Annotated in this window: 54 protein-coding genes and 1 riboswitch (2 of these 55 cut by a window edge); of the genes, 29 read left to right on the forward strand and 25 right to left on the reverse strand. The window is 73.8% G+C overall.

Annotated features, from left to right (window positions below; all coding sequences use genetic code 11):
- Nucleotides 1-551, forward strand: the 3' portion of a protein-coding gene (locus tag ACZ6S8_RS07760; protein WP_469453421.1) for an aminotransferase class V-fold PLP-dependent enzyme. 505 nt of this gene lie to the left of the window's left edge; the window shows 551 of its 1,056 coding nt (coding positions 506-1,056); its start codon lies off the left edge, out of view; the stop codon is at nucleotides 549-551.
- A gap of 13 nt (nucleotides 552-564) precedes the next feature.
- Here ACZ6S8_RS07760 and ACZ6S8_RS07765 read toward each other — a convergent pair whose 3' ends face one another.
- Entirely contained in the window at nucleotides 565-1,647 is a 1,083-nt protein-coding gene (locus ACZ6S8_RS07765; RefSeq protein ID WP_469453423.1) for a pyridoxal-phosphate-dependent aminotransferase family protein, read from the reverse strand.
- 84 nt (nucleotides 1,648-1,731) lie between these two features.
- On the opposite strand from ACZ6S8_RS07765, the gene ACZ6S8_RS07770 reads away from it, so the two are divergent.
- Nucleotides 1,732-2,877, forward strand: coding sequence for an amidohydrolase family protein (locus ACZ6S8_RS07770; protein ID WP_469453425.1), 1,146 nt, complete (start codon nucleotides 1,732-1,734; stop codon nucleotides 2,875-2,877).
- A gap of 296 nt (nucleotides 2,878-3,173) precedes the next feature.
- Entirely contained in the window at nucleotides 3,174-4,121 is a 948-nt protein-coding gene (locus ACZ6S8_RS07775) for an SCO1860 family LAETG-anchored protein (RefSeq protein WP_469453426.1), read from the forward strand.
- A 159-nt stretch (nucleotides 4,122-4,280) separates the two neighbouring features.
- Here ACZ6S8_RS07775 and ACZ6S8_RS07780 read toward each other — a convergent pair whose 3' ends face one another.
- Nucleotides 4,281-5,516 (reverse strand): CapA family protein, encoded by a 1,236-nt coding sequence (locus ACZ6S8_RS07780; protein ID WP_469453428.1) that lies wholly within the window; start codon nucleotides 5,514-5,516, stop codon nucleotides 4,281-4,283.
- 168 nt (nucleotides 5,517-5,684) lie between these two features.
- Nucleotides 5,685-7,109: an Rv2231c family pyridoxal phosphate-dependent protein CobC gene (gene cobC, locus ACZ6S8_RS07785; protein ID WP_469453430.1), complete on the reverse strand. Its 1,425-nt coding sequence runs from the start codon at nucleotides 7,107-7,109 to the stop codon at nucleotides 5,685-5,687.
- A 160-nt stretch (nucleotides 7,110-7,269) separates the two neighbouring features.
- Between cobC and ACZ6S8_RS07790 the strand changes: the two genes are divergently transcribed.
- A complete protein-coding gene (locus tag ACZ6S8_RS07790; RefSeq protein WP_469453432.1) occupies nucleotides 7,270-7,995 on the forward strand; it encodes a ZIP family metal transporter in 726 nt (241 codons plus the stop codon).
- Between the two features lie 2 nt (nucleotides 7,996-7,997).
- Here ACZ6S8_RS07790 and ACZ6S8_RS07795 read toward each other — a convergent pair whose 3' ends face one another.
- From ACZ6S8_RS07795 to ACZ6S8_RS07825, 7 genes are all read right to left on the reverse strand, one after another.
- Nucleotides 7,998-9,419 (reverse strand): cobyrinate a,c-diamide synthase, encoded by a 1,422-nt coding sequence (locus ACZ6S8_RS07795; protein ID WP_469453434.1) that lies wholly within the window; start codon nucleotides 9,417-9,419, stop codon nucleotides 7,998-8,000.
- Nucleotides 9,413-10,012 (reverse strand): cob(I)yrinic acid a,c-diamide adenosyltransferase, encoded by a 600-nt coding sequence (gene cobO, locus ACZ6S8_RS07800; RefSeq protein ID WP_469453436.1) that lies wholly within the window; start codon nucleotides 10,010-10,012, stop codon nucleotides 9,413-9,415. Before cobO ends, ACZ6S8_RS07795 begins: the two co-directional genes overlap by 7 nt.
- Complete coding sequence (locus tag ACZ6S8_RS07805; protein ID WP_469453438.1) at nucleotides 10,012-12,204, reverse strand: putative cobaltochelatase; 2,193 nt, start codon at nucleotides 12,202-12,204, stop codon at nucleotides 10,012-10,014. The genes cobO and ACZ6S8_RS07805 overlap by 1 nt, the downstream gene beginning before the upstream one ends.
- Before the next feature lie 91 nt (nucleotides 12,205-12,295).
- On the reverse strand, nucleotides 12,296-13,855 hold the full coding sequence (locus ACZ6S8_RS07810) for a cobyric acid synthase (protein WP_469453440.1): 1,560 nt from the start codon (nucleotides 13,853-13,855) through the stop codon (nucleotides 12,296-12,298).
- Complete coding sequence (locus ACZ6S8_RS07815) at nucleotides 13,852-14,844, reverse strand: cobalamin biosynthesis protein (RefSeq protein ID WP_469453605.1); 993 nt, start codon at nucleotides 14,842-14,844, stop codon at nucleotides 13,852-13,854. Before ACZ6S8_RS07815 ends, ACZ6S8_RS07810 begins: the two co-directional genes overlap by 4 nt.
- Before the next feature lie 37 nt (nucleotides 14,845-14,881).
- Nucleotides 14,882-15,031: riboswitch (cobalamin riboswitch) on the reverse strand.
- A gap of 162 nt (nucleotides 15,032-15,193) precedes the next feature.
- Nucleotides 15,194-15,415 (reverse strand): hypothetical protein, encoded by a 222-nt coding sequence (locus ACZ6S8_RS07820; protein ID WP_267722397.1) that lies wholly within the window; start codon nucleotides 15,413-15,415, stop codon nucleotides 15,194-15,196.
- 25 nt (nucleotides 15,416-15,440) lie between these two features.
- Nucleotides 15,441-16,715: an inorganic phosphate transporter gene (locus ACZ6S8_RS07825; protein WP_469453442.1), complete on the reverse strand. Its 1,275-nt coding sequence runs from the start codon at nucleotides 16,713-16,715 to the stop codon at nucleotides 15,441-15,443.
- A gap of 332 nt (nucleotides 16,716-17,047) precedes the next feature.
- On the opposite strand from ACZ6S8_RS07825, the gene ACZ6S8_RS07830 reads away from it, so the two are divergent.
- The gene (locus ACZ6S8_RS07830; protein WP_469453444.1) at nucleotides 17,048-18,178 is read left to right on the forward strand and encodes an alpha/beta hydrolase; all 1,131 of its coding nucleotides are present in this window, start codon (nucleotides 17,048-17,050) and stop codon (nucleotides 18,176-18,178) included.
- A gap of 147 nt (nucleotides 18,179-18,325) precedes the next feature.
- Nucleotides 18,326-19,768 (forward strand): hypothetical protein, encoded by a 1,443-nt coding sequence (locus ACZ6S8_RS07835; RefSeq protein WP_469453445.1) that lies wholly within the window; start codon nucleotides 18,326-18,328, stop codon nucleotides 19,766-19,768.
- A gap of 97 nt (nucleotides 19,769-19,865) precedes the next feature.
- Here ACZ6S8_RS07835 and ACZ6S8_RS07840 read toward each other — a convergent pair whose 3' ends face one another.
- Nucleotides 19,866-20,261, reverse strand: coding sequence for a VOC family protein (locus tag ACZ6S8_RS07840; protein WP_469453447.1), 396 nt, complete (start codon nucleotides 20,259-20,261; stop codon nucleotides 19,866-19,868).
- An 80-nt stretch (nucleotides 20,262-20,341) separates the two neighbouring features.
- Nucleotides 20,342-21,232 (reverse strand): KPN_02809 family neutral zinc metallopeptidase, encoded by an 891-nt coding sequence (gene ypfJ / locus ACZ6S8_RS07845; RefSeq protein ID WP_469453449.1) that lies wholly within the window; start codon nucleotides 21,230-21,232, stop codon nucleotides 20,342-20,344.
- Nucleotides 21,233-21,494: 262 nt separating this feature from the next.
- Here ypfJ and ACZ6S8_RS07850 point away from each other — a divergent pair, with 262 nt between their 5' ends.
- From ACZ6S8_RS07850 to amaP, 8 genes are all read left to right on the forward strand, one after another.
- On the forward strand, nucleotides 21,495-23,093 hold the full coding sequence (locus ACZ6S8_RS07850; protein WP_267722406.1) for an ABC-F family ATP-binding cassette domain-containing protein: 1,599 nt from the start codon (nucleotides 21,495-21,497) through the stop codon (nucleotides 23,091-23,093).
- A 365-nt stretch (nucleotides 23,094-23,458) separates the two neighbouring features.
- A complete protein-coding gene (locus ACZ6S8_RS07855; RefSeq protein ID WP_030010789.1) occupies nucleotides 23,459-23,680 on the forward strand; it encodes a helix-turn-helix domain-containing protein in 222 nt (73 codons plus the stop codon).
- A gap of 152 nt (nucleotides 23,681-23,832) precedes the next feature.
- The gene (locus tag ACZ6S8_RS07860; RefSeq protein WP_469453452.1) at nucleotides 23,833-24,612 is read left to right on the forward strand and encodes an enoyl-CoA hydratase/isomerase family protein; all 780 of its coding nucleotides are present in this window, start codon (nucleotides 23,833-23,835) and stop codon (nucleotides 24,610-24,612) included.
- Nucleotides 24,613-24,810: 198 nt separating this feature from the next.
- Nucleotides 24,811-25,263 (forward strand): Asp23/Gls24 family envelope stress response protein, encoded by a 453-nt coding sequence (locus ACZ6S8_RS07865; RefSeq protein ID WP_469453454.1) that lies wholly within the window; start codon nucleotides 24,811-24,813, stop codon nucleotides 25,261-25,263.
- Nucleotides 25,264-25,305: 42 nt separating this feature from the next.
- A complete protein-coding gene (locus tag ACZ6S8_RS07870; RefSeq protein ID WP_469453456.1) occupies nucleotides 25,306-25,515 on the forward strand; it encodes a hypothetical protein in 210 nt (69 codons plus the stop codon).
- Nucleotides 25,516-25,522: 7 nt separating this feature from the next.
- Nucleotides 25,523-25,912: a hypothetical protein gene (locus ACZ6S8_RS07875; protein WP_469453458.1), complete on the forward strand. Its 390-nt coding sequence runs from the start codon at nucleotides 25,523-25,525 to the stop codon at nucleotides 25,910-25,912.
- Complete coding sequence (locus ACZ6S8_RS07880) at nucleotides 25,813-26,478, forward strand: DUF6286 domain-containing protein (protein WP_469453460.1); 666 nt, start codon at nucleotides 25,813-25,815, stop codon at nucleotides 26,476-26,478. The genes ACZ6S8_RS07875 and ACZ6S8_RS07880 overlap by 100 nt, the downstream gene beginning before the upstream one ends.
- A 7-nt stretch (nucleotides 26,479-26,485) precedes the next feature.
- Nucleotides 26,486-27,043, forward strand: coding sequence for an alkaline shock response membrane anchor protein AmaP (amaP, locus tag ACZ6S8_RS07885; RefSeq protein ID WP_469453462.1), 558 nt, complete (start codon nucleotides 26,486-26,488; stop codon nucleotides 27,041-27,043).
- 89 nt (nucleotides 27,044-27,132) lie between these two features.
- Here amaP and ACZ6S8_RS07890 read toward each other — a convergent pair whose 3' ends face one another.
- The 6 genes from ACZ6S8_RS07890 to ACZ6S8_RS07915 form a co-directional block, all read right to left on the reverse strand.
- A complete protein-coding gene (locus ACZ6S8_RS07890) occupies nucleotides 27,133-27,888 on the reverse strand; it encodes an SDR family oxidoreductase (RefSeq protein ID WP_469453464.1) in 756 nt (251 codons plus the stop codon).
- A gap of 9 nt (nucleotides 27,889-27,897) precedes the next feature.
- Complete coding sequence (locus ACZ6S8_RS07895) at nucleotides 27,898-28,683, reverse strand: SURF1 family cytochrome oxidase biogenesis protein (protein WP_469453466.1); 786 nt, start codon at nucleotides 28,681-28,683, stop codon at nucleotides 27,898-27,900.
- A 116-nt stretch (nucleotides 28,684-28,799) separates the two neighbouring features.
- Entirely contained in the window at nucleotides 28,800-29,033 is a 234-nt protein-coding gene (locus ACZ6S8_RS07900) for a hypothetical protein (protein ID WP_267722439.1), read from the reverse strand.
- Nucleotides 29,034-29,148: 115 nt separating this feature from the next.
- The gene (locus tag ACZ6S8_RS07905) at nucleotides 29,149-30,126 is read right to left on the reverse strand and encodes a DEDDh family exonuclease (RefSeq protein ID WP_469453468.1); all 978 of its coding nucleotides are present in this window, start codon (nucleotides 30,124-30,126) and stop codon (nucleotides 29,149-29,151) included.
- 64 nt (nucleotides 30,127-30,190) lie between these two features.
- Nucleotides 30,191-32,839 carry an MXAN_6230/SCO0854 family RING domain-containing protein gene (locus ACZ6S8_RS07910; RefSeq protein WP_469453470.1) on the reverse strand — a complete coding sequence of 883 codons (2,649 nt, stop codon included), beginning with the start codon at nucleotides 32,837-32,839 and terminating at the stop codon, nucleotides 30,191-30,193.
- Between the two features lie 152 nt (nucleotides 32,840-32,991).
- Nucleotides 32,992-33,648 carry a TetR/AcrR family transcriptional regulator gene (locus tag ACZ6S8_RS07915; protein WP_469453472.1) on the reverse strand — a complete coding sequence of 219 codons (657 nt, stop codon included), beginning with the start codon at nucleotides 33,646-33,648 and terminating at the stop codon, nucleotides 32,992-32,994.
- A gap of 112 nt (nucleotides 33,649-33,760) precedes the next feature.
- Here ACZ6S8_RS07915 and ACZ6S8_RS07920 point away from each other — a divergent pair, with 112 nt between their 5' ends.
- The 7 genes from ACZ6S8_RS07920 to ACZ6S8_RS07950 all read left to right on the forward strand — a co-directional run bounded on the left by ACZ6S8_RS07920 (nucleotide 33,761) and on the right by ACZ6S8_RS07950 (nucleotide 40,936).
- Complete coding sequence (locus tag ACZ6S8_RS07920; RefSeq protein WP_469453474.1) at nucleotides 33,761-34,558, forward strand: acetoacetate decarboxylase family protein; 798 nt, start codon at nucleotides 33,761-33,763, stop codon at nucleotides 34,556-34,558.
- A gap of 1 nt (nucleotide 34,559) precedes the next feature.
- Nucleotides 34,560-35,444, forward strand: coding sequence for an SDR family NAD(P)-dependent oxidoreductase (locus tag ACZ6S8_RS07925; RefSeq protein WP_469453476.1), 885 nt, complete (start codon nucleotides 34,560-34,562; stop codon nucleotides 35,442-35,444).
- Nucleotides 35,445-35,454: 10 nt separating this feature from the next.
- Nucleotides 35,455-36,759 carry an amidohydrolase family protein gene (locus tag ACZ6S8_RS07930; RefSeq protein ID WP_469453478.1) on the forward strand — a complete coding sequence of 435 codons (1,305 nt, stop codon included), beginning with the start codon at nucleotides 35,455-35,457 and terminating at the stop codon, nucleotides 36,757-36,759.
- Nucleotides 36,756-37,979: an amidohydrolase family protein gene (locus tag ACZ6S8_RS07935; protein ID WP_469453480.1), complete on the forward strand. Its 1,224-nt coding sequence runs from the start codon at nucleotides 36,756-36,758 to the stop codon at nucleotides 37,977-37,979. The genes ACZ6S8_RS07930 and ACZ6S8_RS07935 overlap by 4 nt, the downstream gene beginning before the upstream one ends.
- 195 nt (nucleotides 37,980-38,174) lie before the next feature.
- Entirely contained in the window at nucleotides 38,175-39,164 is a 990-nt protein-coding gene (locus ACZ6S8_RS07940; protein ID WP_469453482.1) for a sterol desaturase family protein, read from the forward strand.
- The gene (locus ACZ6S8_RS07945; protein WP_469453484.1) at nucleotides 39,161-39,865 is read left to right on the forward strand and encodes a lysoplasmalogenase; all 705 of its coding nucleotides are present in this window, start codon (nucleotides 39,161-39,163) and stop codon (nucleotides 39,863-39,865) included. The genes ACZ6S8_RS07940 and ACZ6S8_RS07945 overlap by 4 nt, the downstream gene beginning before the upstream one ends.
- A 27-nt stretch (nucleotides 39,866-39,892) precedes the next feature.
- Nucleotides 39,893-40,936 carry a zinc-dependent alcohol dehydrogenase family protein gene (locus ACZ6S8_RS07950; RefSeq protein ID WP_469453486.1) on the forward strand — a complete coding sequence of 348 codons (1,044 nt, stop codon included), beginning with the start codon at nucleotides 39,893-39,895 and terminating at the stop codon, nucleotides 40,934-40,936.
- A gap of 139 nt (nucleotides 40,937-41,075) precedes the next feature.
- Here ACZ6S8_RS07950 and ACZ6S8_RS07955 read toward each other — a convergent pair whose 3' ends face one another.
- Entirely contained in the window at nucleotides 41,076-42,629 is a 1,554-nt protein-coding gene (locus ACZ6S8_RS07955) for a S8 family serine peptidase (RefSeq protein WP_469453488.1), read from the reverse strand.
- Between the two features lie 258 nt (nucleotides 42,630-42,887).
- On the opposite strand from ACZ6S8_RS07955, the gene ACZ6S8_RS07960 reads away from it, so the two are divergent.
- The 3 genes from ACZ6S8_RS07960 to moaA all read left to right on the forward strand — a co-directional run bounded on the left by ACZ6S8_RS07960 (nucleotide 42,888) and on the right by moaA (nucleotide 46,048).
- Complete coding sequence (locus ACZ6S8_RS07960; RefSeq protein ID WP_469453490.1) at nucleotides 42,888-43,256, forward strand: DUF485 domain-containing protein; 369 nt, start codon at nucleotides 42,888-42,890, stop codon at nucleotides 43,254-43,256.
- A complete protein-coding gene (locus ACZ6S8_RS07965; protein ID WP_469453491.1) occupies nucleotides 43,253-44,881 on the forward strand; it encodes a solute symporter family protein in 1,629 nt (542 codons plus the stop codon). Before ACZ6S8_RS07960 ends, ACZ6S8_RS07965 begins: the two co-directional genes overlap by 4 nt.
- 177 nt (nucleotides 44,882-45,058) lie before the next feature.
- Entirely contained in the window at nucleotides 45,059-46,048 is a 990-nt protein-coding gene (gene moaA / locus ACZ6S8_RS07970) for a GTP 3',8-cyclase MoaA (protein WP_469453492.1), read from the forward strand.
- 42 nt (nucleotides 46,049-46,090) lie between these two features.
- Here moaA and ACZ6S8_RS07975 read toward each other — a convergent pair whose 3' ends face one another.
- Together ACZ6S8_RS07975 and ACZ6S8_RS07980 are read right to left on the reverse strand one after the other, a co-directional pair.
- Nucleotides 46,091-46,357 (reverse strand): hypothetical protein, encoded by a 267-nt coding sequence (locus ACZ6S8_RS07975; protein WP_469453494.1) that lies wholly within the window; start codon nucleotides 46,355-46,357, stop codon nucleotides 46,091-46,093.
- Nucleotides 46,358-46,493: 136 nt separating this feature from the next.
- On the reverse strand, nucleotides 46,494-46,772 hold the full coding sequence (locus ACZ6S8_RS07980) for a DUF3099 domain-containing protein (protein ID WP_469453607.1): 279 nt from the start codon (nucleotides 46,770-46,772) through the stop codon (nucleotides 46,494-46,496).
- Between the two features lie 240 nt (nucleotides 46,773-47,012).
- On the opposite strand from ACZ6S8_RS07980, the gene ACZ6S8_RS07985 reads away from it, so the two are divergent.
- Nucleotides 47,013-47,291: a GlsB/YeaQ/YmgE family stress response membrane protein gene (locus ACZ6S8_RS07985; RefSeq protein ID WP_469453496.1), complete on the forward strand. Its 279-nt coding sequence runs from the start codon at nucleotides 47,013-47,015 to the stop codon at nucleotides 47,289-47,291.
- 112 nt (nucleotides 47,292-47,403) lie between these two features.
- Here ACZ6S8_RS07985 and tyrS read toward each other — a convergent pair whose 3' ends face one another.
- From tyrS to ACZ6S8_RS08000, 3 genes are all read right to left on the reverse strand, one after another.
- Nucleotides 47,404-48,672 (reverse strand): tyrosine--tRNA ligase, encoded by a 1,269-nt coding sequence (gene tyrS, locus ACZ6S8_RS07990; RefSeq protein ID WP_469453498.1) that lies wholly within the window; start codon nucleotides 48,670-48,672, stop codon nucleotides 47,404-47,406.
- Between the two features lie 229 nt (nucleotides 48,673-48,901).
- The gene (locus ACZ6S8_RS07995; RefSeq protein ID WP_469453500.1) at nucleotides 48,902-50,293 is read right to left on the reverse strand and encodes a metallopeptidase TldD-related protein; all 1,392 of its coding nucleotides are present in this window, start codon (nucleotides 50,291-50,293) and stop codon (nucleotides 48,902-48,904) included.
- A complete protein-coding gene (locus ACZ6S8_RS08000) occupies nucleotides 50,293-51,816 on the reverse strand; it encodes a TldD/PmbA family protein (RefSeq protein WP_469453502.1) in 1,524 nt (507 codons plus the stop codon). The genes ACZ6S8_RS07995 and ACZ6S8_RS08000 overlap by 1 nt, the downstream gene beginning before the upstream one ends.
- Nucleotides 51,817-52,000: 184 nt before the next feature.
- On the opposite strand from ACZ6S8_RS08000, the gene fabG reads away from it, so the two are divergent.
- The 3 genes from fabG to ACZ6S8_RS08015 all read left to right on the forward strand — a co-directional run bounded on the left by fabG (nucleotide 52,001) and on the right by ACZ6S8_RS08015 (nucleotide 54,207).
- Nucleotides 52,001-52,720, forward strand: coding sequence for a 3-oxoacyl-[acyl-carrier-protein] reductase (gene fabG / locus ACZ6S8_RS08005; RefSeq protein ID WP_469453504.1), 720 nt, complete (start codon nucleotides 52,001-52,003; stop codon nucleotides 52,718-52,720).
- Between the two features lie 5 nt (nucleotides 52,721-52,725).
- On the forward strand, nucleotides 52,726-53,496 hold the full coding sequence (gene fabI / locus ACZ6S8_RS08010) for an enoyl-ACP reductase FabI (RefSeq protein ID WP_386521404.1): 771 nt from the start codon (nucleotides 52,726-52,728) through the stop codon (nucleotides 53,494-53,496).
- Nucleotides 53,497-53,919: 423 nt separating this feature from the next.
- Complete coding sequence (locus tag ACZ6S8_RS08015) at nucleotides 53,920-54,207, forward strand: hypothetical protein (protein ID WP_469453608.1); 288 nt, start codon at nucleotides 53,920-53,922, stop codon at nucleotides 54,205-54,207.
- 66 nt (nucleotides 54,208-54,273) lie between these two features.
- Here ACZ6S8_RS08015 and ACZ6S8_RS08020 read toward each other — a convergent pair whose 3' ends face one another.
- A complete protein-coding gene (locus ACZ6S8_RS08020; protein WP_469453506.1) occupies nucleotides 54,274-54,945 on the reverse strand; it encodes a FadR/GntR family transcriptional regulator in 672 nt (223 codons plus the stop codon).
- 66 nt (nucleotides 54,946-55,011) lie between these two features.
- On the opposite strand from ACZ6S8_RS08020, the gene ACZ6S8_RS08025 reads away from it, so the two are divergent.
- Nucleotides 55,012-55,540 carry the beginning of a CynX/NimT family MFS transporter gene (locus ACZ6S8_RS08025; protein ID WP_469453508.1) on the forward strand. Its footprint extends 776 nt past the window's final position, so the window shows 529 of its 1,305 coding nt (coding positions 1-529); the start codon lies at nucleotides 55,012-55,014; its stop codon lies off the right edge, out of view.

Here is a 55,540-nt window from a genome sequence, read left to right on the forward strand (position 1 = left end):
TGGTGGACGCGACACAGGCGGCGGGCTGGCTGCCCTTCGACGCCTCGCCGTACGAGTACACGGTCACCGCCGGGTACAAGTGGCTGCTCGGCGCCCGCGGAGCCTCCTACCTGACCGTCTCGGAGGACGCCGAGCACACCCTGACCCCGCTGCACGCCGGCTGGGTCGCGGCCGAGTCCATGTGGGACGCCACGTACGGGCCGATGCGGGAACTCGCGCACGGGGCCCGGAAGTTCGACGAGTCCCCGGCCTTCCTCGCCTACCACGCGGCCGAACCCTCGCTGGCGCTGCTGGAGGGCGTCGGCATCGAGGCCGTGCACGCCCACGACACCGCCCTGGCCGCCCGCTACCGGGCCGGGCTCGCCCGGCTGGGCCACGAACCGGTGCCCGGCGACGCCGCCATCGTCTCCGTCCCGGGCCTCGCCGACCGGCTGCCCGCGCTCCAGGCGGCCGGCATCGCCACCGCCGCCCGCGCGGGCGCCCTGCGGGCCTCGTTCCACCTCTACACCACCGAGGCGGACGTGGACCGGCTGCTGAACGCCCTGTCCTGACCGCCCCGCGGGGTCAGCGCAGGGCCGCCTCCCACGCCGCGTCCGCCGCGTCCAGCGCCGGACCCGGCTCGACGCCCAGGCCCGCCGCGAGGGCGGCCAGCGCGCTCCGCACCACCGGCAACGAGGCCGCCCGGCCGTAGTGGTTGACCCGGACCATCTCCTTCGCCAGCGCACCGCCGCCCGCCGCGAGCGGGGCCGCCGGATCGGCGCCCAGGGCCTTGGCCGCCACCACCGAGGCGTCCGGGACGCGCAGGGTGGTGGCCACCGGGGCAGCCTCCGCCGCCCGGCCCACGAACGGGGCGAGGCCCAGGGCCGCCGCGCCCACCCGGGTCGCCGCGGCCGCGGCCGCGTGGCGGGCCTCCACCACGGGGAGGCCCTCGGCGGCGATCCGGTCCAGGCAGGCCTCCAGGGCCAGCATCTCCAGCTGCGCCGGTGCGTGGAGCAGCGCCGTGCGCCCGCCGTCGATCCAGCGCTCCTTCCAGTCCAGGAGCGAGAGGTACGAGCGGCGCGGCGCCGCCGGGTTCCCGGCGAAGCGGGCCCAGGCGCGCTCCGACACCGACACCGCCGAGACCCCGGCGGGGCCGCCCATCGCCTTCTGCGCGCCGATCACGCACAGGTCGACGCCCCACGCGTCCGGGAGCAGCGGTTCGGCGCCCACGGACGCCACCGCGTCGAGCATGAACAGCGCGCCGTGGGCCCGTACGGCCTCGCCGATCTCCGCGACCGGGTTGGTGTTGCCGGTGGCCGCCTCCGCGTGGACCAGCGAGACGAAGTCGATCTCCGGGCGCTCGGCGAGCGCCGCCGCCACCTGCCCGGCCGTCACCGCGGTGTCGAAGGGCACCTCCAGGTCCACCACCGTGGCCCCGCAGTCGCGCAGCCAGTTGCCGAAGGTGGTCCCGTACGGGCCGGTGACGACGTTCAGCGCCGTCGAACCGGGCCGGGCTCCCGACCGGATGCACCCCTCCAGGGGCAGCAGCGCCTCGCCCTGGGTGATCACCACGTCCTGCCGGGTGGAGAGGAGCTCGGCGACCCGCCGCTCGATCGACGCGAAGCGCTCCGCGGTCAAGGGCGGGAAGTCCAGGAGGGGGTGGGTCACGGCGGCGCTCTCTTCGTCCGGGCTCGTCCGGGGTCGTCCGGATGTACCGGGAGAGCGTACCGAGCACGCACGTACAGTGCCGACATGACCGATGCCGAGGCGACCGACACCGACACCCACACCGACGCCGCCGCCGTCCCGCGCGACGGCGCGGTGCTGCACGTGAAGGGGCGGGTGCTCGTCGGCCCCGACGACGTCCGCGACGAGCTCTGGGTGGTCGGCGGGCGGATCTCCTGGGAACGCCCGCGCACCGCCCGCGAGGTCACCACGGTGACCGGCTGGGCCCTGCCGGGCCTGGTCGACGCGCACTGCCACGTCGGGCTGGACTCGCACGGCCCGGTCGACGCGGGGACGGCGGAGCGCCAGGCCCTCACCGACCGGGACGCGGGCACCCTGCTGATCCGCGACGCGGGATCGCCCTCGGACACCCGCTGGATCGACGCCCGCGACGACCTGCCGAAGATCATCAGGGCGGGTCGTCACATCGCGCGGACCCGCCGCTACATCCGCAACTACGCGCACGAGATCGAGCCGGCCGACCTCGTCGAGTACGTCGGCCGGGAGGCGCTGCGGGGCGACGGCTGGGTGAAGCTGGTGGGGGACTGGATCGACCGCGAGGCGGGCGACCTGACGGCCTGCTGGCCGCGGGCGGAGGTCGAGGCGGCCATCGCCGAGGCGCACCGCCTCGGTGCCCGCGTCACCGCGCACTGCTTCGCGGAGGACTCGCTGCGCGACCTGGTCGAGGCGGGCATCGACTGTGTCGAGCACGCCACCGGGCTCACCGAGGACACCGTCCCGCTGTTCGCGGAGCGCGGCGTCGCGATCGTCCCGACCCTGGTGAACATCGCGACGTTCCCGAAGATGGCGGCGGGCGGCGAGGCCAAGTTCCCGCGCTGGTCGGCGCACATGCGACGGCTGCACGAGCGCCGGTACGACACGGTCCGGGCGGCCTACGACGCGGGGGTCCCGGTGTACGTCGGCACGGACGCGGGCGGCTCGCTGCCGCACGGGCTGGTCGCGGCGGAGGTGGCGGAGCTGGTGAAGGCCGGCATCCCGCCGCTGGAGGCGCTCTCGGCGACGGCCTGGGCGGCCCGTGCGTGGCTCGGGCGGCCCGGTCTCGTCGAGGGGGCGCCGGCGGACCTCGTGGTGTACGCCGAGGACCCGCGGGCCGACGTGCGCGCGCTCGCGCGGCCGCTGCGGGTCGTGGTGAACGGTACGGTCCGCGCCTGACCGGGCGCCGACGGCGCCGCGTTGACGGGGCGTGACATCGGTGGTCCCGGTGTCGTTGTGCACGCCCGCGCGGCAGCCCGGGGGCGGGACGCCTGCGAGAAGGGCGCACTCGCGTTCCTCGTGGGGCGCAGGAAATCGAATGTATGCGTGGAAACCACCCATTGGGGTGAACTGGCGTCAGGTTGCTGCCCGTTCACCCACAGTGCGTAAAGATTCCGAGGGTCGAAGCCGTCGGCGCGTGCGATGTCCCCCATTGGCGCCGCGACGGCACCCATCTCCCCGGGGGTTCCACCATCTTGAACAGCAATACCTTCCGCATGCCCGCGGTCGCCCTGCTCGCCACGGGAGCGGTGGCCCTGCTCGCCGCTCCCCCCGCCTTCGCCACGGGAGGCGGGGGAGGCTCCGCGGGGTCCGGGGGAGCGGGCACGGCAGGAGCCGTGGTCCTGCGGGCCGGGCTGGACGTGAGCCTGCTCAACAAGACCGTGAACGTCCCCCTGAAGACCACGCTCAACGAGGTCACCGCCCCGGCCACCCCCGCGCAGAAGACGGCGCTGACCGTCACCCTCGACGGCGTCGAGGGAGGCGCCCCGGTCAGGGTGCTGCGCGCCGACGTGGCCACGTCCAAGGCGACCGCGGACAAGAACAGGGCCGAGGCCGAGGTGAACCTCGCCAAGGCCCGGGTGCACGTGCCCGGACTGCCGGCCCTCTCGCTCGTCGAGGTGGAGCAGGTCACCTCCAAGGCCGTCTGCGAGGCCGGCAAGAAGCCCGTGGCGAACGCGAACGTCCTCGGCAAGGTCACCGCGCTCGGCAAGAAGGTCACCCTGTCGGCCGGCGGCCCGACCAAGATCGAGGTCCCGGGCGTGGGCCTGGTCGGCCTGGAGCTGTCCGGCACCGAGACCACCTCCGACACGGCGGCCGCGTCGGCGCTGCGGCTCAAGGTCTCCGTGAACCCGCTGAACCTGAACGTGGCCGAGGTCCAGGGGGAGATCGTGCTCGCGGAGGCGCACTGCACGTCCCCGCCGGCTCCCGCCCCGATCCCGCCGAAGCCGGAGGGGAAGCCCGACGTGAAGCCGCAGGCCGTCACGGACACCCGGACCGGAACCGTCACGCCCGTCACCACCGGCGCCAACCTGGCCGAGACCGGCGGCGGTTCGACGGCCCCGTACGTCGCGGGCGCCGCCCTGGTCCTGCTCGGGATCGGCGGGGGCGCCCTGCTCCTGACCCGGCGGCGCAGGACCTCGTGAGCCGCGGCGTCCGCTAGGGGGTGCCGTCCCGAGGAGCACCCGGAGGGGAGTGCTCGACGGGACGGCGCGCCCGGCGGAGCCGGAACCGGGGGCGCGGGGCGCCCGCCGGAGCGGGGCGGGGGGCAGGGAGCAGGGGCACGGCCGACCGCGGGTGGGGGCTCAGCGGGTGGCGTGCTCCAGCCCCTGTTCCGCCGCGCCGCGCGACAGCACGGCCTCCGTGACCTGCCGGTCGATCCGCGCGTACTCGGCGCGCTTGGCCGCCGGGAGCCCGGTGTCGGACGCCGCGCAGGACGCGCAGACGACGCGGAACGGCGGCCCCGTGTCCGAGAACTGCGTCAGGTACTCGGCCTTGACCACGTCCCAGCGGCCCGGGCGGTCCGCCGCCGGGGCGAAGGTGAACCGGGGCACCGAGGACTGGTTGCCGCGCAGCTTGTCCGCCGGCACGAAACTGGCGACCTGGTCGCCCATGCCGAAGACCACCCAGGTGCCGTTGATCTTCTCGTAGGGCTGCGGCACGTGGTTGTGGGTGCCCAGGACCAGATCGATGTCGGGGAGGCCGTCGGCGCCGCGGGAGGCCGTCAGCGCCTGCGCCAGCTCGCGCTGCTGCTCGTCGGGGGCCGTCTGCCACTCGGTGCCCCAGTGGACGCTCAGCACCACCACGTTCGCACCCCCGGCCCGGGCGGCGCGGGCGTCGGCGACGATCCGGTCCCGGTCGAGGAGGTTCACCGCCCACGGCTTGTCCGGGGGGAGGGGGATGCCGTTCGTGCCGTACGTGTACGACAGCTGCGCCACCTTCGCTCCGCCGGCCCGCATCACGGCCGGCGCGGCGGCCTCCTGGGCGCTGCGGGCCGAACCGACGTGCGGGACCCCGGCGCGGTCGAGGTGGTCCAGGGTGCGGGCGAGACCCTCGAAGCCGTCGTCCAGGGTGTGGTTCGAGGCCGTGGAACAGCTGTCGTAGCCCGCGTCCTTCAGGGCGTCGGCCAGCTGGTGCGGGGCCTTGAAGAGCGGGTAGCCCGTGTACGGTCCGCCGGGCCGCCCGTACGGTATCTCGTGGTGGCACACCGCCAGGTCGGCGGCGGAGACGAGGGGCTCGACCCCGGCCAGGATCGGGCGGAAGTCGTACCCTCCGGCCGGGCCCGCGTCGTCGGCCGCCCGCTGGACGATCGACGGGTACGGGATGATGTCGCCCGTCGCCACCAGGGTGAACGGCCGCCCCGCCGGCGCCCGCGGGGACGGCGCCGCAGGCGCGGTCCCGCCCCGCTCCGGCCCGTCCTGGAGCCGCTGCTGCGCGGCGGACGCACCACCGCGCTCCAGCAGCCGGGGCGCGGCGTAGACGCCGCCGCCCACCACGGCCAGCGCGGCCAGTGCCGCGCAGGTCCTGACGGATGCCTTCATGTCCGACCCCCCGGTGCGTACGTCCGCTCGGGGCCCGTCGCCGCCCCCGGCACCCCGGCGTCAGGGTACGTCGCCCGTACGGAGACCGCAGGCGCGCGGCGGGGCCGGAGCACCGCCCTCCGGGGCCGGAGCACCGCCTCCCGGCGCCGGAGCCACCGCCTCCCGGGGTCAGCGGCCGCCGGTGAGGGCCAGCGCGCGGTCCAGGGCCTGGAGCAGCCGGCCCGTCGTCACCCGGTCGCGGACCGCCAGCCGCAGCCAGGAGCGGTCCAGCCCGGGGAAGGTGTCCCCGCGCCGGACCGCGAACCCGAGGGCGCGCAGCCGCAGGCGGACCTCCGCGGCCCCGTCCACCCGGATCAGGACGAAGGGCCCCTCCGCCACCCCCGAGACGGTGATCTCCTCGAACTCCGCGAGCCCGGCCAGCAGGTGCGCCCGGTCCACCGCGACCTGCCGCGCCGCCTCCTCCGCCTCGGCCAGCGCCGCCGGGGCCAGACAGGCCTCGGCGGCCACCAGCGCCGGGGTCGACACCGGCCACAGCGGCTGCGCCGCCGCCAGCTTCGCGATCACGGCGGGCTCGGCCAGGACGTAGCCGATCCGCAGCCCGGCCAGCCCCCAGGTCTTCGTCAGGCTCCGCAGCACCACCAGGCCCGGCAGGTCCGTCCGGCCGGCCAGGGCCTCGCGTTCGCCCGGGACCGCGTCCATGAACGCCTCGTCCACCACCAGCAGCCGGCCCGGCCGGGCCAGCGCGGCCAGGGTGTCCGCCGGGTGCAGCACGGAGGTCGGGTTGGTGGGGTTGCCGACCACCACCAGGTCCGCGTCCTCGGGCACCGCCGCCGGGTCCAGGCGGAACCCGTCCTGCGCCCGCAGCACGACCCGCTCGACCCGGTGGCCCGCGTCCCGCAGGGCCGACTCCGGCTCGGTGAACTGCGGATGCACCACCACCGGCCGCACGGCGTCCAGGGCCCGCGCGATCAGCACGAACGCCTCCGCCGCCCCGGCCGTCAACAGCACCCGCTCGACCGGCAGCCCGTGCCGGTCCGCGACGGCCGCGCGGGCCGCCCGGCCGTCGGGGTACGCCGCGAGGTCCCCGAGGGACGCCGCGATCCGCCGCGTGAGCCACTCCGGGGGAGTGTGCGCCCGTACGTTGACCGCGAGGTCCACCAGCGCCGCGTCCGCGTCCAGCACCTCCGCGTCGCCGTGGTGACGCAGGTCGTGCCCCTGCGCCGTGGCCACCGCGCAGGTAGCCGCCACCGACCGGCGCTTGGGCACGAGCAGTTCCCCGCCCGCCGCCAGCGCCGCGGCCTCCGCCACCGAGGGGGTTCCGGCCGCCGCGCGCGCCGCCTCCGAGGGGTGCGGGACCGCGACCGCGGCCAGTACCTCGGCGGAGTAGCCGACGAGCGGTACGCCGAAACGTTTCGCCGCGCCGGCGATCCCCTCCTCCTCCGCCTTCGACTCCACCGTGGCCAGCGCCGTCACCGCCCCGGCGTCGAGCCCGGCCCCCCGCAGCGTCTCCTCGACCAGCGCGCAGACCTCCTCCTCGGAGACCCCCGCACGTCCGCCGACCCCGACCACCAACCGCGTCGCGTACTCACCCACCGGGAAGCCTCCCTCCGTCGTCACCGTCACCCGGGCCACCCGGAACCGTCACCCGCGCACCACCCGAACCTCGCCCGCCGTCGTCCGTTCGTCAACCGGCCGCCTCCCGGCGCCCGGGCGCGGACGTGCGCGCGGGGCGGGGAGTCGGTATCCAGGGGGCATGGCCGTGATCGTTGCGTTGGGCGCGTTCCTGATGACCCTGGCGGGCGGATGGACGGCGCAACGCGTCACCGACCGCCGCCACCTCGTGCTGGGCCTGGCCGGCGGGCTGATGCTCGGCGTCGTCGGCCTGGACCTGCTCCCGGAGGCCCTGCACGCGGCGGGCGACGAGCTCTTCGGCGTGCCGCTCGCCCTGCTGCTCTTCGTGGCCGGGTTCCTCGTCGCACACGTCGTGGAACGCCTGCTGGCCGTACGCCGGGTCTCGCACGGCGCCGAGGACGGGGCCCGCGCCCCGGAGGTGGGGCTCACCGCGGCCGCGGCGATGGTCGGCCACAGCCTCGCCGACGGGGTCGCGCTGGGCGCGGCCTTCCAGGTCGGCGGGGGCATGGGCGTCGCCGTGGCGCTGGCCGTCATCACCCACGACTTCGCCGACGGGTTCAACACGTACACGCTCACCAGCCTGTACGGGAACGACCGCCGCAAGGCGGTGATGATGCTCTTCGCCGACGCCCTGGCCCCGGTCGTGGGCGCGGCGTCCACGCTGCTGTTCACCCTTCCGGAGGAACCGCTCGGCGCGTACCTCGGGTTCTTCGGCGGGGTCCTGCTGTACTTGGCCGCCGCCGAGATCCTGCCCGAGGCGCACCACGAACACCCCGCCCTGTCCACGCTGATGTGCACGGTGGGCGGGGTGGCCGGGATCTGGCTGGTGGTCGGCCTGGCGGAGTGAGCTCACGGACGGCCCGCGGCCGCCCGCGCGAAGCGGCGGGCGACGGACGGCTCCGCCGCCCAGTGCGTGTGCAGGTAACTGGCGTGCACGCCCTGCTGTACGAAGCCCTCGACCCGGCGCTCCGGGTGCGTGAACCCCCACGCGGGAGCGGCCCCGGCACCCGGTTCGATCACCGTCCGGTGGAACTCGTGCCCGCGCAGCCGGGTCCCGGCCGCCGCGAGCGCGCTGTCGGACACCGCCACCGCCTCGCGGTAGCCCAGGGTGAGGCGCTCCGACATCCGCGCGTCGGCGTCGAGCACCCCGCACATCGGCTTCCCGTCCAGCGACCGTCCCAGGTACAGCAGTCCGGCGCACTCGGCCGCCACCGGGCCGCCCGCCGCGGCGAAGGCCGCCACGGACCGGCGCAGCGCCTCGTTGGCGGACAGTTCGGGCGCGTACACCTCGGGGAAGCCGCCGCCGATCACGAGACCGCCGGCGCCCTCGGGGAGCTCCTCGTCCCGCAGCGGGTCGAAGACCACGACCTCGGCGCCCGCCGCGGCCAGCAGCTCCGCGTGCTCGGCGTACGAGAACGTGAACGCCGGTCCGCCCGCGACGGCGACGACCGGCCGCCCGCCGGGAAGCCCGGGGAACCCGTCCGCCGGTCCGGCAGCGGTCGTGGCCGGGCCGCCCCCCGCACCCGCCAGGGCCCCCGACGGGGACCAGGGCTCGCAGTGCAGCGGCGGGGCCGTCCGGGCCAGGGCCATCAGGGCGTCCAGGTCACAGCCCCGGCGCACCTGCTCCGCCAGCGCCGCCACCGAGGCCAGGGCGTCCGCCCGCCGCTCGGCGACCGGGACCAGCCCCAGGTGCCGCGAGGGCGCGGCCACCTGCGGGGCCCGGCGCAGCACGCCGAGCACCGGCATCCCCGCCTCCTCCAGCGCCTCCCGCAGCATCACCTCGTGCCGGTCGGAGCCGACCTTGTTGAGGATCACGCCGCCCAGGCGGACCTGCGGGTCGAAGGAGGCGAAGCCGTGCACCAGCGCCGCGACCGACCGCGACTGCGAGGACGCGTCGACGACCAGCACCACCGGCGCCCGCAGCAGCTTCGCGACCTGCGCCGTGGACGCCAGCTCGCCCCGCCCGGCGGCCCCGTCGTAGAGCCCCATCACGCCTTCGACGACCGCGAGGTCGCACCCGGCGGCCCCGTGCGCGAACAGCGGCGCGACCAGGTCCGGCCCGCACATGAACGCGTCCAGGTTCCGTCCCGGCCGGCCGGTGGCCAGCGCGTGGTAGCCGGGGTCGATGTAGTCGGGCCCGGCCTTGTGCGGGGACACGGCGAGGCCGCGCTCCGCGAAGGCGGCCATCAGGCCCGTGGTCACGGTGGTCTTGCCGCTCCCGGAGGACGGAGCGGCGACGACCAGCCGCGGTATGCCGAGCGACGTCACCACTCGATGCCCTTCTGGCCCTTCTGGCCGGCGTCCATCGGGTGCTTGACCTTGGTCATCTCGGTGACCAGGTCCGCGAACTCCACCAGCTTCTGCGGGGCGTTGCGCCCCGTGATGACCACGTGCTGGGTGCCGGGGCGCTCGCGCAGCACCTCGATGACCTCGTCGACGTCGATCCAGCCCCAGTGCATCGGGTACGCGAACTCGTCGAGGACGTACAGCCTGTGCGTCTCGGCGGCCAGGTCGCGCTTGACCTGCTCCCAGCCCTCCTTGGCCGCCTGCTCGTTGTCGAGCTGGGCGTCGCGCTGCACCCAGGACCAGCCCTCGCCCATCTTGTGCCAGACGACGGAGCCGCCCTCGCCGGAGGCGCCGAGCACCTTCAGCGCGTTCTCCTCGCCGACCTTCCACTTCGCCGACTTGACGAACTGGAACACCCCGATCGGCCAGCCCTGGTTCCAGGCGCGCAGCGCCAGCCCGAAGGCCGCCGTCGACTTGCCCTTGCCGGGCCCGGTGTGGACGAAGACGAGCGGACGGTTGCGGCGCTGGCGCGTCGTGAGTCCGTCGTCCGGAACGACGGACGGCTGTCCCTGCGGCATTACGCGGCCCTCCTGTTGCTGCTCTGCTTGCTGCTCTGCGGTGACGAGGTGGCGGTCACGGCGGTACGCACGTCCTTCACGAGCCCGGCCAGCGAGTCCGCCCGCAGCCCGTCCAGGGTCACGGCGGGCGCCGCGAGGTCGGCGGCCAGTACGCCGGCCAGCCCCAGCCGGACCGGTCCGGACTCGCAGTCCACGACCACGGAGGTCAGGCCCTCGGCCGCCAGCAGCCGGGCGGCGCGGCCCGACAGCGCGCGGGGCGTGTCCCCCGGCCGCCCGCCGCCGAGCCCGCCCGCCGAGGTGGCCCGCCCGTCGGTGACCACGACCAGCAGCGGCCGGCGCGAGGGGTCCCGCAGCCGCTCGATCCGCAGCACCTCACGGGCTTTGAGCAGACCGGCGGCCAGCGGGGTGCGGCCCCCGGTCGGCAGCTGCTCCAGCCGCGCCGCGGCCGAGTCGACCGAGGAGGTCGGCGGCAGCGCCAGCTCGGCCCCGGAGCCCCGGAAGGTGATCAGGCCGACCTTGTCGCGGCGCTGGTAGGCGTCCATCAGCAGTGACAGCACGGCGCCCTTGACCGCGCTCATCCGCTGCCGGGCCGCCATGGAGCCGGAGGCGTCCACGAGGAAGAGGACGAGGTTGCCCTCGCGGCCCTCCCGGGTCGCCTGCCGCAGGTCGTCCTTGCGGATCACCAGACCGCGCCCGGTGCGCCCGCGCGCCTTCTGGTGCGGAGCCGCCGCGTGCACGGTGGCCGCCAGGTGCAGCCTGGTCAGCTGGCCGCGCGGGCGCTGGGCCCCGGTGGTCCGGCCGTGGGGCGTACGGGCGCGCGAGCGCCGCCCGGCCGCGCCCTCGCCGAGGCCCGGCACGCTCAGCACCTTGGTGCGGAACGGCTCGGCGGCGCGCACCGCGGCCTGCTCGGGCGCGGCTTCGGCCGCCCCGGACGGCTGCGGGCCCTCGGAGGAGTCCTGCTCCCCGGAGGCCTCCTGGGGCCGTGCGTCGTCCGGGTCCTGCTGCCGCTCGGGCGCCTCGGGGCCGCCGTCCCGCGGGGGGATCCCGCCGCCCCCGCCGTCGGGGCCGCCGTCGTCCGGACCGCTGTCGTCCGGGCCGCCGTTGTCGGGACCGCCGTCGTCGGGGCCGCCGTTCCGGGGGGAGCCGTCGTCCGGGCCCTGCGGCTCCGGTTCCGGCTCGTCGTCCGGGAAGCCGTCCAGGATGCGGTCCAGCTTCTCCTCGTCCAGGCCCGGCGCGTCGAAGGGGTTGCGGCGCCGCCGGTGGGGGAGGGCCAGCAGGGCGGCCTGCCGGACGTCCTCCTTGCGCACCTCGGTCCGGCCGGCCCAGGCGGCCAGCGCGGTCGCGGTCCGCGCCATCACGATGTCGGCGCGCATGCCGTCGACCTCGAAGCCGGCGCAGGTCGCCGCGATCTGGAGCAGCGAGCCGTCCCCGAGCACCACCTTCGGCAGCAGCGTCCGCGCCGCCACCACCCGGGCCCGTACCTCGTGCTCGTCCCCGGCCCAGCGGTCCGCGAAGCCCGCGGGGTCGTCCTCGTACGCCAGCCGGCGGCGCACCACCTCGACGCGCTGGGCGGGCTCGCGGGAGGCGGCGACCTCCACCGTCAGGCCGAACCGGTCCAGGAGCTGCGGGCGGAGCTCGCCCTCCTCCGGGTTCATGGTCCCGACCAGCAGGAAGCGGGCGGCGTGGCGGACGGAGACGCCCTCGCGCTCGACGTACGAGGCGCCCATCGCGGCCGCGTCGAGCAGCAGGTCGATCAGGTGGTCGTGGAGGAGGTTGACCTCGTCCACGTAGAGGATGCCGCGGTGGGCGTCGGCCAGCAGCCCCGGCTCGAAGGCCTTCACGCCCTCGGAGAGGGCCCGTTCGATGTCGAGGGCGCCGACGAGCCGGTCCTCGGACGCGCCGACCGGCAGTTCCACCATCCGCGCCGGCCGGGCGCCGGCGGGGGCCTCCCCGTGGGGGCCGTCCGGGCAGGCCGGGTCCGGCGCGGCGGGCGCGCACGAGAACCGGCACCCGGACACGACGTCCACCTTCGGCAGCAGCGCCGACAGCGCACGCACGGCGGTGGACTTGGCGGTCCCCTTCTCGCCGCGCACGAGCACGCCGCCGACCGCCGGGCTCACGGCATTGAGCAGGAGCGCCAGCCGCAGGTCGTTCTGGCCGACCACTGCGGTGAACGGATAGGGCGTGCTCATCGGTTGCTCACTCCTTCTAGGGATATGTGCGGCACGGGCAGGGTGAGGGCGCGGACCGCCGCCGCGCCGGGCGCGCCGTCGCCGCGGCCCGTCACGGCGCGCCCGGCGGCAGGAACGGCAGCCCCGCCGGGGCCCCCTCCTCGATCAGCCGCAGCAGCGCGCCGGTGTCGGCGTGTTCCTCGATCAGGTCGCCCAGCAGGTCGAGCTGTTCCTCGCGCAGCACCCCGAACGAGGTGTCCGGGGCCGGGACGAAGCGCCGCCCGGCGGCCGCGGCGACCTCGCGCAGGAACGCCCGGCGGAAGCCGTCCGACTCCAGCGAGCCGTGCCAGTGGGTCCCCCACACGGACCCGACCCGGCACCCGTCCAGGAACGGCTCCCCGCCCAGCACCTCGGCCACGCCGTGATGGATCTCGTACCCCTCGACCGGCTCGCCGAGCGCGGTGCCCGTCGGCCGGGCGAGGGTCTTCTCCCGCTCGAAGCGGACGCGTACGGGCAGCAGGCCGAGGCCGTCGACCGCTCCGGCCCGCGATTCGACCTCGTCCTCGATGTGCTCGCCGAGCACCTGGAACCCGCCGCAGATCCCCAGCACCGGCCGGCCCGCGGCGGCCCGCCGGGCCAGTGCGTCGGCGAGGCCGCGCTCGCGCAGCCAGGCCAGGGCCTTCACCGTGCCGCGCGTACCGGGTACGACGACCAGGTCCGCGTCGGCCAGTTCCTCGGCCCGGTCCACGAACCGCACCACGACCCCCGGCTCGGCGGCGAGCGCGTCCACGTCCGTGAAGTTGGACATCAGCGGCACCGCGCACACCGCGACCCGCAGCACGTCCTCGCCCACCGGCGGCGCCACCACGGACTCGCGGACGGCGCCCCGCAGGGACACCCGCAGCCCGTCCTCCTCGTCGATGCCGAGGCCGTGCCGGAACGGCAGCACCCCGTACGTCCCGCGGCCCGTCAGGCCGCGGAGCATCTCCATGCCGGGCTCCAGCAGCGACACGTCGCCGCGGAACTTGTTCACCAGGTACCCCGCGATCAGCGACTGGTCCTCCGGGGACAGCAGCGCCGTCGTCCCGAAGAAGGACGCGAAGACCCCGCCCCGGTCGATGTCCCCGACCACGACCACCGGGAACCGCGCGGCCCGGGCGATGCCCATGTTCACGATGTCGGTCCGGCGCAGGTTGATCTCGGCCGGGCTGCCCGCGCCCTCGCAGATCACGGCGTCGTAGCTGCCCCGCAGCTGCTCCAGGCAGTCCGTGACGACGCCGAGCAGCTGCTCGCGCCGGCCGCCCTGCGGCGCCGTCCCGGGGGCGGCGCCCCCGGCCGTCCCGAAGAACCCGCGGGCGCTCATCTCGCCCACCGGCCTGCCCAGCAGCACGACCTGGCTGCTCTGGTCGCTGCCGGGCTTGAGCAGCACCGGGTTCATCAGCGCGGTCGGCTCCACCCGGGCCGCCTGTGCCTGCATCGCCTGGGCGCGCCCGATCTCGGCGCCCTCCCGGGTGACGAAGGAGTTCAGCGACATGTTCTGCGCCTTGAAGGGCGCCACCTTCACGCCGGTGCGGGCCAGCCAGCGGCAGATGCCCGCCGTGACCACGCTCTTTCCCGCGTCCGACGTCGTACCGGCGACCAGCAGTCCGCCGCCGCGCTGCGCGCCGCTCACGGGCGCTCCTTCCTCGTACGGGGGATGCGGGGCGGGAAGGCGCCGCGGGAGGCGCGCCCGGCCAGCGTCCGGGCGGCCACGCAGGCCCCCAGCGCCAGCCAGGTCACGTTCCGCGACAGCCGTACCGCCCGCTCGATGTCGGCGACCTCGACGGGCCGTCCGGCCGCGCCGTTCAGCACGGCCCGGTGCTCGACGCGGCCGCCGTACGCCAGGGTGCCGCCCAGGCGCACGCCGAGCGCCCCCGCGAAGGAGGACTCGACGGGGCCGGCGTTCGGGCTGGGGTGCCGGGAGGCGTCCGCGCGCCAGGCCCGCAGGGCCCCGCGCCGGTCGGGGCCGGCGGCGACGGCGGCGAGCGCGGTCAGCCGGGCGCCCGGCCAGCCCGCCACGTCGTCGAGCCGGGCGGAGGCCCAGCCGTAGCGCAGGTGGCGGGGGGACCTGTGGCCGACCATCGCGTCCAGGGTGTTCACGGCGCGGAAGGCCAGCAGCCCGGGCACCCCGGCCACGGCGCCCCACACCAGGGCCCCGACGACGGCGTCGGAGGTGTTCTCGGCGACGGACTCCACGACGGCCCGGGCCATCTGCTGCTCGTCCAGGGCCTGCGGATCGCGCCCGCACAGGTGCGGCAGCCGCTTGCGGGCCGCATCGCCGTCCCCGGCGGCCAGCGACCCGCCGATGGTGCGGGCCTCCCGGCCCAGCGAGGTGCCGCCGACGACGGCCCAGGTGGCGGCGGCGGTCAGGGCGATGCGGGCGGCCGCGGGCCGGGAGCGCACGGCGCGGGCGCCGAGCAGGCCGACGGCGGTCGCGCCCCCGGCGCAGATCAGGGTGTGCAGGGCGCCCCGGGCGCGGTCGTCGCGCCACAGGGCGCGCTCGACGGCGGCGGCGGCCCGTCCGAAGGCGGCCACGGGGTGCCCGCGGCGCGGATCCCCGAGGATCCGGTCGCCGATCAGGCCCGCCGCGGCGCCGTACGCGAAGACGCGGTCGGCACGCATGGTGGAAGGCATGTCCTCACTCAGGGTCCGCGCCCTGGTTCGACGTGACCGGCGGCGAGAGTTCCTGGCTCCCGGGTCGCACGCGCTGGAGTGACCCGGTGACAGTGGCGGGACCGCGCCGGATTCGCACCGGCTTCCTCTCCATGCCGCCGTAATGGCTCGGGCAGTCCACCACGCACCGCGAAGGCCCGTCAACTCGCCGTTGACCTGCGGCGGGGCCGCAGGCGGGAGTACGGCGCCGCCCGCGCGGGGCGTGCGGCGGCGCGGGCCGGGCGTGCGGCGGGCGCGGGGCCGGTCATGCGAAAGCTCCCCCCGGGAGAACCCGGAGGGAGCCCGCGCGCCCGAGGTCTCAGGCGACGATCAGGTAGATCCCGTACGCCACGGCCGCCGTGACGAGCGCGAAGCAGGCGTACGCCCCGCTCCGGGCCAGGGTGGCGCTGCCGCCCTGTTCGGTGGCGGCCTCGTGCTTGGACAGGCCCACCAGGCCCAGGGTGAAGAGGGCCACCAGGGCGACGGTGGCGGAGAGGCTGACCCCGAAGACGGAGCCGAGTGCTTCCCAGTCGATCTTCATACTGCCGTTCCTCTGCAGATCTCGGTCAGACCGCGGCGGCCGGAGCCGCCGGGGTCGTCGTCGCGGCCGGGATGGTGGCCCGGAGGTCGTCGTCGGCCATGGCCGCCGCGGCGGCGGTGGTCGGCGGGACGGTGACGGCGGCCATGGCCGTGGTCACGACACCCGCCTCCGGCTCACCGGCGACACCGACACCGGCCGGCTCCACCTCGTTGACGTTGTGGTGGTCGACGACCTGGCGACGGGAGATGACCCAGATGGCGAAGCAGGAGCCGACCAGGAAGACCGTGACGGCGGCGATGCCGATGTCGCCGGTCCGCATGACGAGCTCCGCTCCGGCGGCGACCAGCGCGGCGGCCGGCAGGGTCAGGCCCCAGGCGATGAACATGCGGCTGGCGGTGGACCAGCGGACCACGCCGCCCTTGCGTCCCAGCCCCGCACCCATGACCGCGCCGGAGCACGCGTGGGTGGTGGAGAGGGAGAAGCCGAGGGTCGAGGAGGCCAGGATGACGCTCGCCGCGGAGGTCTGGGCGGCGAAGCCCTGCTGCGGCTGGAGGTCGGTCAGGCCCTTGCCCATGGTGCGGATGATGCGCCAGCCGCCCAGGTAGGTGCCCATGGCGATGGCCAGGCCGGCGGAGACGATGACCCAGACCGGCGGGTTGGCACCGGCGGGCAGCGCGTTGCCGGCGATGAGCGCCAGCGTGATGATGCCCATCGTCTTCTGCGCGTCGTTGGTGCCGTGCGCGAGGGAGACGAGGCCGGCCGAGGCGATCTGACCGGCGCGGTAGCCCTTCGCGGAGGTCTTCTCACCGACCTTGTTGCCGAGCTTGTAGGTGAGCTTCGCCGCCAGCAGCGCGGCCAGGCCGGCCACCAGGGGGGCGGCGATCGCGGGGATGAGCACCTTGGTGACGACGACGCTGCCGTTGACCGCACCCATGCCGGCCGAGGCCACCGCGGCGCCGATCAGGCCGCCCATCAGGGCGTGGGAGGAACTGGAGGGCAGGCCGACCAGCCAGGTGACGAGGTTCCAGAGGATGGCTCCGACCAGGGCGGCGAAGATCACCTCTGGCTGGATGCCTTCCTCGTTGACCAGGCCCTTGGAGATCGTCTTGGCGACCTCCACGGACATGAACGCGCCGACGAGGTTGAGTACGGCGGACATGGCCACCGCCGTCTTGGGCTTGAGGGCGCCGGTCGAGATGGTGGTGGCCATCGCGTTGGCCGTGTCGTGAAAACCGTTCGTGAAGTCGAACACGAGAGCGGTGATGATCACGATCCCGAGGAGAAGCGTTATGTGCTCCATTTACCCAGGCTTCTGTTTGACGTCAGTGGCTCGGCGAACGTAGGCAACCTGGATGAACGGAAGGTGAACTGGCACGGGCGGACCGGTGTACTGGTGCGCCACGCGATCGGGAGCTTCGTCCTGGTTCTGCCGTAGATATATCGATTAATGCACGTCAAAGCCGGGTGAATGCTCCCCTCCGGCAACACGACCGCCTGCCCCGGGAGTCCGCCCCGTCACCCGAAGGAGAGGTAGGTCACTCCGGTTCCGGTCCCCGCAGGCCGAGGTCCGCTCCCTCCGCGGAGCGCTCGTCTCCGGTGGCCCGCCGGAGCCCGCGCGCCGACACTGGAGCGGTGCGTACCGCCACAGCGACGGCAGCAGCCGTCACCACCACGCTCCTGGGCGCCGGCGCGGCCGCGGTCGCGGCCGGCCGCTACGCCGCCGACGCCGCCCTGCGTCCCGAACCGGGGCGCCCCCTGCCCGGCGGTCCCCGGCTCAGCGTCCACTCCACGGCCCCCGGCCGGGTGGAGCTGACCCGCTCCCTCGGCTCCCTGCGCCCCGGCACGTACGGGCTGGATGCCCCCGGGGTGCACGCGGTCGTCGGCCCGGTCCTGCCGGATGCCCCGCACGGCCCCGACACCGTGGTCCGCCGGCTCGTCGCCGTCACCCACGGCAGCCTCGACCCCGGAACCCGGGTCACCCTCACCCCCCAGGTCCACCTCGGCAACCCGCGCACCGCCCTCGGGCTCGACCACGCCGACGTGGACGTCCCGGGGGAGCTGGGCGCCCTGCCCGCCTGGTTCGTGCCCGCGGCCCGGGACACCTGGGTCATCACCGTGCACGGGCTCGGCAGCAGCCGCGAGCACCCGATGGTGGTCATGCCCTTCCTCCACCGCCACCACCTGCCCGTCCTCGACCTCGCCTACCGGGGAGACCTCGGCGCACCCGCCCCGCCCGACGGCCTCGGACACCTCGGCGAGTCGGAATGGCGCGACCTGGACGCCGCCATCCGCTACGCCCTGCGCTACGGAGCCCGCCGCGTGATCCTGCACGGCTGGTCCACCGGGGCCGCCATGGCGCTGCGCGCCGCCGAGCGCTCGGCGCTCGCCGACCGGATCTCCGGGCTGGTGCTGGACTCGCCCGTCCTCGACTGGCACGCGACGCTGCGCTCGCTCGCGGCCGCGCGCCGCACCCCCGCCGCGGTGCTGCCGCTGGCGGTGCGGGCCGCCGAGAGCCGCGCGGGACTGGGCGCCGACCGGCTGCCGCCCGGCGCCGACCCCGGCGCGCTCCGCGTCCCGGTCCTGGTCTTCCACGGCCCGGACGACACGCTCGCCCCCTGGGAGCCCTCGCGGCGGCTCGCCGACGCCCGCCCCGACCTGGTCACCCTGCACACCGTGGCCGGGGCCGGGCACGGGGCGATGTGGAACGCGGACCCCGCCGGCTACGAGGAGGCCTTGCGCCGTTTCCTCACTCCGCTCATGTGAGCGCGTCTCGCGGGGGTTTCCGTCATGTGAAGGCCCTGTGGCGACCGGGGTCCGGGGGGTGGCTTGTCCCGGTCTGTTCCCGGGGTGAGCAGCGGTAACCGCCGGTTCCGTTTGGGCTTTCGGCCCGTCACGGGCGAGACTGCTTCCGTGACGTCCCGAAAGCCTGATGAGCAGTTGGCTCGCGACTCCAGACTCCGACTCGTCTCCCCGCGTTCCGTCGCCACGGCCCGCAAGGCGGTGACCGACCGGCGGACCAGAACCACCCCGCGGCCCCCGGCCGGTACGCCCGCCACGGCGGACCTCGCGAACCGGGCCAGGGCCTCGCTCGTCGACGCCGTACGCCTGACCCGCTGGGCCGAGCGCAACCTCGGAGCCGGCGACGGCGGCCGGCCCGCACCCGCGGGCGCGCTGCCCGCCTCCGACGTCGAACGCGCCGCCGAGGAACTGAACCTGACCCACGGCCAGATCCGGGTCGGCTGGGACCGCGCCCGGCTCGCCGGCCTCGTCGAGGTGCACGGCGGCCACGCCCGGCCCGGCTGGCGGCTGCGCGCCTGGGACCGCGACGACACCGCCGTGCTCCGCGGCTGGGTCGCGCTCTTCGACGCCTGGTCGCTGGTCCACCCCGCCCCCGCCGACATCGCCCCCGCGGCCGTCGCCGAGGTCGTCGAGGCGATGCCCCAGCTGCTCTCCCTGCTGCAGCTGTCGGCCGGCCCGGTGACCGTCCCCGACCTCCTGGACCTGCTGGGACAGCGCGTCACCGAGCTGCGCGACGAGCGGTGCGAGGTCCCGTACGGCGCGGAGTCCGCGTCCGCGCCGGCGGACCGGGTCCCCGGACCCGCCCCGGTGCCCGCCGCCGAGACCCGCCCCTTCCCGCTCGCCAGGCTGCTGCGCTGGGCGCTCGGCGGCCTCGCCGCCGTGGACGCCGTCACCCTCGGCCCCGCGCGCGCCGCCCTCACCCCGCTGGGGAGCTGGGCCGTCTGGGTCAAGCTGGAGCAGATCTGCGTCGCCGCGCAGAGCCCCGCCGGGAACATCGAGCAGTCCGCCGCCGCCATGCTGCACGGCTGCGCCCGCCTCACCCCGGGGCCGGCCCGCGCCGAGTACCAGGCCTGGCTCGCCGCCCGGCCCGTCGGCCACGCGGTCAGCGAACTCCTGCACGCCGCCCGGGGCGAGGACGCACTGCTGCGCGGGCTCGCCTTCGAGGCGCTGCGCGTGGTCGGAGCCCCCGCGGAGCCCGAGGTCCGCGCCGCGGTCCGCGACTCCGCCCTGCGGCCGTACGCCCTGCTCTGGCTCGCCGAGCACGACGGGGTCGACCCGGACGAGGCGCAGCACGTGCTCACCCCCGAGGAGTCGACCTGGCTCTGGGTGGACACCGCGGCCGCCATCGCCGACCACGGGGAGGCGGACCTGCTGGCCCGCCACCTCGACTCGGCCGTCCGGACCACTGTCCCCCGGCTGCTGGACGAGGTCCGCGCGGTCGGCCACCCGCGCACCGTGCAGGTCCTGGTGGCGCTGGCCGCGGCCCACCCCGACCCGGCGCTCGCCAAGGCGGTCCGGCGGGCCGCGTTCCAGGTGCACACCGGCGGCGCGTGACCTCGCGTACGGGCCGCGCCGGGCGGCGCGGCCCAGCGCCTCCCGCCCCGGCCGGGCTCCGCGCGGCCCTTGCGCGCCGGAACGGGCGCCGCGGGCCTCAGGCCTGCGGGGCGTACGTCCCGAAGCTCCAGACGTTGCCCTCGGCGTCCCGGGCCATGTAGTCCCGCGAGCCGTAGTCCTGGTCGGTGGGCTCCATGAGGATCTCCACGCCGTGTTCGACGGCCCGCCGGTGGTGGCCGTCCACGTCGTCGACCACGACGTAGACCCCGGCGGGGCCGGCCCCCTCCATGGCCTTGTCGAAGAGCCCGCCCCGGCCCTTGCTGCCGAGCATCACGATGCCGCTGCCGTACGACAGCTCGGCGTGCGCCACCGAGCCGTCGTCGCCCTCGTACACGGCGACCTGGTGGAACCCGAACGCCTCCGTCAGCTGCCGGATCGCCGCCTTGGCGTCGCGGTACAGCAGGGTCGGACAGATCGACGGAACGCCTGCCATGACGATCACTCCCTCTCACTGGTGCATGTCATCGGCCGTGAATGTGACCCACGGCACAGCATGGCAGGCGGCGCCGACAGTCAGCGGAAGGTGTTGCACTGGGCCATGTCCCCGGTGCGGTAGCCCTGGTAGAACCACTGCTGGCGCTGCTCGGCCGACCCGTGCGTCCAGGATTCCGGGGTCACCCGGCCCTGGAACTTCTCCTGGATCCGGTCGTCGCCGACCGCCGCGGCCGCGTCCAGGCCGTCCTTGATGTCCTGGTCCGTCAGGCTCGTGATCAGCGGGCGGCCCGTGGACTCGTCCGGGGTCTTCGTCGCGTTGCGCGCCCAGACCCCCGCGTAGCAGTCGGCCTGGAGCTCCACCTTCACCGCGTTGCTGTTCGCGCCCTGCTGCCCGTCCTGCGACCGCTGGAGCGTGCCGGTCAGGTTCTGGATGTGGTGCCCGTACTCGTGGGCCACGACGTACGCCTGGGCGAAGGGGCCGCCGCTCGCCCCGAACTTCGTCCGGAGCTCGTTGAAGAAGCCCAGGTCCAGGTAGACCTTCCGGTCCGAGGGGCAGTAGAAGGGGCCGACCGCGGACGTGGCCGCCCCGCAGGCGGTGCCCACGCGGCCGGAGAAGAAGACCGTCTGCGCCGGGCTGTACTGCCCGCCGCGCCGGGTGAACTCCTGCTTCCAGAAGTCCTGGGTGCTGTTGACCACCGCGACCAGCCGGCAGTCCTCCCGCGCGTTCGCGTCCTGCCCGGTCCGGCAGGCCTGCTGCACCTGGTTGACGGAGGAGGCGGCCGGATCCGGCTCCTCGTTCCCGGAGGACAGCCCCAGCTGCTCGGGGCCCACGCCGAAGAGCAGGCCCATGATCAGCGCGATGATGCCGACGATGCCGCCGCCGACCGTGGCCCTCCCGCCGGGGATGCGGCTGCCGCGCACATCGCTGACCTCGGAAGTGTCCAGATTGGCGTTGTCGTCGAACTGCATCCCGCACCGCCCTCGCATCCACGTGTCCGCCCCTGCGGCGAGTATCAACCCGTTCATCCTGATACGCGCCCCGGCCGACCGGTGCGCTCCCTGGGCCGAACGGGGGACGCGGGGGAGCGTGCGTCCTCCGTCCGCATGCCCGGAAAGTAGTTGCGGACCCCCGGTAGAATGGTCCTCATGGCAAATCTCCTCGCGGATTAGCGGCGTCGAAGCATCGCGTCCTGCCCCCCTTCCGCCGTCCACACCGCCCTGGAGTATTTCCGTGATCACCGCCACCGGCGTAGAGCTGCGCGCCGGCGCCCGCGTCCTCATCGAGTCCGCCTCGTTCCGCATCGCCAAGGGCGACCGCATCGGCCTCGTCGGCCGCAACGGAGCCGGCAAGACCACCCTCACCAAGTGCCTCGCCGGGGAGGGGCAGCCCGCCGCGGGCTCCATCGCCCGCTCGGGCGAGGTCGGCTACCTCCCGCAGGACCCGCGCACCGGCGACCTCGACACCCTGGCCCGCGACCGCATCCTGTCGGCCCGCGGCCTCGACGTCCTCATCAAGAAGATGCGGATGAACGAGGAGCGGATCGCCACCGGCTCGGGCGGCACCCGCGACAAGGCGATGCGCCAGTACGAGCGCCAGGAGACCGAGTTCCTGACCAAGGGCGGGTACGCCGCCGAGTCGGAGGCCGCGACCATCTCGGCCGCCCTCGGCCTGCCCGACCGGGTCCTCGGCCAGCCGCTGCACACCCTCTCGGGCGGCCAGCGCCGCCGGGTCGAGCTCGCCCGGATCCTCTTCTCGGACGCCGACACGCTGCTCCTCGACGAGCCCACCAACCACCTCGACGCCGACTCGATCGTCTGGCTCCGGGACTACCTGAAGAACTACCGCGGCGGCTTCATCGTGATCTCCCACGACGTCGACCTGGTCGAGACCGTCGTGAACAAGGTCTTCTACCTGGACGCCAACCGCTCCCAGATCGACGTCTACAACATGGGCTGGAAGCTCTACCAGCAGCAGCGCGAGGCCGACGAGAAGCGCCGCAAGCGCGAGCGCCAGAACGCCGAGAAGAAGGCCGCGGCCCTGAACTCGCAGGCCGACAAGATGCGCGCCAAGGCGACCAAGACCGTCGCCGCCCAGAACATGGCCAAGCGCGCCGACCGGCTGCTCGCCGGCCTGGACGCCGTCCGGGTCTCCGACAAGGTCGCCAAGCTGCGCTTCCCCGACCCGGCGCCCTGCGGCAAGACCCCGCTGACCGCGGAGGGGCTCTCCAAGTCGTACGGCTCGCTGGAGATCTTCACCGACGTCGACCTGGCCATCGACAAGGGCTCCCGCGTCGTCATCCTCGGCCTCAACGGCGCCGGCAAGACCACCCTCCTGCGCCTGCTGTCCGGTACGGAGAAGCCCGACACCGGCCAGGTCACCCCGGGCCACGGCCTCAAGCTCGGCTACTACGCCCAGGAGCACGAGACCCTGGACCCGGAACGCACCGTCCTGGAGAACATGCGGTCCTCCGCCCCCGACCTGGACCTGGTCGCGGTGCGCAAGACGCTCGGCTCCTTCCTGTTCTCCGGCGACGACGTGGACAAGCCCGCGGGAGTGCTCTCGGGCGGCGAGAAGACCCGGCTGGCCCTGGCCACACTGGTCGTCTCCTCGGCGAACGTGCTGCTCCTCGACGAGCCCACGAACAACCTCGACCCGGCCAGCCGCGAGGAGATCCTGGGCGCGCTGCGCACCTACAAGGGCGCCGTCATCCTCGTCACGCACGACGAGGGCGCCGTCGAGGCGCTGGAGCCGGAGCGGATCATCCTGCTCCCGGACGGTGTCGAGGACCTCTGGGGACCGGACTACCGGGACCTCGTCTCCCTCGCCTGATCCGGCGCCCGATCGGGGTTCCGCTTCTGATCCAATTCCTTATGGATCATTCGGCTCAGCGGTGATCCATCATCTGAGTGAGGCGGTCTCGTACCGTCGCGCGTCGTTCGACGGCCCCGGCCGCACTCCTGCGAGTGCGCGGCCGGGGCCTTCCGCTTTTCCTCGCCCGGCCCCTGACCTGCCGGTTTCCGGCGGGGGCTGCGGAGTGTGACGGAGGTCATGCAGCGGAAGTGAAGATTCCGTTCTGCGTGTGTGTCCACCCCTCGGGAAATGCGGTCGTACCGACCTTGCGGAATGGGTGGCCAGGAAGCGTGGGAGGGGTGATCATGAGAAGTCCAGAGCGCACTTCCCACGAGGAGGCACGGGTGGCCGAGACTCTGAAGAAGGGCAGCCGGGTAACCGGCGCCGCGCGCGACAAGCTCGCGGCAGACCTGAAGAAGAAGTACGACTCCGGTGCGAGTATCCGGGCGCTGGCCGAAGAGACCGGCCGGTCCTACGGATTCGTCCACCGGATGCTCAGTGAGTCCGGGGTCTCGCTGCGTGGTCGCGGAGGCGCGACACGCGGCAAGAAGGCCGCCACGGCCTGATTCCCCCCGGTCCCATCCGTTCCGACGTTCCACCGCTCCACTGAACCAGCGGTTCCTTCGGTGACCCCCGGCCGGCCCTCCGGCCGACCGGGTGGTTACTGTGCAGTCACTTAGGCCGGGCTTGCGGCCGACTGCACACCGGAGGCATACAGATGGCTCTGCTCGACAAGGACGGCGTACGACTCACCGTCGACGACACGGTCGCCACGGTGACACTGACCAATCCGGCCAAGCGAAACGCCCAGTCCCCCGCGCTCTGGCGGGCATTGGCCGAGGCCGGAAGGTCGTTGCCGGGCACCGTCCGGGTCGTCGTGCTGCGCGGCGAGGGACAGTCCTTCTCCGCCGGGCTCGACCGGCAGGCGTTCACCCCCGAAGGCTTCGAGGGCGAGCCGTCCTTCCTCGATCTGGCACGCGGTTCGGACGAACTGCTCGACTCCACCATCGCCGAGTACCAGGAGGCATTCACCTGGTGGCGGCGCACCGACATCATCTCCGTCGCCGCGGTGCAGGGACATGCGATCGGCGCCGGCTTCCAGCTCGCGCTCGCGTGCGATCTGCGCGTCGTCGCGGACGACGTGCAGTTCGCCATGCGCGAGACCAGCCTGGGCCTGGTTCCCGACCTGACCGGTACCCAGCCCCTGACCTCCCTGGTCGGCTACGCCCGCGCGCTGGAGATCTGCGCCACGGGCCGCTTCGTGCACGCCGAGGAGGCCGAGCGGGTCGGCCTCGCCAACCTCGTCGTCCCCGCGGACGAGCTCGATGCCGCCGTCCAGGACCTCACGACCGCGCTGCTGGCCCCGCCGCGGGACGCCGTGATCGAGACCAAGGCCCTGCTCCGCGCCGCCCCCTCCCGCCCGTACGACGAGCAGCGCGCCGCCGAGCGCGCCGCCCAGGCCCGCCGCCTGCGCGATCTGGCGGGCCTCTCCGACTGATCCCGGCGGTCCCCGCACGGACCGCCCCGCCGCCCCGTTCCCCCGTCCCGGGGGGCGGGGCGGCGGCATGTCCGGACCGGTGCGGGGCAGGCGCCGGGTACTGCCGGTTGCGGCCGACCGGCGTAGCTCCCGGTGCGTCGCGGGTGGTACCCGCCTACCGTGGTCGGGAGTCCAAGCTTCCCGTTCTAAGGACGAGCGATGACTGAAACCGCAGCAGGGGGACACTCCTCCGCAGCAGGGGGACACTCCAAGGAGCCCGGCGACCGGGGCCGTACGTCCATCGCCGACGGCGTGGTCGAGAAGATCGCCGGACTGGCCGCGCGCGAGGTGCTCGGCGTCCACGCCATGGGCAGCGGCAGCGGCATCTCCCGTACGTTCGGCGCCGTGCGCGACCGGGTGCCCGGGGGAGCCAAGGCCGGCGTGAGCCGCGGGGTCAAGGCGGAGGTCGGCGAGGTCCAGACCGCCCTCGACCTGGAGATCGTCGTCGACTACGGCGTGTCGATCCGTGACGTGGCCCGGGCCGTCCGTGAGAACGTCGTCTCGGCCGTCGAGCGGATGACCGGCCTGGAGGTGGTGGAGGTCAACATCGCCGTCAGCGACGTCAAACTGCCCGACGAGGAAGACGAGGAACCGGAATCCCGGCTCCACTAGGCGATCCCCCTCCACCACTTCGCTCCGCCGAGAGGAGCCCGCATGAGCATGGCGGTCGTCGGCCTGCTGGCCGGCATGGCACTGGGGTTCGCCGGATATTTCGGCGGCTTCGGGGCCTTCCTACTGGTGGCCGCCCTCGGCGCCATCGGGTTCGTCCTGGGCCGGTTCCTCGACGGGGACCTGGAGGCGGCCGACCTGTTCCGCCCCCGGGACCGCGACCGGGGTCGCGGCCGCGACGACCGGGGCAGGTGAGGCCCCGGTGAGCACGCCCAGGACCATCGCGACACAGGTGGACCCGGCGGACCGGGGTGCCACCCGCATCGCCGACCGGGTCGTCGCGAAGATCGCCGCCCAGGCCGCGCGGGAGGCGCTCGCGGCCGGCGGCCCGGCGGCGCCCGGTCCGGGCTCCGCCGCGCCGGCCCCGCACGCCACCGTCACGGTGCACCACGACATCGCCCGGGTCCGCATCAACATGGAGCTGGACTACCCCTCCGACGTCGCCGCGCAGTGCGCGGCGGTGCGCAGCCAGGTCGTCCGGCGGATCGCGGAGTGCGCGTCGATGTCCGTGCCCGAGGTGGACATCGAAGTCGAGCACCTGCACTCCGCACACACCCGGCTCTCCGCCGGGCGGGACCGGCGGCTGCGGTGAGCGCTCCGCCGCCCGACGGCACCGCCCCCTCGGCCCGGCTGCGTTCCGCGCGGCGCGTCCCGGCCGCCGTCACCGCCTGCGTGGTGCTGGGCGCGGCGGGCCTGCTCCTGTACGACCTGATCGCCGTACGGGCCGACCGCCCCGGGATGAGCTGGCGCCGCGACCTCGCCCACCAGCTCGAACGGCACGCCCCGGCGGACCCGGCCGTGATGGCGGGCGGCGGCGTGCTGGCCGCGGCCGGGCTGCTGCTCCTGGTGCTGGCGATCGCCCCGGGCCTCCGCTCGATCCTGCCGATGCGCACGCCCGACCCGGACCCGGCCACGGGCGTACGGGCCGCGCTCGGCCGCAAGGACGCGGCCCAGGTGCTGCGGGACCGGGCCATGGAGGTGTCCGGGGTGCGGTCGGTCAGGGTGAAGGTGGGCCGCTCCCGCATCGGGGTCCGGGCCACCTCTCACTTCCGGGAGCTGGACGAGGTACGGGCCGACCTGGACGCGGTCCTCGCGGTCGGCATCGAGGAACTGGGTCTCGCGCGCCCGCCGCGGACGCGCGTACGGGTCGGGAGGTGAGCACGGCGTGCTCAACGTGGTGAACCGGATCGTGCTGGCGCTGATCGGACTGGCCCTGATGGCGGCCGGCGCCGCGGTGCTGACCGGGTCGTGGCCGTTCGGCGGCCGGCACGCGCCGCTGCTGACCGCCGCCACCCGGCAGCGGTACGGCCACGGCGAGAGCTGGTACTGGTGGGCGGTGGCCGCCGGACTGGGGCTGTGTGTGCTGCTGGCCCTGTGGTGGCTGCTGGCCCAGCTGAGGCGCTCGCGCCTGCAGGCCGTGACCGTCGACACCGGGGACGGGGCCTTCGCCCTGCTGCGGGGCCGGGCGCTGGAGGAGGCGGTGGCCGCGGAGGCCGGCGCCCTCGACGGCGTCGCCCGCTGCCGGGTGGCGCTGCGCCGCAGGCGCGGATCGCCCGCGCTGCGGGTCGCGCTGGAACTGGAGCCGTACGCGGTTCCGGCCGACGCGCTCGCGGGGCTGGCCGGTCCGGTCATGGCCAACGCCCGCACCTCGGCGGGCCTTGCGGCGCTGCCGGCGGAGGCCCGTCTGAAGGTGGCGTCCCACCGGGCCCGGCGGGTGACGTGAACCGGACCCGGTGACGGCGCCTCCCGGGTCCGGCGACGACGTGGCCGGGCCCGGGAGGCGCCCCCGGAGCAGCCGTCCCGGAAGCCCCGTCAGAAGCCGTGCCGGGAGCCCCCGTCGACCGGGAGCATGACGCCCGTCAGGTAGGACGCGGCGGGGGACAGCAGGAACGCGGCCGTGCGGCCGAACTCCTCCGGGGCCCCGTAGCGCCGCAGCGGGATGCGGGACTCGTTCCCCGCCCGCGCGGCATCCGCGTCGCCGGACAGCGCGTCGAGCTCGCGCACCCGGTCGGTGTCGATGCGCGCCGGGAGCAGGCCCACGACGCGGATGCCGCGCGGACCGAGCTCGACCGACAGCGACTTCGCGAAGCCCGCCAGGCCCGGTCGCAGACCGTTGGAGATGGTCAGGCCGGGGATCGGTTCGTGGACCGAGCCCGACAGGACGAAGCCGATGACCCCGCCCTCGCCCAGCTCGGCGGCGGCCGTCCGCGCGAGGCGGACCGCGCCCAGGAACACCGACTCGAAGGCCGCCGACCACTGCTCGTCCGTGTTGTCGGCCGCGCTGCCCGGGGCCGGGCCGCCGACGCTGATCAGGATGCCGTCGAAGCGGCCGAAGCGCTCGCGCGCGGTGGCGACGAGCCGCCCGGCCGCGGCCGGTTCGGAGTTGTCGGCGGCGACGCCGGCCGCGTTCGGGCCGAGCGAGGCGGCGGCATCGGCCGCCCGCTTCTCGTCGCGGCCGGTCAGGAGCACTTTCGCGCCGTCGGCGGTCAGTTCACGGGCGGAGGCGTAGCCGAGGCCGCGGGTGGCTCCGGTGACGACGTAGACACGGTCCTTCAGTCCAAGATCCATGCCGACACGCTACGCCGTCGCGGGCTCCCGCTCGGCGGCACGGGCGGCCTGCTCGTCGAGGTCGCGCTTCTCGCGCCGTACGAGGATCACCCAGCCCACCGGAACCGCGGCGGTGAACAGCCACCACTGGACGGCGTACGCCATGTGGGGGCCGATGGAGTCGTGGTCGGGGTCGCCGATCATCCGCGGGCTGCCGTCCGCGGGGGCCGGGCCGGTGAGTTCCATGTAGCCGCCGAGGACCGGGCGGCCCAGGAACTCCGCCTGCCGGGTGCTGTTGATCAGCATCACCTGACGGTCCGGGAGGCCCTTGCGGTCCTTGATCCCGCTGCTGCCGCTCGTCTCGTCGGCCTTGAGCCGGCCGGTGAGCGTCACCTCGCCGGCGGGGGCGGCCGGCACCGGCGGGTAGGCGCGGGGGTCGTCGCCGCCCGGCACCCAGCCCCGGTTGACCAGGACGGCCCGGCCGTCGGCGAGCACCAGCGGGGTCAGGACGTGGAAGCCGACCTTGTCGTCCCCGTCGGTCCGCATCCGCACGACCACCTCGTGCGCGGTGTCGTACGTACCGGTCGCGGTGACGGCGCGCCAGAAGTCGGCGCGGGGGACCCGGTGGCCCGGAGAGGTGACCTCGGTCACGGGCACCGGCCGGTCCCGCAGGTTCGCCTCGATCAGCTGGTTCTGCGCGACCCGGTGCTCATGGCGGTGGAACTGCCAGAACCCCAGCTTGATCGTCGCGGGGACGAAGGCCAGGGCGACGAGGGTCAGGCACACCCACTGCCGGGTCAGTACAAAGCGGTACACGCCCACGACGGTACCCCCAGCCGGAGGGACCCCGGCGGCCGGGTGGCCGTCCGGGGTCGGGGCGCGGGGGACGCGGCGGGAGGAGCGGGGGACGGACACAGCCCCGGCCGAGGGGGTCAGACGCGGTCGACGACGCCCACCTTCCCCTCCGCCCGGGCGCAGTGCGCCCCGCAGAACCACTGGCCTTCGACCTCGACGCCCTGCCCGATGATCTGGACCCGGCAGTGCTCGCAGATGGGCGCCATGCGGTGGATGGCGCAGGAGAAGCAGTCGAAGACGTGCACGGCGCCCTGCGCGTGCACCTCGAACGACATGCCGTAATCGTTTCCGCAGACCTCACAACGTGCCATGCGCCGAATGCTGCGCACGGCGGCCGGGCGGAACAAGATCCACCGGGGTGAGTCGCCGTGCCTGCACCCGGCCGGCGCAACGCACGGCCCGGCGGGCCTCCGTGCGCGCCGCCCCTCAGTCCTCGGCGGCGGCCACGTCGCGCAGCAGGTGGGTGAAGGCCGCCTCGTCGACGACCGGGGTGTCGAAGGCCGCCGCCTTGACGGTCTTGGAGGTCGCCGAGTCGGGGTCGTTCGTCACCAGCAGGCTGGTGAGCCGCGACACGCTCGTCGCCACGTGCAGTCCCGCCTCGACGGCGCGGTCCTCCAGCAGGTCCCGGTCCACCGAGGTGTCACCGGAGAAGGCGATCCGCATGCCCTGCTTGAGCGGCTTGCCGTCCTCGAACCGCCCCGGGTTCGGGTGCGGGCACGGCGGCCGCTTGCGCGAGGCGCGCCAGTTGCCGCCCCCGTACGAGGCCTGGTGGCCGATCCGCGGCGCGGCCGGGGCGTCCGACCACTCCGTCAGCGGCCGGCACTCCAGCAGCGGCAGCCGTACGCCGTCCCGCGCGGCCGCGTGCAGCGAGGGGCGGAAGGCCTCCGCGAGCACCCGGGCGTCGTCGAGCGCGTGGTGGGCGCGCTGCTGCACCACCCCGAAGTGCGCGGCCAGCGACTCCAGCTTGTGGTTGGGCAGCGGCAGGCCCAGCTCCTTCGACAGGGCGATGGTGCACAGCCGCTGACGGACCGGCGCGGCCCCGGCGGCCCGCGCGTACTCCCGGGCGATCATCTGCCAGTCGAAGATGGCGTTGTGCGCGACGAGCACCCGGTCCGCGAGCCGCCCGGCGAACTCCTCGGCGATGTCCCCGAAGAGCGGGGCGTCCTGGAGCAGGTCGCTGGTGAGGCCGTGGATCCACACGGGCCCGGGGTCCCGCTGCGGGTTGACCAGGGTGTACCAGTGGTCCTCGACATTGCCCTGCGCGTCGAGCCGGTAGACGGCTGCGGAGACTATCCGGTCGTCGCGAGCGAGCCCGGTGGTCTCCACGTCGACGACCGCGTACCCCTGTGGGTACGCGGTCGGCCACATCGTGTCTGCGGTCGTACGGTCGTCGAGCATGGTCACAGAGGATATCGGCCCCGACCGACAGCCGTGTCCGCGGCTGGTGGGCGCGGGCGCCGGGAGGCGCTCAGCCCAGGGCGGCGACCAGGTCGCCCGCGGCGAGCTGTTCGAGCCCACAGCCATCAACGGGCCCCGGCAGCAACCGGTATACCGAGCCGCTCGCCCCGGTCGGCACCACCTCGCCGTCCACCAGCGCGAGGAACACCGACCGCCCGGAAGCGGCGGCGCCGGCGAGCGCCGCGACCCGGTCGGAGGTCTCCCGGGCGTCCGGCTCGCCCAGGCCGACCAGCCGGGCGGCGAACCCGGCGGTGTCCTCGCCGGCCCGGCGCCGGTACGTCCACAGCTCGTCCGGGTCGTCCGGCCGGGGCGTGCGGCGCAGCACGGCGACGTCCCGGCAGCGCGCCGCCGCGTGCCAGCCGGCCAGCTTCCACAGGGTGGTGCGGCCGGTGGAGAAGTACTGGAACAGGTCCCGGCCGATGCGCGCCAGGTCGGAGCCGTGCGCCGCGACGCTGTGGAAGCCCTCGTCGTCCGGAAGGTGGACGTCGGTCCACAGGAAGCCGCGCCGTTCGAGGTCGACGAGGAGCGGCACGTGGATCCGGGAACTGCCGACCAGGTCGTAGCGCTGGCGCACCGTCCGCGGGTCGTAGCGGGCGGTCCGCCCGGAGCGGGAAGGCAGCGCCATGAACCCGGCGAAGGCGTCGGGCAGCAGCTCGAAGGGGATGTTGTTGTAGCTGAAGACGACCGGTACGGCGAAGCGCACCCCGGTGTCGGCCAGCGCGTCCAGGTCGATGTCGACGTACTCGCTCGCCCCCGCGGGGGCGGGGGCGGAGGTGAGGTCCCCGGAGTGGACGACGGCGCCACCGCCGTACACGAGGCGCGTGTAGTCGCACACGCCCACGTGGTTCCAGTCCGCGTCGAACAGCGCCACCGACAGGTCCAGGTCCACCCGCTTGCGCGGCGGCTGCGTCCAGTGCAGGAACATGCGCAGCACCTGACCGTCGGGCAGGGCCTGGAAGCTGCCCTTGGGGACGGTGACCAGCGCCTTGGCCGCGGCCCGCTCGGTCGACGGGACGTTCAGGTGGGCGAGGCGCGTGTCGAGCACCGCCATGTCGTACGGCTCCGCCGCGGACAGCCGGCGCAGCACCTCCCGCTCGAACACCTCGCACACCGACCGGGTCACGGCCTCCGGGAAGGGGGCGCGGTCCTCGTCCCGGGTGTAGGACAGGGCGACCTGTCCGCGGGGGAAGAACACCCGCCGGGAGCCCGGGAGATGGCGGACGCGCAGCCGACCGAGCGCGGACAGCACGGGTCCGGGCCCGGCCTTCGGCAGCCGCTCCTCCAGGACCCGGGCGACCTGCGGGGGCAGCGTGTCCGCCGCGTACCGCCGCAGCAGGTGGTCCAGGCGGCGTACGAGTTCCCCCGGCCGTTCGGCGAGCACGGCGAGCGCCCGGTCCGGGTCCGGGTGCCGCAGGGCCTCCTCGGCGCGGCCCTTCCAGGTGGCCGCCCGCAGGAGCGGGCCGTCGGCGCGGACGGCGTGCGGGTGCGCGGCGGCCGTGGCGAGCAGGGCCGCGCCCAGGGCGGTGCCCCGGGTGTCGGTCCCGCGCAGCACGGCGAAGGCCAGCGCGGCGCGCGGGTGGCGCGCGTGCCCCTCGAAGGGGTGCAGGATCTCGGCGGCCCGCTTCCACGGATCGGGGTGGCGCAGGACGTCCTCGACCAGGTCGGCCGGGTCCAGCGCGTCCAGGACGCCGAGGAGTTCACGGCGCAGGGGGCGCGGCAGGGACCGTACGCGCGGCGGTTCCAGCAGGTTCGCCTCGCCGCCGGACCACACGGCGAGCAGCCGCAGGACGTCGGTGGCGGTGGTGAGCCGCGCGGGCAGCAGGGCGCGCACGGCCTCGCGGGTGCGGCGCTCGCGCAGCAGGGTGCCCAGCACCAGTGCCTTGGTCTCCCGTACGGGGATGTCGTCCGGGAGCCAGCCGAGCCCGGCGGGGGCGTGGGCGAGCAGCACCCGGGTCTCCTCGACGTCGTGCGGGGAGAGCGGGGTGCGGCGCGCGAGCAGCCGGCCGAGGGCGGTGACGCAGTCGGCGGGGCGGTCGGTGCCGAACCGGAGCAGCCGCAGCGGGCCCGCGGAGGTGCCGTCGTCCGGGTCGCCGCCGTCCGCGGCGCCTGTGCCGCGGGGGCCCGTGCCGTCCTCCGCGGCCGGAGCCGGCTCCGGCGGGAGGCGCAGGAACGGGTCGCCGGGGTCGACGCGGCCGTGGCAGACCGGACAGCCCGTGTACACGGAGCCGTCCCAGCAGCTCCGGCAGACCAGATGGGCGCAGGGCGCGACGGGGTGGACGCTGCCGGGGTTCGCGCACCGCACGCACGGCTGGTCCGGCCACTGGAGGAGGAGGGCCAGGACCCGGTCGACCCACAGTCCGTACATGTCGTCCGGCACGGAGGCGGGGAAGGTGCGGAACAGTGGCATGTGGGTGCGGTCGGACCCCAGCAGGACGTCGATGTCACCGACCAGCTGCGCACCGGCCCGGGCGAGTCCGGTGGGGCCGAGCCAGGCGAGGGCCGACCGCAGCGGCGGCGTCAGGGCGTGTCCCCGGTCGAGGAGTTCGGCCTCCAGGGCCATCAGGCCCCCGTCCGTCGGGGGGTCGCCGGGGCGCGGCCCGGCCTGGTCGACGTACACGGTCTGGAGACGGCGCAGCAGGACGGTCGACAGCTCGGGCAAAGGGGGGATTCCTCCGGAACGGGGAAGGGAGAGGGGCGGGGGCGGAGAGGGGGCGCGCTACGGGTTTTCGAAGGAGGTCGAGAAGGAAGCACTCCGCGGAGCCGCCCCCGCGCCGCAGATACAACCACGGGCGCCGGAGCGTGCCAACCGAATTAACGGCGGGGTCCGGCGGCTCGACCGGGGGGCCCGGCGGCCTCCGGGAGCAGCGCCGTGACCAGGGACCGCACCGACAGCAGGAAGATCCGCTCCGGATCGGCCGGGCGGGCCAGGGCCCGGGCGAGGGCGGGGTCGCGGGGCGCGGCGGCCGGGTCCCAGAGATCGCTCTCGGCGGGGGACTGGGCGGGGGAGCGTTCGCGGTTGCGCTCGACCAGCAGGAAGCCGATGACCTGGAACTGGATCACGCGCACCGCGTCGGCCGCCCGCGCGCCGCGCAGTCCGGCGGCGTGCACCTCGTGCACGAGGGCCTGCTGTGCGGGCAGGAACATCCGCTCGGTGAGCCCGCGTTCGTGGACCATCGCGATCAGGTGCGGCCGCGCCCGCAGTTCGCGGCGCAGGATCCGGGCCACCGACAGGATGCGGGCGCCGGGGGTGCGTCCGGCCGGACGGATCGCGCCCATCTCCTCGACGGTCCGCTCCACGAGGGCGTCCAGCAGGGACTCGCGGTTGCCGACGTGCCAGTAGATGGAGGTGACCGCGGTGCCCAGCTCGGCGGCGAGCTTGCGCATGGTGAGGGCGTCCGGACCGTGCTGTCTGACCAGGCGCGAGGCGGCTTCCAGGACCTCCACCCGGGTCAGTGTGCTTCTGGCCATCCCCGTATCGCCCATCTGTTGATCCGTCAGTTCTGTTGCATGCAAGGGTATTTACCCTTCATCGGCGGCGGTGTAACTGTGTTACAGAACCGACCGAAGGGTGGTGCGAGAGATGGCACGCGTACGGTACGGAGCGCGGACCGAGGCCGAGATCGCGGCGTCGCGCGAGAAGAGCTCCAAGCTCCCCGACATCTGGTCCACCGGCGTGGTGGCGGTCTGGGAGAGCGACCCCGACGTGGTGGCGGCGGTCCTCCCGCCCCCGCTGGAGCCGGCCGGCCGGCCCCTGGTGCGGGCCAACATCAGCCAGGTCGACCTGCCCGGATACCCGCTCGGCGCGGGCTCGGTGGCCGTCGCCGCCCGGCACGGCGGCGTCGAGGGCTGGTACCCGCTGGTCATGCCGATGACCCACGAGCGCGCCCTGATCGGCGGGCGCGAGGTCTTCGGCGAGCCGAAGAAGCTGGGCGAGGTCACCGTCGAGCGCGACGGCCTCGTGGTCCGGGCCGCGCTCGCCCGGCACGGCATCGCGTTCGTCGAGGTCCGCGGGGCGGTGGACCGCGCGCTGCCGCTGCCCGAACCGACCCGCAAGACCGACTTCTACTTCAAGTTCTCGCCCGCGGTCGACGGTTCGGGCTTCGACGCCGACCCGGTCCTCGTCCACTGCACGCGCAACGAGAGGGTCCGCAAGCTGGAGCACATCACCGGCGACGTGGTGCTGCGGGAGTCGATGTTCGACCCCGTCGCCGACCTCCCCGTCCTGCGGATCGTGGAGATCACCATCGGCGAGAAGACCACCGACCAGCGGGGCCGGGTCGTCGAGCGGGTCAGCGCGCAGGCCCTGCTCCCGTACATCCACCAGCGCTACGACGACCCCCTGCAGATCCTCGACGGCCCGCCCGAGGGGAGCGTCTGAGATGCGGCTCGAACCGGGACAGGTGGCCGTCGTCACCGGCGCCGCGAGCGGCATCGGCCTCGCGATGGCCCGCCGCTTCGCCGCCGAGGGCCTGAAGGTGGTCCTCGCCGACGTGGAGGAGGGCGCCCTGCACAAGGCCGCCGGCGAACTCGCCGAGGACGGGGCCGAGGTACGGGCCCGGGCCGTCGACGTCAGCGACCGCGACTCGGTGCTCTCCCTCGCGGACGCCGCGTACGGGGCCTTCGGCGCCGTCCACGTGCTCTGCAACAACGCGGGCGTCGGCTCCGGAGCCGAGGGCCGGATGTGGGAGCACGAGCCCAACGACTGGAAGTGGGCCTTCTCCGTCAACGTCTGGGGCGTCTTCCACGGCATCCAGGCCTTCGTCCCGCGCATGATCGCGGCCGGCGGCCCCGGCCACGTCGTCAACACCTCCTCCGGCGACGGCGGCATCGCCCCGCTGCCCACCGCCTCCGTGTACGCCGTCACCAAGGCGGCCGTGGTCACGATGACCGAGTCGCTGTACGCCCACCTCAAGGCGGAGGGCGCGGACATCGGCGCCTCCGTCCTCTTCCCCGGACCGCACATGCTGCGCACCGGCCTGTGGGAGTCCCACCGCAACCGGCCCGACCGGTACGCGAAGGAGCGCCCGCGCAAGTCCCCGTACCGCAGCCTCGACCAGTACGAGGCCGCCATGAGGCAGGCCGGGCACGCCGTGGAGTTCACCCCCGTCGAGGACGTCGCCGAGCACGTCGTCGACGGCATCCGCGCCGACCGCTTCTGGATGCTCCCGGCGAGCGCGCACAGCGACCGGCAGATCCGCGCCCGGTCGCAGTCGATGCTCGACCGCGCCAACCCCGCCTACCTGGAAAGCTTCATCCTCGACTGAGGGGCCCGCCGTGCCTGACGACACCCGTGAAGACCCGTACCTGATCATCTCCTCCGACTGCCACGCGGGCCTGCCGACCGAGCAGTACCGCCCGTACCTCGACTCCCGCTTCCACGCCCGGTTCGACGAGTTCCTCGGCCAGCGCGACGCCCGCCGCGCGGAGGCCACCCGCCTCGGCGTGCGCAACGAGGCCTTCGCGGAGAAGTGGTTCCGCGACCACGAGGAAGGCCTCAAGGGCGGCTGGGACACCGGACAGCGGCTGAAGGAACTCGACGGCGACGGCGTGGCCGGCGAGGTCGTCTTCCCCGACGCGGACGCCGTCGACAGCCAGACCGCGGCCCCCTTCGGGGTGGGCCTCGGCCTCTCCGGCGACCAGGACCCCGAACTCGGCATGGCGGGCGCGCAGGCGCACAACCGGTGGCTGGCCGAGTTCGTCGGCGCCGGGGCCGGCAAGAACGCGGCGCGCCACTGCGGCGTCGCCCTGCTCCCCATCACGGGCGAGCCGGACAAGGTCGTCGCGGAGATCCACCGGGCCAAGGAGTCCGGGCTGGGCGCGCTGATGATCCCCGCGATGTGGGTCGACAAGGCGCCCTACCACGACCGCCGTTACGACCCGGTGTGGGCGGCGGCGGCCGAGACGCGGATGCCGATCGTCACCCACTCCGGCTCCTCCCCGCGCCACGAGTACGGCGACCACCTGGGCATCTTCGTCTCCGAGGTCACCTGGTGGCCGGCCCGCCCGCTGTGGTTCCTGCTCTGGTCGGGCGTCTTCGAGCGGCACCCGGGCCTCAGGTTCGGCGTCGCGGAATCGGGCTGCTGGTGGCTGCCGAACCAGCTGTGGTTCATGGACCGCCTCTACCTCGGCGCCCACGGCGGCAAGAAGCTCTCGCCGTTCGAGGAACTGAAGCGCCCGCCCAGCGAGTACCTGGACCGGCAGGTGTTCGTCTGCGCCACGAACACCAAGCGGCGGGAGCTGGCGCAGCGCTACGAGATCGGCGTGGACAACATCCTGTGGGGCTCGGACTTCCCGCACCCCGAGGGCACCTGGCCGAACACCCGGGCCTGGCTGCGGAACACCTTCCACGACATCCCGGTCTCCGAGACCCGCCGGATGCTCGGCCTGTCGGCCGCGGAGGTCTTCGGCTTCGACACGGACGCGCTCGCCCCGATCGCCCGCCGGATCGGCCCCACCCCGGCCGACCTGGGTCAGAGCGCCGACCAAGGGGCGGTGGAGGCCTCCTGGTCCCGCTCCCGGGAGGTGGGCCGGCACTGGCTGACCGAGCACGACTTCCCGGTGCTGGGGGTGAACCCGTGAGCGCGGCGGACCGGTACACCGTCATCTCGGCGGACTGCCACGCGGGCGCCGACCTGCTGGACTACAAGCCGTACCTGGAGAAGCGCCACCACGACGAGTTCGACGCCTGGGCGGCCGCGTACACCAATCCGTACGAGGACCTGCTCGCGGACACGGCGGACCGCAACTGGAACTCCCGGCGCCGGCTGGCCGAGATGGAGGCCGACGGGATCGTCGCGGAGGTCCTCTTCCCCAACACCATCCCGCCGTTCTTCCCCAACGCCTCCCTGATGGCCCAGCCCCCGACGGCCGGGGAGTTCACCCTGCGCTGGGCCGGCCTCCAGGCCCACAACCGCTGGCTGGCGGACTTCTGCGCGGACGCCCCGGGCCGGCGGGCGGGCGTCGCGCAGATCCTGCTGAACGACGTCGGGGAGGCGGTGAAGGAGATCCGCCGTACGAAGGAGGCCGGCCTGACGGGCGGCATCCTGCTGCCGGGCGCCCCGCCCGGCAGCGGGGTCCCCGAGCTCTACTCGGCCGCGTACGACCCGATCTGGGCGGTCTGCGACGAGCTGGACGTCCCGGTCAACCACCACGGCGGCTCGGCGTCCCCGCCGCTCGGCGACGAACCGGCCGCGCGGGCCGTCTTCATGGTGGAGACGACCTGGTTCTCGCACCGGGCCCTGTGGCACCTCATCTTCGGCGGCGCCTTCCGCCGGCACCCGGGCCTGAGGCTGGTCCTGACGGAACAGGGCTCCGGCTGGATCCCGGGCGTGATGCAGATGCTGGACTACTACCACGGCCGCCTGGTCGCGGCCTCGGCCACCGCCGAGTCCAAGTTCGGCGCGGGCCTCGCCGACTCCATGGGCAAGGGCCCGAGCGAGGTGTGGCGGGACAACTGCTTCGTGGGCGCGAGCTTCATGCGCCCCCACGAGGTCCCGCTGCGGGACCGGATCGGCCTCGACAAGATCATGTGGGGCAGCGACTACCCCCACGACGAGGGCACCGCCCCGTTCTCCCGCGAGGGCCTGCGGATCGCGTACGCCGGCCTCCCGCGCGAGGAGGTCGCGGCGATGGTCGGCGGCAACGCCGCCCGCGTCTACGGCTTCGACCTCGCCCTCCTGGACGCGCTGGCCGCCGAGCACGGCCCGCTGGTCTCGGAGATCGCCGAGCCGCTGACGGAGGTCCCCCCGCAGGCCACCAGTCCGGCCTTCGCCCGCGGCGGTTCGGTCCGCGTCTGGTGACACCGGGTCGGTCCGGCGCGGGGGTCCCGGGCCCGGGACGGCCCGGGGCCCCTGCGCCGGGCCGGCCGGGACCCGGGGCCCCCGCGCCGGGGACCCGCCCTGCCGCGCCGTCGGGTGAACCGTCGGTAACACCGATGGATACCGATCGGTAACAACCTCTAGCGGCGCCCGTGAGGCCGCCTCTATGGTGCGGTCATGCCGAACCTGCCCGATGTCGTGCTGTGGTCCATACCAGCCTTCGTGCTGCTCACCGTCGTGGAGTTGGTGAGCTACCGGATCCATCCCGACGAGGACGCCGCCGGGTACGAGACCAAGGACGCCGTCACCAGCCTCGGCATGGGGATCGGCAGCCTCGTCTTCGACTTCCTCTGGAAGATCCCGATCGCCCTGATCTACGCGGCGGTCTACGAGCTGACCCCCCTGCGCGTCCCCGTGCTGTGGTGGACCGTCCTGCTGATGCTGCTCGCGCAGGACTTCCTCTACTACTGGCAGCACCGCGGCCACCACGTGATCCGCATCCTGTGGGCCTGCCACGTCGTGCACCACAGCAGCCGCAAGTTCAACCTCACCACCGCCCTGCGCCAGCCCTGGACCAGCTGGACCTCCTGGCCGTTCTACCTGCCGATGATCGCCCTCGGCGTCCACCCGGCCGCCGTGGCCTTCTGCTACTCGGTCAACCTCGTCTACCAGTTCGGCATCCACACCGAGCGCATCGGCAAGCTGCCGCGGCCGGTCGAGTACGTCTTCAACACCCCCTCCCACCACCGCGTCCACCACGCCTCCCAGGGCGGGTACCTGGACCGCAACTTCGGCGGGATCCTGATCGTCTGGGACCGGATGTTCGGCTCGTGGGTGGGGGAGGGGGACAAGCCGGTCTTCGGCCTCACCAAGAACATCAGCACCTACAACCCGCTGCGCGTGGCCACCCACGAGTACGCCTCCATCGCCCGGGACGTCCGCGCCGCCGAAAGCTGGCGCGAGCGGGCCGGCCGCGTCTTCGGCGGCCCGGGCTGGCAGCCGGCCCCGGCCGGCTCCCCGGCCCCGGCCCCGGCCCCGGCCGCCTCCGCCGTCGCCTCCGCGGCCCCCGCCCCCGCCCCCGCCCCGGCCGGCAGTCCGGTCGCGTTCCCCGTCCAGGCGACCGACGCCGCCGACGCCCCCCAGCCCGTACGGGAGACCACCGCGTGAGCACCGCAGAGTCGGCCGGCCGGCCGGCCCCCGCCTGGGCCGCCGGCCGGGCGCCCGCCGGGCGGGACCGGCTCGGCCGGGCCGCCCTCGCCGGGTTCGCCCTCGCCACCGCCGCCGACCTCGGCTCCCTCCTCGCCGGCTGGGACCCCGGGCACCTGGTCTTCAAGCCGCTGCTGATGCCGCTGCTCGTCGCGTACGCGCTCACCCGCGGCGCGCCCCGGCTGCTGGTCGCGGCCCTGCTGTTCGGGTGGGGCGGGGACCTGGCCCTGCTCTTCGACGCGGAGGCGGCCTTCCTCGTCGGCATGGGCTCCTTCGCCGCCGGACACGTCTGCTACCTCGTGCTGTTCGGCCGGCGGCCGGCGAACCCGCTGCTCGCGGGCGGGTACGCGCTCGCCCTCCTCGGCACCGTCGGCCTGATGTGGGGCGACCTCCCCGCGGACCTGCGCATCCCCGTCGCCGGCTACAGCCTGCTGCTCACCGCCATGGCGCTGCGCTCCGGCGCGCTGGGCCTGCGGGCCGGACTCGGCGGCGCGCTGTTCCTGCTCTCCGACACCCTCATCGCCACCGGGGTCGCCGAGTGGCCCCAGCCGCCCCGCCCGGACTTCTGGATCATGGCCACCTACCTGGCCGCCCAGTACCTCCTGGCCACGGGCGTCCTGGCAGCGGGGCAGGCGTACCGTAGGGAAGTCATACAAGACTGAGCCCCTGAGCCGGAGGACTGCACCACCATGCGCGCCACCGTCATCCACGCCCCGCACGACATCCGCGTGGAGGAGGTGCCCGACGCCTCGATCCGGCGTCCCGAGGACGCCGTCGTCCGCGTCCTGCGCTCCTGCATCTGCGGCAGCGACCTCTGGGCCTACCGGGGCGAGGCCGCGCGTCAGCCCGGCCAGCGCATCGGCCACGAGTTCCTCGGCGTCGTGGAGGAGACCGGCCCGGCCGTGTCCGGCCTGCGCGCGGGCGACCTGGTCGTCGCGCCCTTCATGTGGTCCGACGGCACCTGCGACTTCTGCGTCGAGGGCCTCTACACGTCCTGCGAGCACGGCGGCTTCTGGGGCTCGGTCGGCCACGACGGCGGGCAGGGCGAAGCCGTCCGCGTACCGCACGCCGACGGCACCCTGGTGAAGCTGCCCGCCGAGGCCGCCTCCGACGACCACCTGCTGACCGGGCTGCTCGCGCTCTCCGACGTCCTGGGCACCGGGCACCACGCCGCGCTGGGCGCGGGCGTGCGCCCCGGCTCCACCGTCGCCGTCGTCGGCGACGGCGCGGTCGGCCTGTGCGGGGTCCTCGCCGCCAGGCGCCTGGGCGCCGAGCGGATCATCGCGCTGGGCCGGCACACCGCCCGTACGGACATCGCCAAGCTCTTCGGGGCCACCGACGTCGTCGCCGAGCGCGGCGAGGCCGCCGAGGCCGCCGTGCGCGAGCTCACCGGCGGCCGGGGCGCGCACGCGGTCATCGAGGCGGTCGGCACCGAGGAGTCCATGCGCACCGCCGTGAACATCACCCGCGACGGCGGGGCGGTCGGCTACGTCGGCGTCCCGCACGGCAGCGGCACCGGCCTCGACCTCGGTGTCATGTTCGACCGCAACATCACCCTGCGCGGCGGTGTCGCCCCCGTCCGGGCGTACATCCCGGAGCTGCTGGAGGACGTGCTCAGCGGCGCGATCGACCCGGCTCCGGTCTTCGACCGGGCGGTGACCCTGGACGGGGTCCCGGACGGCTACCGCGCGATGGACGACCGCTCCGCGCTGAAGGTCCTGATCAAGGCCTGACGCCGGGGCGCGGGGCGGGGCGGCGCCAGACGCCGTGCGGGAGCCCGCCGGACGTGCGGGAGCCCGCCGGACGTGCGGGAGGGCCGGGCGGGGGAGACCCCCGCCCGGCCCTCTCACGTACCGGGCAGCGCCGTGCGTGCTACTTGACGGCCTTCAGCGCGTCGACCACGCCGTGGCCGTAGTAGCCCGTCTGACCCCACTTGCTCTCGCAGGTGGTGGCGTCGATCAGGACGCCCGTGGCGTCGTAGACCTGCGCCGGGCAGGCCGTCTTGGCGGCCTGGCCCTTGAGCATCGTCTGCAGCTGCGCGGGCGTGGCCTTCGGGTGCGCGCTCTTCAGCAGCGCCGCGACGCCCGCGACGTGCGGGGTCGCCATGGAGGTGCCCTGCTTGTAGCCGTAGCCGCCGCCGAGAACGGTGGACAGGACGCGGCCGTTGGCGTCCGGGGTGGCCGGGACCTGCCACTTGTCGCCGCCGGGGGCCGAGACGTCCGCGACTCCGAGGCCGTAGCTGGAGTAGTAGGACTTGAAGCCCTTGTCACCGGTCGCGGTCACCGTCACGACGCCCGGCAGCTGCGTCGGGACGTCGAGGCAGACGCGCGGGTCGATGGTGCGCGGCACCGGGGTGGTGTCGTTGGGGCTGGTCTCGTCGGTGATCGAGTCGGCCGAGAGGTCGAAGTTCTCGTTGCCGGCCGCGGCGACGTTCAGCACGCCCTTGCGCTCGGCGTACTTGCTCGCCCGGGTGAGGGCCTCCACCAGCGCCTTCTGGTCGTCGTCCGTCTTGCAGTTGAAGTACCAGGGGTCGACGTAGTAGCTGTTGTTGGTCACCTCGATCCCCTTCTCGGCGGCGAACATGAAGCCGCAGACGACGGCCTCGGTGTAGAACAGGCTCGTCGCCGGCTCGCTCACCTTGATCGCGGCGATCTGCACGCCCGGCGCGACACCGCTGACGCCCACGCCGTTGCGGGGGGCCCCGATGGTGCCGGCCACGTGCGTGCCGTGGTCGCTGCCGTCGACGTACGGGCGCCAGGCGCCCTCGGAGGTGTCCGCGACGCCGCCGACGCAGTTGGCGGACTGCTTCTTGGAGAAGTTCGCCGCGAGGTCGGGGTGGGTGTCGTCCACGCCCGTGTCGATGACGCCCACCGTGACGTTCCGGCTGCCGTCGTTGATCTTGTGCGCCTGGTCGGCCTTGATCGCCCGCAGGTCCCACTGGTTGGACTCCAGCGGCTCCTGCCCCGGCGCGGCCGTCGCCGCGGCCTTGGCGGCGTCCGCCGCGCTCAGCCGCTGGGTGGTGCCCTCCTCGGTGGTCTGCACCGTCGTCAGCGGGGCCGTACGGGTGGCGCCGACCGACACGAAGAGGCTGCGCTGGGCCCGCAGCTGCTTGGCGAACTCCGGGTTCTGGGAGTGGGCGACGACGACCCCGATCTGCGGGTGGGACGTCACCACCGTGCCGCCGGCCCGCTCGATGGCCTTCTTCGCCTGCTTCACCGTGCCGTACGAGGTCAGGTTCGCCACGTACGACAGCTTGGGCCCGGAGGTGTCGGGCTTCGAAGCCGCCGCCGTGGCCGCCGTGTTGCCCAGCGGCGCCGCCGAGGCGGCGATCGAGGGCATGAAGGCGAGCGAGGCGGTGAGCGCCAGGCCGACCGGAACGGCCAGGCGGCCGTGCTTCCGAGCGGTACGCGACCCCAGATGCGCCATGGGTTCTCCACATCATCCGTGAAAAAGCCGCCCTGACGCGGTTGCGTCGGACGGGTTCATGACACAGAAACCTAGTGCCGCTGTTCCCTTCTGCGCCATCAGTTCGAGAAACCAGTCCCTAAAGAAACATTGGGTGTTGAACCGTCCCGCCGCGCCGCCCGTGCCGTTGTCAGGGGGGATCAGCGTCACCGTCCCCCTCGCACGGAGGTTGTTTTGTCCGTCGTTCCGACCGCACCCGCGCCGCAAGGAGAGCCCCCCGTGACCACCGAAGCAGCAGCGCCACCACCGGAGGCCGAGGGCGCGCCCCCGGCGGCCCCCACGGCCGAGGAGTTCACGCGCGTCCAGGACAGCGCCGAGTTCGGAGAACTGCGCAGCTCCTTCCGCTCGTTCGCCTTCCCGCTCACCGTGGCCTTCATCGCCTGGTACCTGCTGTACGTCCTGCTCTGCAGCTACGCGGCCGACTTCATGGGGACCGAGCTCTTCGGGAACATCAACGTGGGCCTCGTCCTCGGCCTCGCCCAGTTCGCCACGACCTTCCTGATCGCCTGGCTGTACTCGCGGCACGCCGCCACCAAGCTCGACCCCAAGGCCCTCGCGATCAAGTCCCGTATGGAGGCCGGAGAATGAGCAGCGCCCTCCACCTGACCACGACCGCCGCGGGCGCCACCGAGCACCGGCCGCTGATCATCACCCTGTTCGGCCTGTTCGTCGTCGCCACCCTGATCATCACCGTGTGGGCCGGCCGCCAGACCAAGAGCGCCGCCGACTTCTACGCGGGCGGCCGCCAGTTCACCGGCTTCCAGAACGGCCTCGCGATCTCCGGCGACTACATGTCCGCCGCCTCGTTCCTCGGCATCGCCGGAGCCATCGCCCTCTTCGGCTACGACGGCTTCCTGTACTCCATCGGCTTCCTCGTCGCCTGGCTGGTGGCCCTGCTGCTCGTCGCCGAGCCGCTGCGCAACTCCGGCCGCTACACGATGGGCGACGTCCTCGCGTACCGGATGCGCCAGCGCCCCGTACGGACCGCCGCCGGCACCTCCACCATCGTGGTGTCGATCTTCTACCTGCTCGCCCAGATGGCCGGCGCGGGCGTGCTCGTCTCGCTGCTCCTCGGCATCACCAGCGACGGCGGCAAGGTGGCCGTGGTCGCGCTGGTCGGCATCCTGATGATCGTCTACGTGACCATCGGCGGCATGAAGGGCACCACCTGGGTGCAGATGATCAAGGCGGTCCTGCTGATCGCGGGCGCCCTGCTGATCACGATGCTGGTACTGGTCAAGTTCAACTTCAACGTCTCCGAGCTGCTGGGCAAGGCCGCGGAGAACAGCGGACAGGGCGCCAAGTTCCTCGAACCGGGCATGAAGTACGGCAAGGACTCCACGACCAAGCTCGACTTCATCTCGCTGGGCCTCGCCCTGGTCCTCGGCACCGCCGGACTCCCGCACATCCTGATCCGCTTCTACACCGTCCCGACGGCCAAGGCCGCCCGCAAGTCCGTGAACTGGGCCATCGGCATCATCGGCGCCTTCTACCTGATGACCATCGCCCTCGGCTTCGGCGCCGCCGCCCTGCTCGACCGGGCCGACATCCTGGCCTCGAACAAGGCGGGCAACACCGCGGCGCCCCTGCTCGCCCAGGAGATCGGCGGCGGCGCCGGCTCCACCGGCGGCGCCGTCCTGCTCGCCGTGATCTCGGCGGTCGCCTTCGCCACCATCCTGGCCGTGGTCGCCGGCCTCACCCTCGCCTCCTCCTCGTCCTTCGCGCACGACCTGTACGTCAACGTCATCCGCAAGGGCAAGGCCACCGAGAAGGAGGAGGTGCGCGCCGCCCGCTGGTCCACCGTGGTGATCGGCGCCGTCGCCATCGGGCTGGGCGCCCTCGCCCGCGACCTGAACGTGGCCGGCCTGGTCGCGCTCGCCTTCGCGGTCGCCGCCTCCGCCAACCTGCCGACGATCCTGTACAGCCTCTTCTGGAAGCGCTTCACCACCCAGGGGGCCCTCTGGTCCATCTACGGCGGCCTGATCTCGGCCGTCGGCCTGGTGCTGTTCTCCCCGGTCGTCTCCGGGAAGCCCACCTCGATGTTCAAGGACGCCGACTTCTACTGGTTCCCCCTGGAGAACCCCGGCCTCATCTCCATCCCGCTCGGCTTCCTGCTGGGCTGGCTGGGAACGGTCCTGTCCAAGGAGAAGGCCGACGCGCAGAAGTTCGCCGAGCTGGAGGTCCGCTCGCTGACCGGAACAGGGGCGCACTGAGATCGTCCGAACACCCAGCGTGGCCGCGTCGTACGTCCCTACGACGCGGCCGCGCCGCGTCTCGTTCTTTCGGGCACCCCTGTACGTCACCGGTGTCGCGTAGGCTCGAATACAGCGCACGCGGTACGTCCTCAGCTGCGCGAACCCTACTGAACCGGACAGGGGAGGGGGCCCACAGTGCTTCTCGACACCTACGGCCGCGTGGCCACCGACCTGCGCGTCTCGCTCACGGACCGGTGCAATCTCCGCTGCACCTACTGCATGCCCGAAGAGGGCCTGCAGTGGCTCGGAAAGTCCGATCTGCTGAGTGACGACGAGATCGTCCGGCTGATCCGCATCGCGGTCACCCTGCTCGGCATCACCGAGGTCCGCTTCACCGGGGGCGAGCCGCTGCTGCGGCCCGGCCTGGTCGGGATCGTCGAGCGGTGCGCGGCCCTGGAGCCGCGCCCCCGGATGTCCCTCACCACGAACGGAATCGGCCTCAAGCGCACCGCGCAGGCCCTGAAGGCCGCCGGCCTGGACCGAGTGAACGTTTCCCTGGACACCCTGCGGCCCGAGGTCTTCAAGACCCTCACCCGCCGCGACCGGCACAAGGACGTCATCGACGGCATGGCCGCCGCCCGCGACGCCGGCCTGACCCCGGTGAAGGTCAACGCGGTCCTGATGCCCGGCCTCAACGACGACGAGGCCCCCGACCTGCTGGCCTGGGCCGTCGAGAACGCGTACGAACTCCGCTTCATCGAGCAGATGCCGCTGGACGCCCAGCACGGCTGGAAGCGCGACGGCATGATCACCGCCGGGGACATCCTCACGTCCCTGCGCACCCGCTTCACGCTCACCGAGGAGGGCGCCGACGAACGCGGCTCCGCCCCGGCCGAGCGCTGGGTCGTCGACGGCGGCCCGGCCACCGTCGGCGTCATCGCCTCGGTCACCCGGCCCTTCTGCGGCGCCTGCGACCGCACCCGCCTCACGGCCGACGGCCAGATCCGCACGTGCCTGTTCGCCACCGAGGAGTCCGACCTGCGGGCCGCCCTGCGCTCGGGCGCCCCGGACGAGGAGATCGCCCGGCTGTGGAAGGTCGCGATGTGGGGGAAGAAGGCCGGTTCCGGTCTGGACGACCCGTCCTTCCTCCAGCCCGACCGCCCGATGTCCGCGATCGGCGGCTGAGCCCCGGGCGGCTGAGCCCCCGGCGGGTCAGGCCCGGGCGGGTCAGGCCCGCTCCGAGCCCTCCGGCTGCACCCACTCGTCGAGTTTCACGACGTCCTTGAGGAAGCCGCGCACCCCCAGGAACTGGGACAGGTGCTCGCGGTGCTCCTCGCACGCCAGCCACGTCTTGCGCCGCTCCGGCGCGTGCAGCTTCGGGTTGTTCCACGCCAGGACCCAGACGGCCGCGTCGCGGCAGCCCTTGGCGGAGCAGGTGGGGGAATCGGCCTCGGGGCCGGAGGATCCAGGGCCGGAAAAGCTGGGGAAGTTCACGGCTCAACCCTAGAACGGAAAGGCGACGCCGAGCAGCCACGGGGGGAGCTGCCCGGCGTCGGTCCGTCGCTCCGACGGGGGATGCGGAGCGCGTAGGCAGTATGTCACGCAGGACCCGGTGCAGTGCACCGGAACTTCACGATTGATCCGAGCCGTTCGCGGGCTTTCCGGCGTCCAGCGCGGGGTGCACGGGGGCCGGAACGAAGTGCGAGGGCAGCGAGGGCGTCGACTCCCGCCCCGCGTTGGCGATGACCACGGCGATGTACGGCAGCAGCGCGCCGGCGACGAGCGTCACGATCGCCACGGGGCGCTGGACGTTCCACAACACCACCGTCGCGATGACCGACAGGGTCCGGATGACCATCGAGATCACGTACCGGCGCTGCCGTCCCCGGACGTCCTCGGCGAGACCCATCCGGGCTCCGGTGATACGGAAGACCTCGGCCCCGTTCCGCTTCTGCCGCTTGGTCCGCTCCACGCTCCACCACCCGATCACCCGCCGGACGCTCCCGGTCCGGACCCTCCCACGGTACGCCGCCCCTCCCGGGGTGGGGAGAGCGGGTGTCCCCCGGACGGCCCTGTCCGAAATGCGTCGTACGCGGCACTGTCCGAGACTGGGCGCACGTGCGCACAACGCGCCAGGAGGAGGCTCGACATGAGTTGGTTGTGGGCGATCATCGTCGGTTTCGTGCTGGGCCTGATTGCCCGGGCCATCCTGCCGGGCAAGCAGCACCAGCCCCTCTGGCTGACCACGATCTTCGGCATCATCGGCGCCGTCCTCGGCAATGCCGTCGCCACCTGGATCGGCGTCAACGACACCAAGGGCATCGACTGGATCCGGCACCTGCTGCAACTGGCCGGAGCGGTCCTCATCGTCGGCCTCGGCGACCTGCTCTACAACGCGGTCCGCGGCAACAAGCGGCAGATGACCTGAGGAACCGAGGACCCGGACCCGCCCGCGCGGGCAGCCGGGTCACGACGGAGGGGCCGGCCGGACCACGTGTCCGAACCGGCCCCTCCGCCGTACCCGCGGCGCGTCCCGGGCGTCAGGCGCCCGTGACCTCCACCGCGGCGAGGTTCTTCTTCCCGCGGCGCAGCACCAGCCACCGCCCGTGTAGCAGGTCCTCCGCGGCGGGGACCGCGTCCTCGGCGGTGACCTTGACGTTGTTCACGTAGGCACCGCCCTCCTTCACGGTCCGGCGGCCGGCCGACTTGCTGGCGACCAGCCCCGTCTCCGCGAACAGGTCCACGACCTGGCCGAGCTCGGCGACCTCGGCGTGCGGCAGCTCGGAGAGGGCCGCGGCCAGCGTGGCCTCGTCCAGTTCCGCCAGCTCGCCCTGGCCGAAGAGCGCCTTCGACGCGGCGATCACGGCGGCGCACTGGCCCGCGCCGTGCACGAGCGTCGTCAGCTCCTCCGCCAGCGCCCGCTGGGCGGCACGCGCCTGCGGCCGCTCGGCGGTCTGCGTCTCCAGCGCCTCCAGCTCCTCACGGCTCCGGAACGACAGGATGCGCATGTAGGTGGAGATGTCGCGGTCGTCCACGTTCAGCCAGAACTGGTAGAACGCGTACGGCGTCGTCATCTCCGGGTCGAGCCAGACGGCGCCGCTCTCGGACTTGCCGAACTTCGTGCCGTCCGCCTTGACCATCAGCGGGGTCGCCAGCGCGTGCACGACCGCGCCCGGCTCCAGCCGGTGGATCAGGTCGAGACCGGCCGTCAGGTTGCCCCACTGGTCGGAGCCGCCCTGCTGCAGCACGCAGCCGTAGCGCCGGTACAGCTCCAGGAAGTCCATGCCCTGCAGGAGCTGGTAGCTGAACTCGGTGTAGCTGATGCCCTGGTCGGACTCCAGCCGGCGGGCGACCGAGTCCTTCGTCAGCATCTTGTTGACGCGGAAGTGCTTGCCGATGTCCCGGAGGAACTCGATGGCGGACAGGCCCGCCGTCCAGTCCAGGTTGTTCACCATGACCGCCGCGTTCTCGCCCTCGAAGGACAGGAACGGCTCGATCTGGGTGCGCAGCCGGGCCACCCAGTTCGCGACGGTCTCCGGGTCGTTCAGGGTCCGCTCGGCCGTCGGCCGCGGGTCGCCGATCTGACCGGTGGCCCCGCCGACCAGCGCCAGCGGCCGGTGCCCGGCCTGCTGGAGCCGGCGTACGGTCAGCACCTGGACCAGGTGCCCGACGTGCAGCGAGGCCGCGGTCGGGTCGAAGCCGCAATAGAACGTGACCGGACCGTCCGCGAACGCCTTGCGCAGCGCTTCTTCGTCGGTGGACTGGGCGAACAGCCCGCGCCACTTCAGTTCGTCGACGATGTCCGTCACGGTCTCTCGACTCCTTCGATGCCTTGAATTGCCGTGGCTCAGTCTAGGGGGTGTCGTCGAAGTCGTTTCGTACGCCCGGAGGGCGGGCCGTGCGGTGTCCGGTGCGTGCGCTCGCACGGCGGAGGGTCGCCCGTGTACCGGATGTACACGGGCGATCCCGACAACGCGGCGAGCGTGCGTGCCGGACACCGCACGGCAGGAACGAGTTCGACGACACCCCCTAGGTGGGTCAGACGCCCTTGCTGACCGAGCTCATGTTGAAGTCCGGGATGCGCAGGGCGGGCATCGCGGCGCGGGTGAACCAGTCGCCCCACTCCCGCGGCAGCGTCTTCTCCGTCCGCCCCGCCTCCGAGGCCCGCGACAGCAGGTCCACCGGGGACTCGTTGAACCGGAAGTTGTTGACTTCGCCGACGACCTGCCCGTTCTCCACCAGGTAGACGCCGTCCCGGGTCAGGCCCGTGAGCAGCAGGGTCGCCGGGTCCACCTCGCGGATGTACCAGAGGCAGGTCAGCAGCAGCCCCCGCTCGGTGCCCGCCACCATCTCCTCCAGCGACTTGTCGCCGCCCCCGTCCAGGATCAGGTTCCCGAAGGCCGGGGCGAGCGGCAGGCCGGTCAGCGCGGCGCTGTGCCGGGTCGTGGTCAGCCGGGCCAGCTCGCCGCCCCGGATCCACTCGGTCGCCGGCACCGGCAGGCCGTTGTCGAACACCGAGGCGTCGTCGCCCGAGCTGTGCGCGATCACGAACGGCGCGGACTCGAGGCCCGGCGCGTCCGGGTCGCTGCGCAGCGTCAGCGGCAGCTGCGACAGCCGCTCGCCGACCCGGGTGCCGCCCCCGGGCTTGGCGAAGACCGTCCGGCCCTCCACCGCGTCCCGGGCGGCCGCGGACCACATCTGGTAGATCAGCAGGTCGGCCACGGCCGTCGGCGGCAGCAGGGTCTCGTACCGCCCGGCGGGCAGCTCGATCTTCCGCTCGGCCCATCCCAGGCGCACGGCCAGCTCCGCGTCCAGCACGGTCGGGTCCACGTCCTTGAAGTCCCGGGTGGCGCGGCCGGCCCAGGCCGAGCGCTGCCGGTCCGGGGACTTCGCGTTGAGCTCCAGCGTGCCGTTGGGCTGGTCGTGGCGCAGCCGCAGCCCCGTGGAGGTGCCGACGTACGTGGAGACCAGCTCGTGGTGGGCGAACCCGTACAGCTCCCGGCCGCCCGCCCGAGCCCGGGCGAAGGCCTCGCCGAGGGCCGGCGCGAAGTCCCCGAACACCGCCGAGGAGGTCTCGGCCGGAGCGTCCGCGAAGTCGGGCGAGGCCGGGGTCCCGGTCACCAGCGGCTGGGCGTCCTCGGCCGGACCGGCCCCGCGGGCGGCCGCCTCGGCGGCCCGTACCAGCGGCTCCAGGTCCGCGGCGGTGACGGCGGAGCGCGACACGACCCCCGAGGCCGTGCCCTCCTTGCCGTCGACCGTCGCGATGACGGTCAGGGTCCGGCCGCGGGTGACGCCGTTGGTGGTGAGCGCGTTTCCGGCCCAGCGCAGGTTGGCGCTGGACTCCTCGTCCGCGATGACCACGCAGCCGTCGGCGGTGGACAGCTCCAGCGCCCGCTCGACGATCTCGTGGGGCTTGGTTCGGGTCGACATCAGCGTCCGGCCTCCTGCGTGGTGTTGAGGATGTTCACGTCGCGGAACAGCGCGGACGGGCAGCCGTGCGAGACCGCCGCGACCTGGCCCGGCTGGGCCTTGCCGCAGTTGAAGGCGCCGCCCAGGACGTAGGTCTGCGGCCCGCCGACCTTCTCCATCGAGCCCCAGAAGTCGGTGGTCGTCGCCTGGTACGCGACGTCGCGCAGCTGCCCGGCCAGCCGGCCGTTCTCGATCCGGAAGAACCGCTGGCCCGTGAACTGGAAGTTGTAACGCTGCATGTCGATCGACCAGGAACGGTCGCCCACGACGTAGATGCCGCGCTCCACCCCGCCGATCAGGTCCTCGGTGGACAGGCCGCCGGGGTCCGGCTGGAGCGAGACGTTCGCCATCCGCTGGACGGGCACGTGCCCGGGGGAGTCGGCGTACGCGCAGCCGTTGGAACGCCCGAGGCCGGTCAGCTTCGCGATCCGCCGGTCCAGCTGGTAGCCGACCAGGGTGCCGTCCTTGACCAGGTCCCAGCCCTGCGCCGCGACGCCCTCGTCGTCGAAGCCGACCGTGGCCAGCCCGTGCTCCGCGGTGCGGTCACCCGTCACGTTCATGATCGACGAGCCGTACTTCAGCTTGCCCAGCTGGTCGAAGGTGGCGAAGGAGGTCCCCGCGTACGCCGCCTCGTAGCCCAGCGCCCGGTCCAGCTCGGTGGCGTGGCCGATGGACTCGTGGATCGTGAGCCACAGGTTGGAGGGGTCCACCACGAGGTCGTACCGCCCGGCCTCGACGCTCGGGGCCCGCATCTTCTCGGCGAGCAGGCCGGGGATCCGCTCCAGCTCGTCGTTCCAGTCCCAGCCGGTACCGGTCAGGTACTCCCAGCCGCGCCCCGCGGGCGGGGCGATCGTGCGCATCGAGTCGAACTCGCCGGTGGTCGCGTCCACGGCGACCGCGGTGAGCTGCGGGTGCACGCGCACCCGCTGCTGCGTGGTCGAGGTGCCCGAGGTGTCGGCGTAGAACTTGTTCTCGTGGACGGCGAGGAAGGAGGCGTCCACGTGCGCCACCCCGTCGGCCGCCAGCAGCCGGGCGCTCCAGTCGGCGAGCAGCGCCGCCTTCTCCGCGTCGGGGACCGCGAAGGGGTCCACGTCGTAGGCGGAGATCCAGGTCTTGTCGGAGTGCACCGGCTCGTCGGCCAGCTCCACCCGCTCGTCCGAGCCCGCGGCCTTGATCACCTGGGCCGACAGCTTCGCCATGGCCACGGCCTGGGAGGCCACCTTCGCGGCGGCGTCCATGGTCAGGTCGACACCGGAGGCGAACCCCCAGCTGCCGCCGTGCACCACCCGGACCGCGAACCCGAGGTCGGTGGTGTCGGAGCCGCCGGAGGGCTTGGCGTCCCGCAGCCGCCAGGAGGCGCTGCGGATCCGCTCCAGCCGGAAGTCGGCGTGGTCGGCGCCCAGCGCGCGCGCCCGGGCGAGCGCCGCGTCGGCGAGCGCCCGCAGGGGCAGCGCGGTGAAGGCCGCGTCGATGGAATGGGGCACGGAAGTCCTCCCGGGGTCGGGGCCGGTCGCCCCGATCATGTCGCGATCGGAGCTCAAGTACCTACATGTTTCTGTAGGGAATCGACAGAGCGGGTCGCCAGGCCCTGTGGGAGCTCGATTCTCCGTACAGGGGGTGCGACCTATAGGTTTTTGGTATTCAGACCGCTAGCGAAAGGGTGATCCGTTGAGCCGCTCGGTTCTCGTCACCGGAGGAAACCGGGGCATCGGCCTCGCCATCGCCCGTGCCTTCGCGGAAGCCGGAGACAAGGTCGCGATCACGTACCGCTCGGGCGAGCCGCCGGAGGCGCTCACCTCCCTCGGCGTTCTGGCGGTCCGCTGCGACATTACCGATTCCGAGCAGGTGGAGCAGGCCTACAAGCAGATCGAGGACGCCCACGGCGCCGTCGAGGTGCTGGTGGCCAACGCCGGCATCACCAAGGACACGCTGCTGATGCGCATGTCCGAGGAGGACTTCGCCTCGGTCGTCGACACGAACCTCACCGGCACCTTCCGTGTGGTCAAGCGCGCGAACCGTGGCATGCTCCGTGCCAAGAAGGGCCGCGTCGTCCTGATCTCCTCGGTCGTCGGCCTGCTGGGCTCGGCGGGGCAGGCCAACTACGCCGCCTCCAAGGCCGCGCTGGTGGGCTTCGCCCGCTCGCTCGCCCGTGAGCTGGGCTCGCGCAACATCACCTTCAACGTGGTCGCCCCCGGTTTCGTGGACACCGACATGACGAAGGTGCTCACCGACGAGCAGCGCGCGGGCATCGTGGGCCAGGTGCCCCTGGGCCGCTACGCGCAGCCCGAGGAGATCGCGGCAGCCGTGAGCTTCCTGGCGTCCGACGACGCCGCGTACATCACCGGAGCCGTCATTCCCGTTGACGGCGGATTGGGCATGGGTCACTGATCACCATGAGCGGAATTCTCGAGGGCAAGCGCGTCCTCATCACCGGAGTGCTGATGGAGTCCTCCATCGCCTTCCACGCCGCCCGACTGGCCCAGGAGCAGGGCGCCGAGGTCATCCTCACCGCGTGGCCGCGGCCGTCGCTGACCGAGCGCATCGCCAAGAAGCTGCCCAAGCCGGTGAAGGTGATCGAGCTCGACGTCACCAACGACGAGCACCTGGCCCGCCTGGAGGGCCTCGTCCGCGAGGAGCTGGGCGGCCTGGACGGCGTCCTCCACTCGATCGGCTTCGCGCCGCAGGACGCCCTCGGCGGCAACTTCCTGAACACGCCGTTCGAGTCGGTGGCCACCGCCATGCACGTCTCGGCGTTCTCGCTGAAGTCGCTGACGATGGCCTGCAAGCCGCTGTTCCCGGCGGAGGGCGCGGCCGTCGTCGGCCTCACCTTCGACGCGCAGTTCGCCTGGCCGCAGTACGACTGGATGGGCCCGGCCAAGGCCGCGCTGGAGGCCACCAGTCGCTACCTCGCCCGCGACCTGGGCAAGGAGAAGATCCGCTGCAACCTGGTCTCGGCCGGTCCGATCGGCTCGATGGCCGCGAAGTCCATCCCGGGCTTCGGCGAGCTGGCGGACGTCTGGAACCACCGCTCCCCGATGGAGTGGGACATGAGCGACCCGGAGCCGACGGGCAAGGCCATCGTGGCCCTGCTGTCCGACTGGTTCCCGAAGACCACCGGCGAGATCGTCCACGTGGACGGCGGCCTGCACGCGATGGGCGCCTGACGTCCCGGCACCCTCCGTACGGCGGCGGCCGCGCTCCCCTCCCGGGAAGCGCGGCCGCCGTCGTTCCCGGCGCCGTTTTCGCCGCGGGGGAGGGGTGCGGACGCCGCGATCGATCGGATGTCCGGTGCCGGACGGGATCTTCCCGAGTCGAAAACCGGGACATAAGCCTGCAAACTGACCAGGTCGGGATCTTCCCGGTTCCTGCGGGGAGGAGGTACGGGAGTGCGCGCGAGGCCGAGCCGACCGGTGTCCCTCCTGGTCACCTCCGTGATCCTGACCGCGTTCCTGGCCCCCGGCGCCGCCGCGTGGCCGCCGGCCGGCGATCCCGCACCCGGACCCGGCGCGGCCGCCCCCGAGGGTGCGGCCCCCGGACGGGCCCCCGAGGCCGTGCTTCCCGACGCGGTGCTCCCCGAGGTCGTGGAGCTGGCCGTGATCCCCGTCGAGCCCTCCGTACAGCCCGAGAAGCCCGGTGCCCGGGACCTGTTCGGCGCGGACTGCGACATCGTGACCGAGGGCTCCACGGTGACGGCGTACTGCCACAACGGCTATCCGGAGACCGACCTGGTGCGCCTGCACGTGGAGTGCGACCGCTGGTGGGACGTCGACGGCGACGGCGCTGCGGTACCGGTCGGCCCGGCCGGGCGGGCCGAGATCACCGGCCGCTGCTGGAAGGAAGTCCGTTCCACCTGGGTGACCCACCAGCGGCCCTGACCCGGCCCTGACCCTGACCCTGACCCGGCCCTGACCCGGCCCGCTCCTCCCCGACCGACCGCGGGGCTACTCCCTGCCGAGGCAGGCGAACGGGTAGCCGGCCGCCTCCGAGGCGGCCGCGTCGCCGTCCCCCCGCCGGATGGCCTCGATCAGCCGGGCGTGGTCGAGGTGCGCCGCGGGATCGAGGACGGTGCCCACGTCGCCGCGCAGCCAGTCGGCCACCAGGTCGCCGAGGTCCGCGTACAGCTCGATCAGCACCTCGTTGTGGGAAGCGGTCACCACCGCCATGTGCAGGCTCACGTCCGCCGCCACGAACCGCTCCGCGTCCCCGCCCGCCCAGGCCTCCTCGCGCCGCGCCAGCAGCGCGTCCAGCTGGACGAGGTCCTTCGCGGTCCGCCGCTCCGCCGCGAGCCGGGCGGCCGAGGACTCCAGGGTGGAGCGCAGCTCCGCGATGTGCCGCGGCTCGGCGTTCGCGAAGCGGCGGTGCATGACGCCGGCCAGCTCGCTCGTGGCGATGACGTACGTGCCCGATCCCTGACGGATGTCGAGCAGACCGTTGTGCGCCAGCGCCCGCACGGCCTCGCGGACGGTGTTGCGGGCGACGCCGAGCAGCTCCACGAGCTCGGGCTCGGTGGGGATGCGCGAGCCCACCGGCCACTCTCCGGAGGTGATCTGGTTCCGCAGCTGTGCGATCACCTGATCGACGAGCGCGGAGCGCCGGGGCGAGGTCAGCGGCATGGATTCCTCTCGAGGACGACGTGCGCGACTGGACAACCAATCATCCCATGATTCTATGATGGTTGAATGTCCGACGATGAAATCCAGACCCTGAACCGCCCGCAGGTCGCGCGCACCCCCGCCGACCAGCGCCTTCCCGCCTCCGCCCACGTCGCCCCCACGTGGCTCGGCCCGGTGCTCATCGTCGGAATCGTGCTGGCCGCCCTCAACCTGCGGCCCGCCATCACCAGCCTCGGCGCCCTGTTCGAGGAGACCCGTACGGGCCTGGGCATGAGCGGCACCGTCGCCGGACTGATCACCTCCGTACCGGCCCTCTGCTTCGCCGTCTTCGGCATCACCGCCCCCCGGCTCTCCCGCCGCTTCGGCCCCGCCGCCGTCGTCTGCGCCGGCATGGCGGCCATCGCCGCCGGCCTGCTGATCCGCCCCTTCGCGGGCGGCGCCGCCGGATTCCTCGCCGCCAGCGCCCTGTCCCTGGCCGGCATAGCCCTGACCAACGTGCTCCTCCCGGTGATCGTCAAGCGCTACTTCCCGGACCGCGTCGGCACCATGACCGGCCTGTACTCCATGGCCCTGGCCGCCGGAACCTCCCTCGCGG

This window comes from Streptomyces sp. NPDC048461 (assembly GCF_055587105.1).

Excerpts from the sequence above, each read along its gene's own strand:
- ACZ6S8_RS07770 (WP_469453425.1), top strand. The coding sequence starts at position 1,732 with ATGACCGATGCCGAGGCGACCGACACCGACACCCACACCGACGCCGCC.
- ACZ6S8_RS07780 (WP_469453428.1), bottom strand. The coding sequence starts at position 5,516 with ATGAAGGCATCCGTCAGGACCTGCGCGGCACTGGCCGCGCTGGCCGTG.
- ACZ6S8_RS07790 (WP_469453432.1), top strand. The coding sequence starts at position 7,270 with ATGGCCGTGATCGTTGCGTTGGGCGCGTTCCTGATGACCCTGGCGGGC.
- cobO (WP_469453436.1), bottom strand. The coding sequence starts at position 10,012 with ATGCCGCAGGGACAGCCGTCCGTCGTTCCGGACGACGGACTCACGACG.
- ACZ6S8_RS07805 (WP_469453438.1), bottom strand. The coding sequence starts at position 12,204 with ATGAGCACGCCCTATCCGTTCACCGCAGTGGTCGGCCAGAACGACCTG.
- ACZ6S8_RS07815 (WP_469453605.1), bottom strand. The coding sequence starts at position 14,844 with ATGCGTGCCGACCGCGTCTTCGCGTACGGCGCCGCGGCGGGCCTGATC.
- ACZ6S8_RS07820 (WP_267722397.1), bottom strand. The coding sequence starts at position 15,415 with ATGAAGATCGACTGGGAAGCACTCGGCTCCGTCTTCGGGGTCAGCCTC.
- ACZ6S8_RS07825 (WP_469453442.1), bottom strand. The coding sequence starts at position 16,715 with ATGGAGCACATAACGCTTCTCCTCGGGATCGTGATCATCACCGCTCTC.
- ACZ6S8_RS07840 (WP_469453447.1), bottom strand. The coding sequence starts at position 20,261 with ATGGCAGGCGTTCCGTCGATCTGTCCGACCCTGCTGTACCGCGACGCC.
- ypfJ (WP_469453449.1), bottom strand. The coding sequence starts at position 21,232 with ATGCAGTTCGACGACAACGCCAATCTGGACACTTCCGAGGTCAGCGAT.
- ACZ6S8_RS07860 (WP_469453452.1), top strand. The coding sequence starts at position 23,833 with ATGGCTCTGCTCGACAAGGACGGCGTACGACTCACCGTCGACGACACG.
- ACZ6S8_RS07865 (WP_469453454.1), top strand. The coding sequence starts at position 24,811 with ATGACTGAAACCGCAGCAGGGGGACACTCCTCCGCAGCAGGGGGACAC.
- ACZ6S8_RS07870 (WP_469453456.1), top strand. The coding sequence starts at position 25,306 with ATGAGCATGGCGGTCGTCGGCCTGCTGGCCGGCATGGCACTGGGGTTC.
- ACZ6S8_RS07890 (WP_469453464.1), bottom strand. The coding sequence starts at position 27,888 with ATGGATCTTGGACTGAAGGACCGTGTCTACGTCGTCACCGGAGCCACC.
- ACZ6S8_RS07900 (WP_267722439.1), bottom strand. The coding sequence starts at position 29,033 with ATGGCACGTTGTGAGGTCTGCGGAAACGATTACGGCATGTCGTTCGAG.
- ACZ6S8_RS07915 (WP_469453472.1), bottom strand. The coding sequence starts at position 33,648 with ATGGCCAGAAGCACACTGACCCGGGTGGAGGTCCTGGAAGCCGCCTCG.
- ACZ6S8_RS07920 (WP_469453474.1), top strand. The coding sequence starts at position 33,761 with ATGGCACGCGTACGGTACGGAGCGCGGACCGAGGCCGAGATCGCGGCG.
- ACZ6S8_RS07925 (WP_469453476.1), top strand. The coding sequence starts at position 34,560 with ATGCGGCTCGAACCGGGACAGGTGGCCGTCGTCACCGGCGCCGCGAGC.
- ACZ6S8_RS07940 (WP_469453482.1), top strand. The coding sequence starts at position 38,175 with ATGCCGAACCTGCCCGATGTCGTGCTGTGGTCCATACCAGCCTTCGTG.
- ACZ6S8_RS07950 (WP_469453486.1), top strand. The coding sequence starts at position 39,893 with ATGCGCGCCACCGTCATCCACGCCCCGCACGACATCCGCGTGGAGGAG.
- ACZ6S8_RS07955 (WP_469453488.1), bottom strand. The coding sequence starts at position 42,629 with ATGGCGCATCTGGGGTCGCGTACCGCTCGGAAGCACGGCCGCCTGGCC.
- ACZ6S8_RS07965 (WP_469453491.1), top strand. The coding sequence starts at position 43,253 with ATGAGCAGCGCCCTCCACCTGACCACGACCGCCGCGGGCGCCACCGAG.
- ACZ6S8_RS07980 (WP_469453607.1), bottom strand. The coding sequence starts at position 46,772 with ATGGGTCTCGCCGAGGACGTCCGGGGACGGCAGCGCCGGTACGTGATC.
- ACZ6S8_RS07985 (WP_469453496.1), top strand. The coding sequence starts at position 47,013 with ATGAGTTGGTTGTGGGCGATCATCGTCGGTTTCGTGCTGGGCCTGATT.
- ACZ6S8_RS07995 (WP_469453500.1), bottom strand. The coding sequence starts at position 50,293 with ATGTCGACCCGAACCAAGCCCCACGAGATCGTCGAGCGGGCGCTGGAG.
- fabI (WP_386521404.1), top strand. The coding sequence starts at position 52,726 with ATGAGCGGAATTCTCGAGGGCAAGCGCGTCCTCATCACCGGAGTGCTG.
- ACZ6S8_RS08020 (WP_469453506.1), bottom strand. The coding sequence starts at position 54,945 with ATGCCGCTGACCTCGCCCCGGCGCTCCGCGCTCGTCGATCAGGTGATC.